The sequence below is a fragment of the Nocardioides bruguierae genome, assembly GCF_023656415.1.
In the GTDB taxonomy this organism is placed as follows: domain Bacteria; phylum Actinomycetota; class Actinomycetes; order Propionibacteriales; family Nocardioidaceae; genus Nocardioides; species Nocardioides bruguierae.
On record NZ_JAMOIL010000018.1, the window covers coordinates 1 to 56,312 of the forward strand.

Annotated in this window: 47 protein-coding genes (1 of these 47 running past the window's edge); 17 read left to right on the forward strand and 30 right to left on the reverse strand. The window is 75.0% G+C overall.

The genetic code is table 11. The features are described 5' to 3' along the window. Positions 1-154 precede the first annotated feature (154 nt). The 14 genes from M8330_RS14260 to M8330_RS14325 form a co-directional block, all read right to left on the reverse strand. Positions 155-361: a ferredoxin gene (locus tag M8330_RS14260; protein WP_250827882.1), complete on the reverse strand. Its 207-nt coding sequence runs from the start codon at positions 359-361 to the stop codon at positions 155-157. Next, positions 358-1,557, reverse strand: a complete 1,200-nt coding sequence (locus M8330_RS14265) for an NADH-ubiquinone oxidoreductase-F iron-sulfur binding region domain-containing protein (RefSeq protein WP_250827883.1) — start codon at positions 1,555-1,557, stop codon at positions 358-360. The genes M8330_RS14260 and M8330_RS14265 overlap by 4 nt, the downstream gene beginning before the upstream one ends. Continuing rightward, on the reverse strand, positions 1,554-2,183 hold the full coding sequence (locus M8330_RS14270; protein ID WP_250827884.1) for a ferric reductase: 630 nt from the start codon (positions 2,181-2,183) through the stop codon (positions 1,554-1,556). Before M8330_RS14270 ends, M8330_RS14265 begins: the two co-directional genes overlap by 4 nt. Beyond that, complete coding sequence (locus M8330_RS14275; RefSeq protein ID WP_250827885.1) at positions 2,180-3,124, reverse strand: FAD:protein FMN transferase; 945 nt, start codon at positions 3,122-3,124, stop codon at positions 2,180-2,182. Before M8330_RS14275 ends, M8330_RS14270 begins: the two co-directional genes overlap by 4 nt. Then, positions 3,121-3,540: a hypothetical protein gene (locus tag M8330_RS14280; protein WP_250827886.1), complete on the reverse strand. Its 420-nt coding sequence runs from the start codon at positions 3,538-3,540 to the stop codon at positions 3,121-3,123. Before M8330_RS14280 ends, M8330_RS14275 begins: the two co-directional genes overlap by 4 nt. A 283-nt stretch (positions 3,541-3,823) precedes the next feature. Continuing rightward, entirely contained in the window at positions 3,824-5,293 is a 1,470-nt protein-coding gene (locus tag M8330_RS14285; protein ID WP_250827887.1) for a sensor histidine kinase, read from the reverse strand. Next, positions 5,290-5,985 (reverse strand): response regulator transcription factor, encoded by a 696-nt coding sequence (locus tag M8330_RS14290; RefSeq protein WP_250827888.1) that lies wholly within the window; start codon positions 5,983-5,985, stop codon positions 5,290-5,292. Before M8330_RS14290 ends, M8330_RS14285 begins: the two co-directional genes overlap by 4 nt. 46 nt (positions 5,986-6,031) lie before the next feature. Continuing rightward, entirely contained in the window at positions 6,032-6,406 is a 375-nt protein-coding gene (locus tag M8330_RS14295) for a universal stress protein (protein WP_250827889.1), read from the reverse strand. Between the two features lie 215 nt (positions 6,407-6,621). Next, positions 6,622-7,659, reverse strand: coding sequence for an L-glyceraldehyde 3-phosphate reductase (mgrA, locus tag M8330_RS14300; protein ID WP_250827890.1), 1,038 nt, complete (start codon positions 7,657-7,659; stop codon positions 6,622-6,624). Between the two features lie 106 nt (positions 7,660-7,765). Further along, positions 7,766-9,034: a VWA domain-containing protein gene (locus M8330_RS14305; RefSeq protein WP_250827891.1), complete on the reverse strand. Its 1,269-nt coding sequence runs from the start codon at positions 9,032-9,034 to the stop codon at positions 7,766-7,768. Further along, positions 9,031-11,436, reverse strand: coding sequence for a DUF5682 family protein (locus M8330_RS14310; protein ID WP_250827892.1), 2,406 nt, complete (start codon positions 11,434-11,436; stop codon positions 9,031-9,033). Before M8330_RS14310 ends, M8330_RS14305 begins: the two co-directional genes overlap by 4 nt. Beyond that, positions 11,423-12,547, reverse strand: a complete 1,125-nt coding sequence (locus tag M8330_RS14315; RefSeq protein WP_250827893.1) for an ATP-binding protein — start codon at positions 12,545-12,547, stop codon at positions 11,423-11,425. The genes M8330_RS14310 and M8330_RS14315 overlap by 14 nt, the downstream gene beginning before the upstream one ends. Next, positions 12,544-15,456 carry a DUF5691 domain-containing protein gene (locus M8330_RS14320; protein ID WP_250827894.1) on the reverse strand — a complete coding sequence of 971 codons (2,913 nt, stop codon included), beginning with the start codon at positions 15,454-15,456 and terminating at the stop codon, positions 12,544-12,546. Before M8330_RS14320 ends, M8330_RS14315 begins: the two co-directional genes overlap by 4 nt. Before the next feature lie 151 nt (positions 15,457-15,607). Further along, positions 15,608-17,902, reverse strand: coding sequence for a glycoside hydrolase family 3 C-terminal domain-containing protein (locus M8330_RS14325; protein WP_250827895.1), 2,295 nt, complete (start codon positions 17,900-17,902; stop codon positions 15,608-15,610). 109 nt (positions 17,903-18,011) lie between these two features. On the opposite strand from M8330_RS14325, the gene M8330_RS14330 reads away from it, so the two are divergent. After that, positions 18,012-18,620: a TetR/AcrR family transcriptional regulator gene (locus tag M8330_RS14330; RefSeq protein WP_250827896.1), complete on the forward strand. Its 609-nt coding sequence runs from the start codon at positions 18,012-18,014 to the stop codon at positions 18,618-18,620. A gap of 156 nt (positions 18,621-18,776) precedes the next feature. Here the strand turns inward: M8330_RS14330 and M8330_RS14335 are convergent, their stop codons facing one another. Then, positions 18,777-19,631, reverse strand: a complete 855-nt coding sequence (locus M8330_RS14335) for a sigma-70 family RNA polymerase sigma factor (RefSeq protein ID WP_250827897.1) — start codon at positions 19,629-19,631, stop codon at positions 18,777-18,779. An 803-nt stretch (positions 19,632-20,434) separates the two neighbouring features. Between M8330_RS14335 and M8330_RS14340 the strand changes: the two genes are divergently transcribed. Next, on the forward strand, positions 20,435-20,857 hold the full coding sequence (locus M8330_RS14340) for a sugar phosphate isomerase/epimerase family protein (RefSeq protein ID WP_250827929.1): 423 nt from the start codon (positions 20,435-20,437) through the stop codon (positions 20,855-20,857). A gap of 36 nt (positions 20,858-20,893) precedes the next feature. Here the strand turns inward: M8330_RS14340 and fgd are convergent, their stop codons facing one another. The 3 genes from fgd to cofG form a co-directional block, all read right to left on the reverse strand. Then, the gene (gene fgd, locus M8330_RS14345; RefSeq protein WP_250827898.1) at positions 20,894-21,916 is read right to left on the reverse strand and encodes a glucose-6-phosphate dehydrogenase (coenzyme-F420); all 1,023 of its coding nucleotides are present in this window, start codon (positions 21,914-21,916) and stop codon (positions 20,894-20,896) included. A 67-nt stretch (positions 21,917-21,983) separates the two neighbouring features. After that, complete coding sequence (locus tag M8330_RS14350; protein ID WP_250827899.1) at positions 21,984-23,462, reverse strand: flavin-containing monooxygenase; 1,479 nt, start codon at positions 23,460-23,462, stop codon at positions 21,984-21,986. Positions 23,463-23,488: 26 nt separating this feature from the next. Continuing rightward, on the reverse strand, positions 23,489-25,882 hold the full coding sequence (gene cofG / locus M8330_RS14355; RefSeq protein WP_250827900.1) for a 7,8-didemethyl-8-hydroxy-5-deazariboflavin synthase CofG: 2,394 nt from the start codon (positions 25,880-25,882) through the stop codon (positions 23,489-23,491). Between the two features lie 136 nt (positions 25,883-26,018). On the opposite strand from cofG, the gene M8330_RS14360 reads away from it, so the two are divergent. Then, entirely contained in the window at positions 26,019-27,509 is a 1,491-nt protein-coding gene (locus M8330_RS14360; RefSeq protein WP_250827901.1) for a phospholipase D-like domain-containing protein, read from the forward strand. Between the two features lie 44 nt (positions 27,510-27,553). Here M8330_RS14360 and M8330_RS14365 read toward each other — a convergent pair whose 3' ends face one another. Both M8330_RS14365 and ald read right to left on the reverse strand, forming a co-directional pair. Then, on the reverse strand, positions 27,554-27,880 hold the full coding sequence (locus M8330_RS14365; RefSeq protein WP_250054887.1) for a hypothetical protein: 327 nt from the start codon (positions 27,878-27,880) through the stop codon (positions 27,554-27,556). A gap of 177 nt (positions 27,881-28,057) precedes the next feature. Next, on the reverse strand, positions 28,058-29,173 hold the full coding sequence (gene ald, locus M8330_RS14370; RefSeq protein ID WP_250827902.1) for an alanine dehydrogenase: 1,116 nt from the start codon (positions 29,171-29,173) through the stop codon (positions 28,058-28,060). A gap of 192 nt (positions 29,174-29,365) precedes the next feature. Between ald and M8330_RS14375 the strand changes: the two genes are divergently transcribed. Next, positions 29,366-29,839 carry an Lrp/AsnC family transcriptional regulator gene (locus M8330_RS14375; protein ID WP_250054891.1) on the forward strand — a complete coding sequence of 158 codons (474 nt, stop codon included), beginning with the start codon at positions 29,366-29,368 and terminating at the stop codon, positions 29,837-29,839. A gap of 66 nt (positions 29,840-29,905) precedes the next feature. After that, positions 29,906-30,277 carry a hypothetical protein gene (locus M8330_RS14380; RefSeq protein ID WP_250054892.1) on the forward strand — a complete coding sequence of 124 codons (372 nt, stop codon included), beginning with the start codon at positions 29,906-29,908 and terminating at the stop codon, positions 30,275-30,277. 32 nt (positions 30,278-30,309) lie between these two features. Here M8330_RS14380 and M8330_RS14385 read toward each other — a convergent pair whose 3' ends face one another. The 3 genes from M8330_RS14385 to M8330_RS14395 form a co-directional block, all read right to left on the reverse strand. Next, positions 30,310-31,101 (reverse strand): chromosomal replication initiator protein DnaA, encoded by a 792-nt coding sequence (locus M8330_RS14385; RefSeq protein ID WP_250827903.1) that lies wholly within the window; start codon positions 31,099-31,101, stop codon positions 30,310-30,312. A 161-nt stretch (positions 31,102-31,262) separates the two neighbouring features. Continuing rightward, entirely contained in the window at positions 31,263-31,655 is a 393-nt protein-coding gene (locus M8330_RS14390) for a hypothetical protein (RefSeq protein ID WP_250827904.1), read from the reverse strand. A 104-nt stretch (positions 31,656-31,759) separates the two neighbouring features. Next, positions 31,760-32,044 (reverse strand): DUF1905 domain-containing protein, encoded by a 285-nt coding sequence (locus M8330_RS14395; protein ID WP_250054898.1) that lies wholly within the window; start codon positions 32,042-32,044, stop codon positions 31,760-31,762. Between the two features lie 321 nt (positions 32,045-32,365). On the opposite strand from M8330_RS14395, the gene M8330_RS14400 reads away from it, so the two are divergent. Together M8330_RS14400 and ppsA are read left to right on the forward strand one after the other, a co-directional pair. Next, positions 32,366-33,283 (forward strand): pyruvate, water dikinase regulatory protein, encoded by a 918-nt coding sequence (locus tag M8330_RS14400; RefSeq protein ID WP_250827905.1) that lies wholly within the window; start codon positions 32,366-32,368, stop codon positions 33,281-33,283. A gap of 83 nt (positions 33,284-33,366) precedes the next feature. Next, positions 33,367-35,787, forward strand: a complete 2,421-nt coding sequence (gene ppsA, locus M8330_RS14405; RefSeq protein ID WP_250827906.1) for a phosphoenolpyruvate synthase — start codon at positions 33,367-33,369, stop codon at positions 35,785-35,787. Here the strand turns inward: ppsA and M8330_RS14410 are convergent. From M8330_RS14410 to M8330_RS14420, 3 genes are all read right to left on the reverse strand, one after another. Continuing rightward, entirely contained in the window at positions 35,732-36,331 is a 600-nt protein-coding gene (locus M8330_RS14410; protein ID WP_250827907.1) for a hypothetical protein, read from the reverse strand. The two genes, ppsA and M8330_RS14410, sit on opposite strands and share 56 nt — an antisense overlap. Before the next feature lie 167 nt (positions 36,332-36,498). Beyond that, positions 36,499-37,167: a helix-turn-helix transcriptional regulator gene (locus M8330_RS14415; RefSeq protein WP_250054906.1), complete on the reverse strand. Its 669-nt coding sequence runs from the start codon at positions 37,165-37,167 to the stop codon at positions 36,499-36,501. Positions 37,168-37,355: 188 nt separating this feature from the next. After that, on the reverse strand, positions 37,356-38,297 hold the full coding sequence (locus M8330_RS14420) for a MerR family transcriptional regulator (RefSeq protein ID WP_250827908.1): 942 nt from the start codon (positions 38,295-38,297) through the stop codon (positions 37,356-37,358). A gap of 212 nt (positions 38,298-38,509) precedes the next feature. Between M8330_RS14420 and M8330_RS14425 the strand changes: the two genes are divergently transcribed. Then, on the forward strand, positions 38,510-38,863 hold the full coding sequence (locus M8330_RS14425) for a hypothetical protein (RefSeq protein ID WP_250827909.1): 354 nt from the start codon (positions 38,510-38,512) through the stop codon (positions 38,861-38,863). Positions 38,864-38,909: 46 nt separating this feature from the next. Here M8330_RS14425 and M8330_RS14430 read toward each other — a convergent pair whose 3' ends face one another. After that, on the reverse strand, positions 38,910-39,794 hold the full coding sequence (locus tag M8330_RS14430; RefSeq protein WP_250827910.1) for a sigma-70 family RNA polymerase sigma factor: 885 nt from the start codon (positions 39,792-39,794) through the stop codon (positions 38,910-38,912). 467 nt (positions 39,795-40,261) lie between these two features. Here M8330_RS14430 and M8330_RS14435 point away from each other — a divergent pair, with 467 nt between their 5' ends. The 7 genes from M8330_RS14435 to M8330_RS14465 all read left to right on the forward strand — a co-directional run bounded on the left by M8330_RS14435 (position 40,262) and on the right by M8330_RS14465 (position 49,295). After that, complete coding sequence (locus tag M8330_RS14435) at positions 40,262-41,236, forward strand: glycosyltransferase family 2 protein (RefSeq protein ID WP_250827911.1); 975 nt, start codon at positions 40,262-40,264, stop codon at positions 41,234-41,236. Continuing rightward, positions 41,233-42,246 (forward strand): glycosyltransferase family 2 protein, encoded by a 1,014-nt coding sequence (locus tag M8330_RS14440; RefSeq protein ID WP_250054915.1) that lies wholly within the window; start codon positions 41,233-41,235, stop codon positions 42,244-42,246. Before M8330_RS14435 ends, M8330_RS14440 begins: the two co-directional genes overlap by 4 nt. Continuing rightward, the gene (locus M8330_RS14445) at positions 42,243-43,703 is read left to right on the forward strand and encodes a glycosyltransferase family 2 protein (protein ID WP_284704740.1); all 1,461 of its coding nucleotides are present in this window, start codon (positions 42,243-42,245) and stop codon (positions 43,701-43,703) included. Before M8330_RS14440 ends, M8330_RS14445 begins: the two co-directional genes overlap by 4 nt. Further along, positions 43,703-44,863, forward strand: a complete 1,161-nt coding sequence (locus tag M8330_RS14450) for a glycosyltransferase family 4 protein (protein ID WP_250054919.1) — start codon at positions 43,703-43,705, stop codon at positions 44,861-44,863. The genes M8330_RS14445 and M8330_RS14450 overlap by 1 nt, the downstream gene beginning before the upstream one ends. Then, complete coding sequence (locus tag M8330_RS14455) at positions 44,860-45,570, forward strand: serine acetyltransferase (protein ID WP_250827912.1); 711 nt, start codon at positions 44,860-44,862, stop codon at positions 45,568-45,570. The genes M8330_RS14450 and M8330_RS14455 overlap by 4 nt, the downstream gene beginning before the upstream one ends. Positions 45,571-45,573: 3 nt before the next feature. Beyond that, complete coding sequence (locus M8330_RS14460) at positions 45,574-47,769, forward strand: hypothetical protein (protein WP_250827913.1); 2,196 nt, start codon at positions 45,574-45,576, stop codon at positions 47,767-47,769. A 176-nt stretch (positions 47,770-47,945) separates the two neighbouring features. Further along, the gene (locus M8330_RS14465) at positions 47,946-49,295 is read left to right on the forward strand and encodes a lipopolysaccharide biosynthesis protein (RefSeq protein ID WP_250827914.1); all 1,350 of its coding nucleotides are present in this window, start codon (positions 47,946-47,948) and stop codon (positions 49,293-49,295) included. Between the two features lie 44 nt (positions 49,296-49,339). Here the strand turns inward: M8330_RS14465 and M8330_RS22505 are convergent, their stop codons facing one another. Next, complete coding sequence (locus tag M8330_RS22505) at positions 49,340-50,455, reverse strand: glycoside hydrolase family 16 protein (RefSeq protein ID WP_250827915.1); 1,116 nt, start codon at positions 50,453-50,455, stop codon at positions 49,340-49,342. Positions 50,456-50,599: 144 nt separating this feature from the next. Here M8330_RS22505 and M8330_RS14475 point away from each other — a divergent pair, with 144 nt between their 5' ends. Continuing rightward, positions 50,600-53,911 carry a PQQ-dependent sugar dehydrogenase gene (locus M8330_RS14475; RefSeq protein WP_250827916.1) on the forward strand — a complete coding sequence of 1,104 codons (3,312 nt, stop codon included), beginning with the start codon at positions 50,600-50,602 and terminating at the stop codon, positions 53,909-53,911. Between the two features lie 100 nt (positions 53,912-54,011). Here M8330_RS14475 and M8330_RS14480 read toward each other — a convergent pair whose 3' ends face one another. Continuing rightward, entirely contained in the window at positions 54,012-55,187 is a 1,176-nt protein-coding gene (locus M8330_RS14480; RefSeq protein WP_250827917.1) for a serine/threonine-protein kinase, read from the reverse strand. Between the two features lie 157 nt (positions 55,188-55,344). Continuing rightward, positions 55,345-56,115 (reverse strand): helical backbone metal receptor, encoded by a 771-nt coding sequence (locus tag M8330_RS14485; RefSeq protein WP_250827918.1) that lies wholly within the window; start codon positions 56,113-56,115, stop codon positions 55,345-55,347. Between the two features lie 123 nt (positions 56,116-56,238). Between M8330_RS14485 and M8330_RS14490 the strand changes: the two genes are divergently transcribed. After that, positions 56,239-56,312, forward strand: the beginning of a protein-coding gene (locus M8330_RS14490) for an acyltransferase family protein (RefSeq protein ID WP_250827919.1). It continues 1,243 nt past the right edge of the window; only the first 74 of its 1,317 coding nucleotides appear in the window; the start codon lies at positions 56,239-56,241; the stop codon falls past the right edge of the window.

Consider the following 56,312-nt stretch of genomic DNA (forward strand, 5'->3'; position numbering starts at 1 on the left):
CGCTGGCCATCCGAGGACGGCATCAACGACTCGATCCGCTCCCACTGAGCGTCATTCAGCACTGCCACACGCGACATGTGTCAACCATCGCCGACCACCACGCCCGGATTAAGCAGACACGCTCTAGCTGTCACCTCGATCAGCAGTGGGTGGGTCAGGTGCGAGCAGGCTGCTCCAGGCGCAGCGCGAGCGCCGGGCAGGCGCTGACCGCGAGCCGGGCCTGGCTCTCGTCGGCGTCGGAGATCTCGGCGGCCGCGATGACAGGGAAGCCGAACTCGTCCCGGCTGACGTGCTCGGAGAGCAGCCGGGCGCAGAGGCCGTGCCCGTCGCAGCGGGTCCAGTCGACGGCGAGGCGGCTCATCGGGCACCGCCCGTCGGCAGGGCGCCGCGGTCGGGGCGGCCGCAGCCGCTCCCGTGCACGTGGGCGCTGACGTCGTCCGCGAAGACCCCCAGGGCCGAGGCGACGAACCCGACCGCGCCCGTGGGGTGGTGGCAGGCGCCGCGGCCGCGGGTGAGGCCGAGGCGGGTGCGGAGCCGCTCGTGGTCGACGGCCTCGCCGCGGGCGAGGGCGAGGAGGTCGTCGGCGATGGCGCGCAGGCCGAAGACGCAGGGCCCGCACTGGCCGGCGGACGCGCGGGCCAGCCAGTCGGTGACGCGAGCGACCTCGGCGACCGGGCAGGTGTCCTCGGGCAGGACGGCCAGCACGCCGGCGCCCCAGCCGAGTCCGCGCTCGCGCATGTCGGCGCGGCCGACGACGGCGCCGTGGGGCACGGCCCAGGCGCCGTGGTAGCCGCCGACCAGGACGGGGAGGGTGTCGGTACCGAGCAGGTCGCGCAGCGCGACGCCGTGGGGCACCTCGACGACACCGGCGGCCGGGGCGTCCCCGAGCACCGTGACCAGACTGGTGCCCGGCTCGTGGGCGGGGCCGACGCTCGCGTAGCCGGCCGGACCCATCGCGGAGAGCAGGGCGAGCTGCGCGAAGGTCTCCACGTTGCTGGCGTAGGTGGGCGCGTCGTCGAGTCCGCGGTCGTGCGGCAGCACCCGGCGGCCGTTCGGGCGGGGCGCGCGGCCCGAGAGCCCGTTGACCAGGGCGCCGACCTCACCGCCGACGAAGCCGTGGTGGGTGAGTCGCACGTCCAGCCGGGCGCCCGCACGGTGGGCGGCCGCCGCCAGCGCGTGCGCGGAGGGCTCGTCCTCGACGGCGACGACCGGCGCCGCGGAGGAGCCCAGCGCCCCGGCCACGAGCCGGATGCCTGCGACCACGAGGTCGGGCTGGTGCCGCATCAGGGCGCGGTCCTTGAAGGACGCGGGCTCGCCCTCGCCGCCGTTGACCAGCACCCGGCCGCCGAGCGGCACCGCGGCGAGCTTGCGGGCCACCGGGAACGCTGCCCCGCCTCGTCCGAGGAGCCGGACGTCGGTGGCGGCATGCACCAGCCAGGCGCGGTCGCGCGGCGGGACCTCGGGCGTGGTGGCGGCGAGCAGCCGGGGCGCGCCCAGGGTGAGCAGCGGCGGGGTCGGGGCGTGGCCCGCGGTGGTGGCGGGGGCGGTGACGGTCATCGGGAGACCTCCTCGAGCTGGCGGGAGCCGGCCGGCAGCGTGGCCGGACGGTAGGGGTCGAAGGTGCCGTCCGCGCGGCGGACGACGGTGCGGCGGGCGCGTCCGACCACGCGGACGACGAGCGCGAGGGCGACGAGCGCGGACCCGGCGACGTAGGTGGCGATGGCCCAGGAGGAGGACGAGTCGGTGCCGGCGAGGATCGCGTGCACCAGGCTCAGGCCCCAGCCGACGTAGGCGGCCCCGTGCAGCCACCGCCAGGTCCGCTCGGCCGCGTGGTCGACGAACCAGCGGCGGGCCCAGCCCATGAGTGCCGCGAGCAGGATCGCGTACGCGCCCAGCGTGCCCAGCCCCACCGCGAGCGCCTCCCAGCCGGCGGTGAACGGGACCAGCGCGCCGGCCAGGTTCACGTCGACGTAGGAGTCGAGCACGACGAGCACCAGGTGGACGACGAGCGCGACCAGTCCGACGACGGCCGTGCCGCGGTGCAGCAGCTGGCGCACGGTGCGTCGGTCGACGGCCGCCGCCGAGCGTCCGCCCACTGCTGCCGTGGCCCCGAGGGCGACGGTGAGGCTGAACGCCACCCAGGCGAGCATCCCGAAGGAGCGGATCAGATACCAGGCGGTCATGCCGCCACCTCCGTCTCGGTCTGTGTCGCCTCGCCGGCCGGCGTGTGCCGGGGCTCGTCGGGCCAACCGTCGCGGGTGTGGACGTGGCCGCGGCTGTCCACGAGCCGGGTGGGCAGCGGGGCGGCGGCGAGCGCGGCCTCGGTGTCGACGAGCAGCCAGGTGCTGCGGGTGTTGGCGGCCAGGCAGGTGCTGGCCCACACGGTGGCGGTGCGGAAGGCGCCGGTGGCGCTCCGGCCCGTGCGGGGGTCGATCAGGTGGTGGACGCCGACCCAGCGCCGTCCCGCGGTCGAGGACGTCGCCAGCCCGCCGTCGTGCAGCGTCACGAAGCCGCCGCCGGTGCCCTCGGTCTCCTCGACCGAGATCGTCCAGCCGCCGTCCGGGGAGCCGTGGGCGGCCACGTCGCCGCCGATGCTCACGAGGAACGGGGCGTGCGCCCGGCGGGCTCCGCGGCGGACCGACTCGTCGACCGTCCAGGCCTTCGCCGTGGAACCGAGGTCGAGGCCGGTGCCGGCGGGGACGCCGAGCAGCCGGAGGGCCGGGTCGCTGCGCAGCCCGTGCCAGCCGATGACCCGCTCCGCTCCCTGGCCCTGGCGGGCGGTGCCGGTGGGCCTCCCGCGGACGACCGCGATGTCGGCGTCGTAGCCGAGCGCGACCAGGTCGGCGGCGAGCGTCGGGTCGACCGCGCCGTCCGTGGCCCGGGCGGCTGCGACGCTGATCTCCACCAGCGCCATCGTCAGCGGCCGGACCGGGACGAGGTTGCCCGCGGCGGCGTTGACGCGGGCCAGGTCGGAGTCGTCGCGGAACCGGCTCACGGCCCGGTCGACGTCGGCCATGAGGGTGCGGACCGTGGCGGTCACGGCCGGCAGGTCGCGCTCGTCGGCGCACGTCACGACCACGCTGCACGACCAGTCGCTCCACCGCGTCGTGGGGTGGGCGCTCATGACGAGTGCGTCCCTGCGTCGGGCCCGGACTGGCCGGTGCTGCCGGAGATGCCGGAGCCGGACGAAGAGCTCGAGCCAGAGCTGTCGGAGCTGGAGGAGCCGTCGGAGCTGGAGGAGCCCGAGTCGCTCGAGCTTCCCGAGCCGCTGCTGCTGGAGGAGCCGCTGTCGGTGGAGGACGAGCCGGAGTCGGTCGAGGTCGAGCCGGAGTCCGTGCCCGTGTCGGTGCTCGAGCTGGAGTCCGAGGTGCTGCCGGACGTGTCCGTGGTCGCGGTGGTCGTGGTCGCCGCCTCGGCGGCGAGGGTGTAGCCGCCGACGGCACCGATGCCGCCGACGACCGCGGCCGCCAGCCAGACGCGGCTGCGGGTGCGTAGACGGCGGCCGACGCCGGCGGTGCGCTGGGGGTCGTGGTTGCTCATGGAGCAAGGTTCCGCCGGGTCACGACAGGGGTTCCTCAGCGCCGCGTCAAGTCCGGGTCAAGCATTCCTGTGGGTCCGCTGTCGATCCTGTGGGGTGGCTGTCGGCGCAGGTCAGGGCGGGTGCTCGACCCCCAGGCACGTGCTCGTCGCCGGGAGGTCGTGACACGTTCGGACGCTCCAGCGGGCCCCGGAGCCGTCCGAACGTGCCACGTTCCGGTCAGTGGTCTCGACGTGCGCTCGTCGCCAGGGCTCCTCGCTGCTCGACCCCCGCCGGCCGGCGGGGTCAGGGGCGGGCGGGGCCGAACGTCAGTCGCACGCCGCGGGCGCGTCCGTCGGGGCCGGGGTCGATGAGCTCCAGCCAGCCGCCGGAGGCCTCGGCGGCACCGCGCGCGATGTCGAGGCCGAGGCCGCTGGAGCCGCGGTCGCTCAGGCCGCGACGCAGCGCGTCGGGGGCGATGCCGGGGCCGTCGTCCGTCACCTCGATCGTGGTGGCCGAACCCTGCGCCGCGACCCGGACGGCGAACGCGGTGCCCTCGGGGGTGTGTGCGAGGACGTTCTCGAGCAGGGCGTCGAGGGCCGAGCCGAGGTCGTCGGGGGTGCTGCGGACCTCGAAGGCGGCGTCGGGGAGGTCGAGGGTGAGGGCTCGGCCCTGGTCCTCGGCCAGCGGCGCCCAGAACTCGACCCGCTCGCGCGCCACGGCGACCGCGTCGACGCTGGGGTGCAGGCCCTCGGTGTTGCCGCGACGCGCGGCGCGGATGATCCGGGTCAGCGACCGCTCGAGCGCGTCGACCGCCGACTCCAGCTCGGCGCGCTCCGGCGAGGCCGGCAGGGTCTCCACGCCCAGCCGGACCGCCATCACCGGGGTGCGGAGGCGGTGGGAGAGGTCGGCAGCCTGCTCGCGCTCGGCGGTGAGCAGCTCGTCGATGCGGGCGGCCAGCGCGTTCAGCTCGACGGCCACGTGGGCGACCTCCGGCGGCCCGGAGACCGGGGCCCGCGCCGCCAGGTCGCCGCCGGAGAGGGCGACGGCCGTGGCCGCCGTGCGCTGCAGGGGGCGGACGAGGCGGCGCGAGGTGACCTCGGCGGCCAGCCACGCCAGCAGCACCAGGGCCAGCGCGACCGCGCCGCCGACCAGGTAGCGCCACCGCAGCACCGTCGACAGGTGGTCGTCGTCGACCACCGCGACCACGCGCAGCTCGCCCGCCCCGTCCGTGCGGCAGATCAGCTCCACCGCGGTCACCTCGCCGGTGGAGACGATGCTGGTCGACTCGACGCCGGGGCTGCTGTCCCCGTCGCCGTCCGGCTTCGCGGATGCGGAGTCCCGGTCGTCCCGGTCCGAGCCCGAGGGGGAGGCCGACGGGGCCGGGGAGGAGGTCGCGTCACGGGACGTGTCGTCCCCGTCCCCGTCGCCGTCCCAGTCCGGGCCGAGGGCGAGCGCCACGTCGTCGTCCAGGTCGGCGCCGACGAGGGTGTCGTCGGCCAGCCGCACGGTGACGGGGTAGTCGCTGCCGGCGTTGACCCGGTCGAGGTAGTCGGACAGGCGGTCGACGTCGACGCTGCCGGAGGTGAGGTACCCGGCGACGCCGTCCGCGGCGTCGGTGGCCCGCGCCTCGGCGGCGGACTGCGCGCTGCCCTGCAGCACGAGGGCCAGCGGGACGCCGGCCAGCGTCAGCACCACCAGCGTGGTGCCGACGACGAGCAGGATGATGCGGGCGCGCAGGCTCATCGCGTGCCGGCTGCCGGTGCGTCGGCTCATGCCGGGCCCGGCTCCACCAGCTTGATCCCGACGCCGCGCACGCTCACCAGGTAGCGGGGGTGGGCGGCGTCCTCGCCGAGCTTGCGGCGCAGCCAGGAGAGGTGGACGTCGACGGTGCGGTCGGCCCCGCCCCACGGCTGCTGCCACACCTCGGCCAGCAGCTGCGGCTTGGAGCGGACCTCGCCGGGGTGCGCCATGAGCGCGGCCAGCAGGTCGAACTCCTTGCGGGTCAGGTCCACCTCGGACCCGTCGAGGGTGACGGTGCGGCCGACCGGGTCGAGGCGCAGACCACCGACGACCAGGGCCGGGTCGCCGTCGTCGGCCTGCCCGGCGCCGGAGCGGCGCAGGACGGCCCGCACCCGGGCGTCCAGCTGGGCGGCGGAGAACGGCTTGACCAGGTAGTCGTCGGCGCCGGCGTTGAGCAGGCGCACGACCTCGGCGTCCTCGTCGCGGGCGCTGGCGATGACGACCGGTGCGCCCTGGAGCATCCGGCTGAGCTCGAGCACGTGGGCGCCGTCGATGTCGGGCAGGCCCAGGTCGAGCACGGTGACGTCGGGGCGGTCCTCGCCGAGCAGGCGCACCGCCTCGGCGCCCGTGCCCACCGCGGTCACGACGTGGCCGTGAGTGCGCAGCCCTCGGCTGAGCGCCTCCCGGATCGTCGGGTCGTCCTCCACCAGCAGCACGCGAGCCACGGGCGAAGGGTAGCCGCGCGACCTGTGCGTGCGCGGTGAGGAGGGGTCAGCCGCGCAGCGGGTCCTGCTCGCGGATCTTGACCGCGAGCACGGGCACCGGGGACTCCAGCAGGAGCCGCTGGCTGACGCTGCCGAGCAGCGCCTTGCCCACGGCGGTGCGGCGCTTGAGGCCGATGACGAGACGGCTGACGCCACGGTCGCCGATCTCGTCCAGCACCGCGTGCACGGGGTCGCGGTCGCCGCGTCCGGCCCTGTTCACCACGGTCGCGCGGCCCTCGCTCGGCACCAGGTCGGCGCCGAGGGGCTCCAGCCCGAGGTTCATCACGACGACGTCCGCGTCCAGCTGGCGGGCCTCGGCGAGGCCGGCCGCGAGTGCTGCCTGCCCCTCGGGGCTGTCGGTGACGGCGACCAGGACGGTCATGGGCTACTCCTCCGTGACGCAGCACCAGGTGCCGGCGGAGAGACCTCCGCAGGCCCGGCCCCCGCCGCTGCCCACGGGAGTCACCACGAGGTTAGGACGCGGCGGGCCCCTCGGTCCCACCGTCGCGGACGTGATGTCGACTACGTGTGTCGGCGACCACGTCCGCGCAGGTCAGAGGGTGATCTGCCACCCGCCGGCAGCAGGGCCCGCGAGGGTCAGTCCACGGACCGCCGCGCTCCTGCCCACAGGTCGATCCCGGACTCCACGGCGTGGTGGTCGATCCGCGAGAGCTCCTCCTCGGTGAAGGCCAGGTTCTCGGTCGCGGCGACGTTCGCCCGCACCTGCTCGGGGCTCGAGGCGCCGACCAGCACGGAGGTGACTCGGTCGTCGCGCAGCGCCCACGCCAGCGCCATCTGTGCCAGCGTCTGCCCGCGGTCGGAGGCCATGTCGTTGAGCGCGCGGACGTGGGTGATCGCCTCGTCGGTGAGCAGGGCCGGGTCGAGCGACTTGCCCTGGCTGGCGCGCGAGCCCTCCGGGACGCCGTCCAGGTACTTGTCGGTGAGCATGCCCTGCGCGAGCGGGGAGAAGGCGATGCAGCCGGCGCCGACCTCGCCGAGGGTGTCGAGCAGGCCCGGGCCCTCGATCCAGCGGTTGAGCATCGAGTAGGAGGGCTGGTGGATCAGCAGCGGCGTCCCGAGGTCCTGCAGGATGGCTGCGGCCTCGGCCGTGCTGGCCGCCGAGTAGGAGGAGATGCCGACGTAGAGCGCACGGCCCGAGCGGACGACGTGGTCCAGCGCCCCCATCGTCTCCTCCAGCGGCGTCTCCGGGTCGGGGCGGTGGTGGTAGAAGACGTCGACGTAGTCCAGGCCCATCCGCTTCAGGGACTGGTCGAGGCTGCTGACCAGGTACTTCCGGCTGCCGCCGACGTCCCCGTACGGACCGGGCCACATGTCCCAGCCGGCCTTCGAGGAGATCACCAGCTCGTCGCGCAGCCCGGCGAACGTGGTGCTCAGGTGCCGGCCGAAGTTCGTCTCGGCGCTGCCGTAGGGCGGGCCGTAGTTGTTCGCGAGGTCGAAGTGCGTGATGCCGGCGTCGAACGCGGCCTGCAGCGTGGCGGCCTGGCGGTCGAAGGCGACGTCGTCGCCGAAGTTGTGCCACAGGCCGAGGCTGACCGCCGGCAGCTTGAGGCCCGAGCGGCCCGTGCGGCGGTAGGGCATCGAGGCGTAGCGGTCGGGAGAGGGCTGGTACGTCATGGCGCCATCCTGCCCACAGACGTGCCCGACCTCACCCACCCGCACCCCCGCCGAGTCGGCAGCAACTGTCACGGGGCGGGCTCCATCCGGGCGAAGCAGATGAAAGCTACTGCCGACCCGGCGCCGCGGTGGGGAGGTCGTGGGTAGCCGCGAACGCGGTGAGGTCGCGGCGCTCGATGGCAGCCGCCATCAGGTCGGGGAAGAGGTCGGGCGTGCAGGCGAAGGCGGGGACGCCGACCTCGGCCAGCGCGGCCGCGTGGTCGGCGTCGTGGGCCGGCGCACCGGAGTCCGACAGCGCCAGCAGCGCGACCACGGTGACGCCGGCGGCGACGAGGTCGCGGGCGCGGCGCACCATGTCGTCTGCGATCCCGCCCTCCAGCAGGTCGCTGACCAGCACGAGCACCGTGTCCTCGGGGGCCCGCACCAGCGACTGGCAGTAGGCCAGCGCCTTGTTGATGTCGGTGCCGCCGCCCAGCTGCACGCCGAACAGCACGTCGACGGGGTCCTCGGCGAGGTCGGAGAGGTCCACCACCGCGGTGTCGAACGCGACGATGCTGGTGCTCAGCGAGCGCAGCGAGGCGAGCACCGCGCCGAAGACCGAGGAGTAGACGACCGACTCGGCCATCGAGCCCGACTGGTCGAGGCAGAGGATCACGTGCCGCTCCAGGCTGCGGGCCCGGCGCGCGTGCCCGACGAGGCGCTCGGGCACCACGGTGCGGTGCTCGGGCAGCCAGTGCTTGAGGTTCGCCGTCACCGTGGCGGGCCAGTTGATGTCGGCGGGCTTGGGACGTCGGCTGCGGGCCGCGCGATCGAGCGCACCGGTCACCGCCTGGACCGTCTTCTGCCGCAGCCGCTCCTCCAGCTCGGCCGTCACCGTCCGCACCACCGCCCGCGCGGTCTCGCGGCTGTGCGGCGGGATGACCCCGTTGAGCCCGACCAGGGTCGAGACCAGGTGCACGTCGGGCTGGACCGCCTCCATCATCTCCGGCTCCAGCAGCAGCTGGTGCAGGCCGAGCCGGTCCATCGCGTCGTGCTGCAGCACCTGCACCACGGAGGTCGGGAAGTACGTGCGGACGTCGCCGAGCCACCGCGCCACCCGGGGCGCCGAGGCGCCGAGCCCGCCGGAGCGGGGTGCGTCGTAGAGCTGCGAGAGCGCCTCGTCCCGCCGCCGGTCGTCGGCGGAGAGCCGGGGAGCGCCGTCGTCGCCGTCGTCCGGCCCCGGCCCCTCGCCCGGACCCTCGCCCGGGCCGACACCCTCGCCGGTGCCGGATCCCTCGCCCGTGCCGTCGCCGCCGGGCGGCGGGTCCAGGCCCGCGCCCTTGCCGAGCACCAGGCGCCAGCGGGTCAGCCGGTCGCGGCCCACGGGGTCGCTCATGCGGAGACCTCCTGGTCATCGGCCACGTCGTCCAGGACGTCGGCGGCGGCCCGCAGCGGCAGCCCCAGCATCTCGGCCACGGTGAGCGCGGCGGGCATCCCGAGCCCGAGGTCGAGCCGCTCCTCCGAGGACGAGGCCGCCGGCTTCGGCCCCCGCCGCAGCCGCGTGCCGATCTGGGCCCGCTCGGGCGGGGTGTAGCGCGAGAACGTGCGGCGCAGCAGCGGCAGCAGGTCCTCGAAGGTCTCCTCGGGCACGCCGGCCACCCACTGATCGACCAGCCCGAGCAGCGTCGCGTCGTGCAGGAGCAGCAGGGCGTCGCCGTCCAGGAACCCGTCGAGCCAGGCCGCCCCCGCGGCGGCGTCGGCCCCGCGGGAGAGACGGCGACCCATGCGGGCGGCGGCCTCGTCGGCGGCCAGGTGGCCACCGTCGAGCAGCAGCCGACAGGCCCGCCCGGCCACGGAGCCGTGGACCCGGTCGTCGCCGGCGACGGCGCCGAGCGCCTGGGTCCAGGCGGGGCCGAGGTCGCCGGCGAGCGGGTCGCCCTCGAGCAGGGCGAGCCCGCGGTGGGCCGCGTCCACGGCCGCGCGCATGGCCTCGGCCGCGTCGTCGTCCAGCGTCACGCAGGCCGGGCGCAACCCGACGCTGCCCCGTCGTGCGATGGTGCGCAGCACCTCGGCCACGCGGTGGGTGTCGGAGCCGCGGACGTCGCCGTAGCGCCGCGTCCGCGCCAGGGGCTCCACGGCCCGCAGCAGGGCGAGGGCGTCGGCGTGCTGCGCGGTGCGCTCGGCCAGCGCGTCGACGACCGGCCCGACCGCGTCCGGCAGCTCCGCGAGCAGGCACTGCTCCACGAGCCCGCCGAGCGTGGCGAGGTCACCGGCACGCCGGGCCTCCTCGGCGACCTTGCCGGAGGCCGCGTCGAGCACCGTCGTCCCGTGCAGGCCGGCCTCGACCACGGCGACCTCGAGCTCGGGCTCCCACGCCAGCTCCCACTCCTCGCGGAACGTGCCCGCGCCCCAGCCCGGCAGCTCGGTGCCCCACCCGACGCCGAGCAGCCGCAGCCGGTGCAGCAGCAGCGAGCGGGCGCGGCCGGCGTCGCGACGCAGGTCGAGCGAGACCGTTTGCGGCTCCGGGGTCACCTTCAGCCGGCACGAGCGCTGCTGCTTGGCGAGGTCCTGCGCGAGCGGGGTGCGGGGCAGGTGCTCGGGGACGCTGCCCAGCGCCGAGCCGACGACGAGCCGGTCGTGGATCAGCCGCATCGGCAGCTCCGAGCCGCCGCAGAGCACGGCGGTCGTGGCGTCGGTCAGCTCCGAGAGCCCCACCGACGGCCGGTCGCGCAGCGCGGCCAGGGCCTCGGCCGCCCGCACGGTCTCCACCACGGAGGCCGGCGGCGCGTCGATGCCCTCGGTCCGCAGCTCGCGGGCCACACGCGCCAGCCACCCCGAGACCACGTCCGTGCCGTCGCGCCAGGCGGCGAACAGGTGCTGGTACCAGCCGGGACTCGTCACGCCCGCGCCGTAGCCCGACTCGGTCGCCAGTCGCCCCGCCGACCACGGCGCCCAGGTCGCGGTCACCTTCACCTTGGGCAGCTTCGTCAGCGTCCTCGTGTCGTGGCTCTTGGGCGGCCAGGCGGACTCCTCCAGCCGCGGCGCGTGGTAGGCGCCGCAGACCACCGCGACCACCTCGTGCTCGGCCGCGACCGCCCGCAGCACGCGGCGCATGGACGCCTCACGCCGGTCGTTCTCGACATCGGTGAAGCCCTCTCGGGACTCCTCGATGGCCCGCACCTCGGCCATCGCCTGCGAGACGGCGGCGAACGCCGGCAGCACCGAGTCGTGGCCGCCGCGACGGTGCTCCACCGCGTCCTCCCACCAGCGCTCGGCGTCCTCGTAGCCGGCCGCGCGGGCCAGGGTCGCGAGCGGGTCGAGGCGGGACGCGGCGGGCCGTTGCTCCCCGGCGTCCGACCCCTCGTCCTCGTCGGCGTCGGGCTCGTCGGCAGTGGGCTCGGCATCGGGCTCGGCGGCAGCAGCCGACGCCAGCGCGAACGCGTGCGCGGCAGGCAGGTCCGCGAACCCCACGGGCACGCCCCGCTCGGCGGCCCAGCGCAGCGCGACCCACTCGGGCGAGAACTCGGCCAGCGGGTAGAAGGACGCCCGACGCGGCTCGTCCGCCACGTAGACCAGTCCGGCCACCGGCGGCACGAGGCCGGCGTCGCCGGCGTGCGGCACGAGCGCGTCCAGCTCGGGGGCGCCCTCGATCACGACCGCGTCGGGCTCCAGCTCGGTCAGCGCGCGCAGCACCGACCGGGCCGAGCCCGGCCCGTGGTGGCGCACCCCGAGCACGTGCACGCCGGCGTGCCGGAACAGCGGGGGCTCGGTGCCCGTGGCGGCGTCAGCCGAGGTCACGGCACGCCCGGTAGAGGTCCGCCCACTCGTGCCGGTCGCGGACCACGGTCTCCAGGTACTCCTGCCAGACCACGCGGTCGGCCACCGGGTCCTTCACCACCGCGCCGACCAGCGAGGCGGCGACGTCCTCGGCGTTGACGCGACCGTCGCCGAAGTGCGCCGAGAGGGTCGCGCCGTTGACCACGACACTGATCGCCTCGGCCGTCGAGAGCGTGGCCGAGGGCGACTTCAGCGCGGTGCGCTGGTCGTCGGTCGACCCCGAGCGCAGCTCGCGGAACACCTGGACGACGCGGGCGACCTCGGCCAGCGGCGCGACGTCCTCGGGCAGCGCGAGCGAGGACGACAGCGAGGCCACCCGGCTGCGGACGATCTCGACCTCCTCCTCGAGGCTGTCCGGCAGCGGCAGCACCACCGTGGTGAAGCGGCGCTGGAGCGCGGAGGAGAGGTCGTTGACGCCCTTGTCGCGGTTGTTCGCCGTGGCGATGACGTTGAAGCCGGGCCGCGCCTGCGCCTCGGTGTCGAGCTCGGGCACGGGCATCGTCTTCTCCGAGAGCAGCGAGATGAGCGCGTCCTGCACGTCGGCGGGGATGCGGGTCAGCTCCTCGATCCGCGCCACCGACCCGGACTCCATCGCCCGCATCACCGGGCTCGGCACCAGCGCCGCGCGGCTCGGCCCCTCGGCCAGCAGCCGTGCGTAGTTCCAGCCGTAGCGCAGCGACTCCTCGGGCGTGCCCGCGGTGCCCTGCACGAGGAGGGTCGAGTCGCCGCTGATCGCCGCCGCCAGGTGCTCGCTCACCCAGGTCTTGGCCGTGCCGGGCACGCCCAGCAGCAGCAGGGCGCGGTCGGTGGCCAGGGACGCGACCGCCACCTCCATCAGCCGGCGACGCCCCACGTACTTGGGGGTGATCACCGTGCCGTCGTCCAGCGTGCCGCCGAGGAGGTAGGTGGTGACCGCCCACGGCGAGAGGTGCCACCGCGGCGGGCGGGGGCGCTCGTCGACGGCGGCCAGCGCGGCCAGCTCGTCGGCGAAGGCCTGCTCGGCGTGCGGGCGGAGCACCTGCTCGTCGGCCTCGCTCGTGGTGGGGGAGGCGGGCGATGGGGTGGGCGTCATGCGAAGGCCTCCGTGAGGGCGGGGACGAGGTCGAGCAGCGTGGCGAGGCGGTGCAGCGGGTGGGTCTGGCCCTCCGAGGCTGCCAGGCGCCGCACGTGGTCGGCGGTGGTGGGGTGCAGGTGCGCGGCCAGCTCGTCGACGAGGTCGTCGAGCACGTGGGGCGGCCGCTTCAGGCGCTCCAGCCGCGCGAGGACCGTGAGCGAGGTGGCCTCGTCCCAGGTGGGGTGGCCGTCGGCCACGGGCAGCAGGCGGACGGCGGCGGTCAGCTCCGGCACCGACGTCACCTGCCCCACGCGGGCGAGCACCGCGGGCCCGCGCTCGGTGTCGGGCAGGACGGCCGCCACCCGGGCGTCCCAGTCGGGGCCGGCGGCCTGGGCGGCCAGCACCGCCCGCGCCCACACGACGTCGCGGCGCAGCGCGACCGCGCGGCGCACGCCCGGCCACGCGTCGGTGCCGACGAGGCTGCGGGCCGCGACCTCCGCGGAGACGCCGGTGCCGGTCCAGGTGGCCAGCGGTGCGCCGGCGGCCAGCCGCTCCAGCCACCAGCCGCGCCGGGACCGCCCGCGGGGCGCGGGACCCAGCCCGTCGCGGGGTGCCGCCGCGTCGTCGTCCGGGAGCCCGACCCCGAGTGAGCGACGCAGCATGCCCTGCGGGCGCACGAGCGGGGCCAGGACGTCGGCCAGCCGCTGCGCCCGCGGCGAGCCCGGGAGCGCGTCGAGCAGTGCCAGGGCCTGTTCGCGCACCCCGGCGGCGCGGTCGTCGAGCGCAGCCTCGAGGAGCGCGGCGTCGGCCTCGCCGAGGCCGACCTCCAGGGCGGTGAGCAGCTCGGCCCGGACCGCCGCCGAGTCGGCGCGCCACGTGGACTCCACCAGGGCGCGCGCGGCGTCCGGGTCGTCGGCGCGCAGCCGGCGGACGAGCACCGCGCGGTGGCTCGAGCCGAGCAGCGCCCAGGCCGCCGGGTCGACGCGGGCGGGCGCGGCCTCGGCGGGTGCGAGGGCCCAGTGCCACTCCTGGCGCCGCGAGGCCAGCCACGTGCCGCGGGCGTCCAGCACCTCCCGGACGCCGGCCCGCAGCTCGCGCCGCTTCGTCGCCGTCGTCAGCAGCGGCACGAGCGCGTCGTGCGGGGCGCGCACGCCGGCGCGCGCCGCGGCCTCGAGCCACCGCTGGAGCGCGTGGCCCGACAGCCGACCGCCCACCGGGGGCTGCGTCAGCAGCAGCGTCAGCAGCTGGGCGGCCCTCTCCGAGGCCGGCGGGAGCGTGTCGTCGGGGGCCGCAGCCTGCTCCTCGGTCGCCTGCGGGGCCACCGCGCTCGCCCGCAGCAGGGCCGTGCCCGTGGCGGCGGCGTCGAGGAGCGCCGTCGCGGGGTCCGCCTGGGGTCTGGTCGCCACCGGCGAGGGGAGCCCCTCGGGCAGCGGTCGGCGAGCCGTGCCCACCAGTGCCGTCGAGGTCACCGCCTCCCACCACGCGCGGAGGTGCTGGTGGCTGAGGGCGGCCTGGTCTCGCGACACGACTTCGTCGTTCCTCGACCGACGGTCGGCGTCGCTGTCGTCGGCTGGGGTGGGTGGTCTCGACGTGCGCTCCTCGCCGGCGCTCGTCGCTGCTCGACCACCGAGCGGGGAGACCGCGAGGGCGCGGAAGCCGCCGGCCTCCAGCTCCCCGAAGACCCGGGTCGGGCGACCACCGGTGAGGGCGGCGAGCACCCACGGGTCCTCGCCGTCGAGCAGTGGCGCCGACGCGCCGACCGCATCGGTGACGGCGTGCTCACCGACGCGCGCGTCCTCCAGCACGACGGGCACGCGGGAGACCCACGGGCTGCGTCGCCAGGCATCGGCGAGGGCGGCCTGGGCCTGGCGCAGGGAACCACCGACCGGCAGCGACTCGTCCGCACGCAGCAGCACCGGCTCGGTGGCCAGCAGCGCCCGGCGCGGGTGGGTGCCGTCGTAGCGGGCGACGGCGGCACCGAGCACCGAGCCGGTGAGCCGGGCGGTGGGGAGGGCGCTGCCCCCGGCGGCGAAGTCGAGCAGCCGCACGACCTCGCCGCTGCGCAGCCCCTGCAACCAGGTGCGCTGCTCCTGCACACGACCGCGGTCGGTGCGGTGGGCGCCGAGGACGAGCCACTCGTCCTCCAGCGCGTCGGCCGCCCGCACCTCCGCCGAGGGCACCGCCCAGCCGACGAAGGCGCGCAGGTCGGCCCGCTGCGGCAGGGGCAGGTCGTCGCGGCGGCGCCAGGCGTGGACGGTGGTCCACCACAGCCCCACCTCGGCGAGCAGGTGGTCGGGCCAGTCGGGTCGGGCGAGCACCTCGGCGCTGAGGTCGCGCACGCGCTCGGCGAGCCCGGGCACCTGGGCGTCGACGAGCCGGGCCGCGGTCTCCTCCCACCAGGACGTGGGGCGGGCGCGCGCGTCGGCGGTGCCGGCTCGGGCCAGGTCGGTGAGCCAGCGGGCCAGGTCCTCCACGCCGTCGTCCATGAGCGCGAGCCGCTCGGCGCGGCGCTTCGCCTGGGCCTCGGTGTCCACGGGCTTCGCGGGGTCGGCGGCCGCCGCCGTGGCCGCAGCCTGCGCACGCTTCTCGGCCCACGCCCGCGCGGTGTCCTCGGGCTCGCCGGCGCTGCCGGCGTCCAGGGAGCCGCGCACCCAGAGCGACAGCAGCGCGAGGGAGTGCTTGCACGGGTGCTTGCGGCTGGGGCACGAGCACCGGTAGGCGGGGCCGGTGAGGTCGACGCTCACCTGGTACGGCGTGCGCCCCGAGCCCTGGCACTGGCCCCACAGCAGTGTCTCGGTCGCCCCGCAGCCCGACCACGGGCCTTGGCCCGGCGGCAGCGCGAGCCGCCGCGCGGCCGCCCAGGACGAGGCGTCCGGGGCCGCGCGCTGGACGCGGTCGAGCGTCCACTCGGAGATCGCGGCTGACATCGCGCCCATCATGGCGGACGCCCCCGACATCCCTCGTCCACCGGTGGCGTGAACGTTGCTGCCGACTCACCGCCGAGTCGGCAGCAACTTACTGCCGACTCGGCGGGGTGAGGGTGCGGCTCGGGGTGGGAAGAGGGGTGGGGGAGAGGGGTCAGTGCTGGGCGTTGGCCGTCTCGAGGAGGTCGACGAGGGCGGCCTTGGTGGCGGCCGGGTCGTCGCTGGGCTGGAACCCGAGCAGGCGGCCGACGGGGATCGCTCCCATCATCTCGGCCATGTCGCCCCCGAGGCTGTCGTCGTCGTTGCCCGACTCCTGCATCGACTTCGCGAACGGCAGGGCGTCGGCGACCCGGGAGCCGGCGTAGGGGTCCGCGAGCACCTCCTTGAGGGTCGACTCCAGGTCCAGCGGGAGGCGCACGATCTCGCCGGCCACCTCGACCTCGGCGAAGGTGTGCAGGTCGCGGCTGGAGGAACCGGTCTGCACGACGTAGGTGCCGGGCTCGAGGACGAAGCGGGAGACCCGCTCGTCCCACACCTCGAGGTCGCGGTGCTCGATGATCACGGTGACCTCGCGGCTCTCGCCGGGCTCGAGGTCGACCGAGGCGAAGCCGCCCAGGACGCGCACCGCGCGCTGGTAAGCCGAGCCGGGAAGGCCGACGTAGGCCTGGACGACCTCGCGGCCGGCGCGCTGACCGGTGTTGGTCACCGTGACGGTCGCGGTGACGGCGTCCTCGTCGGCGGACAGGGAGAGGCCGGTGTGGGCGAAGGTCGTGTAGGAGAGACCGAAGCCGAACGGCAGGGCGACCTCCATGTCACGGGCGTCGTACCACTTGTAGCCCACGAACAGGCCCTCGCCGTAGCGCACGTGGGAGTGTTCGCCGGGGAAGCTGAGGAAGGCCGGGGTGTCCGCGAGGCGCAGCGGGACGGTCTCGGTGAGACGGCCCGAGGGGTTGAGCTCGCCGGTGAGGACGTCGGCGACGGCCTTGCCGCCGCCCTGGCCGAGCAGGGCGCCGTCGACCACGGCCGGGACGGCCGCGAACAGCGGCGCCACATCGACCACGGAGCCGTGGGTGAGCACGACGACGGTGCGCGGCTGGACGGCCGCGACGGCCTCGAGCAGCGCCAGCTGGTCCGCAGGCAGCTGGAGGTCCTTGCGGTCGTAGCCCTCGGACTCGATGCCGTCGGTCAGGCCGATGAACAGCACGCACGTCTGCGCCGCGGCGGCGGCTGCGACGGCCTCGTCCACCAGCGCCTGGTCGGGCACCATCGAGGCGGTGTAGCCGGGCGCGAAGGTGACGCTGCCCACCCCTTGGCCGTCCAGCGCAGCAGTGAGCTCCTCGAGCGGGACGTCGAGCCTGGTCGGGTTCACGTGCGAGCTGCCGCCGCCCTGGTAGCGCGGGGTGCGGGCCTGCTCACCGATGACGGCGACCGACCCGGTGCCGGTGAGCGGGAGCAGGGGGGCGTCACCGACCGGCTCGTTGCGCAGCAGGACGATCGAGCGGGCCGCGGCCTCGCGGGCCAGCGCGTGGTGGGCGTCGGCGTCGAAGGTGGTGCCGGGCCTGGCAGCGGCGGTGGCGCGCGTGGCCAGGCCGGCGACGCGGGCGGCCGCGCGGTCGACGGCCGCCTCGTCGAGGACGCCGTTCTTGACCGCGTCCACGACCTCGGCATCCGAGAGACCGCCGTCGGCGGGCATCTGGAGGTCGAGGCCCGCGCGGACGGCCTCGACGCGGTCGGCCACGGCGCCCCAGTCGGAGACGACCAGGCCCTCGTAGTCCCACTCACCCACGAGGACCTCGGCCAGGAGGAACGCGTTCTGGGAGACCAGCACGCCGTTGACCCGGTTGTAGGAGCACATGACGGTCCACGGCCGGCTGTCGCGCACCGCGCGCTCGAACGCGCGGAGGTAGACCTCGCGCAGGGGGCGGGCGTCGACGTCGGAGGAGGACCGCATCCGGTCGTCCTCCTGGTTGTTCAACGCGTAGTGCTTGAGCGAGGTGCCGACGCCCTGGCTCTGCACGCCGTTGATCCAGGCCGCGCCCATGGCGCCGGCGACCAGCGGGTCCTCGGAGTAGTACTCGAAGTTGCGGCCACCCAGCGGCGAGCGCTTGATGTTGACGCCGGGGCCCAGCAGCACGGCCACGCCCTCGGCCTGGCACTCGGTGCCCAGGGCCTCGCCGACGCGGTGGACGAGGTCGAGGTCCCACGTCTGGCCCAGGCCCGCGGCGGGCGGGAAGCAGGTGGCAGGCACGGAGCCGCCCATGCCGAGGTGGTCGCCCTTCTCCTCCTGCTTGCGCAGGCCGTGCGGGCCGTCGGTGACGAGGACGCCGGGGATCTCGCCGACGGCCTTGGTACGCCAGAAGGACTGGCCCGAGCCGAGCGAGGCCTTCTCCTCGAGCGTGAGGCCGGCGATTGCCTCGAGGTCGGTGTACGGGCTGTCGGTCGGACCCATGACGTCTCCTTCGATGTGGGATGGGCGGCGTGGCCGTCGGGGGTGACCGCCGCCACGTCGAAAACAGTACAGCGTTCTGTTTCTGCGCGGAAGGCCCTAGGGTCGAGGCATGACGAGCACCGGTGCCCCGCGCGGCCAGTACGCCAAGGGCGCGGCCAAGCGGGAGGAGATCCTCCAGGTGGCCCTCGAGGTCGTCGGCCGCGTCGGGACGGGTGGCGCCACGGTGCGCGAGATCGCGGCGGCCGCAGGGATCAGCCCCACCGGCCTCATGCACCACTTCGGTTCCAAGGACGAGCTCTTCGCCGCCGTCCTGGAGGCCCGCGACCGCGGAGACGGCAGCGTGCTGGTCGCCGAGGCGGCGGCCGGCGAGGCCGTCCCGCTCGACCGGGTGCAGGACGCGCTGCGCTCGATGCTCGCCCACAACGTGGACGTGGCGGGGCTGATCGAGCTGTACGTGACCGTGCTGGGCGAGGCCATCCGGCCCGACCACGCCGCGCACGAGTACGCCACCGGACGCTACGTGCTGGTGCGCCGGGAGATGGCGGCCATGCTGCGCAGCGCCCAGGCGGCCGGTGACCTGCGCGCCGACCTGGACACCGACGTCGCCGGTGCGCTGCTCGTCGCCGCGCTCGACGGCCTCCAGCAGATGTGGCTCTACGACCGCTCGCTCGACATGGCCGAGCACGTGGACGCCCTGCTGGAGTCCTGGCGCGCCTGAGCGACCCCGAGGGACGGCCGGCGGGCGCAGTCGGGCCGCCCGCCCTGAGGGAGGGGGCGGGCGACCCGGCCTCTCCACGGGGGTGGGGGGATGAGTCGTCAGGCCGGCCGTCCGTGGACGGTGGGCCGGGCGACGCCGTGGGTCGGGTGGAGCGGCTCAGGCGGCGCCGGGGGTCCTCGAGGCGACCGTCGCCGGCTCGTGGAACTCGCCCAGACGGGAACGCAGCACGTCGAGCACGTGGGCGAGGCGGCGCGAGACCTGGACCTGGGAGACCCCCAGGGCGTCCCCGATCTGGCTCTGGGTGCGGTCCTCGACGAATCGCATCACCAGCAGGTCCTGGTCGCTGTGGCTCAGCCGGGCGATCTCGTCCTCGAGCGTGAGCCGGTCCACCAGGTCGGCGGTCTCGTCGACGCCGGTGCCCAGGTCACGCTGCCCGCCCTCGCCGTCCTCGCCCTCGAAGCGCCGGTCGAGGGAGTCGGCGTGGTAGGCGCTGCCCGCCGTCATCGCGTCGGTGACGGTGGCGGAGGTGGTGTCGAGGTCGTGGGCGGCCGTGTCGACCTGGTTGCTGGTCACCCTGTCCCAGCTGCGGCCCGAGCGCACCAGTCTGCCGTGGGCCTGCTGGACGGAGCGGGGCGGACGGATCGTCCAGCCGTTGTCGCGGAAGTAGCGCCGTAGCTCGCCGCGGATGGTGGGGACGGCGAAGGCCGGGAACGGGTGCCCGCCGCGCACGTCGTAGCGGTCCACGGCGTGGACCAGCGCGAGATAGGCGACCTGCTCGAGGTCGTCCGTCGCGACGCCCTTGTGGCGGTAGCGCGAGGCCAGGGATCGGGCCATCGGCATGTTCAGCCGGACCACTTCCTCACGGACCCGACGGGTGTGCTCGTCGGGGACCATGGTCAGCCCGTGCCAGTCCGCGAGCAGAGTGGCGGTTCTCTGGTCGGACGGGCGGACGGGACGGTCGTGGTCGTCGTGGGCCGGGGGGCCCAGGTGCGGATCGGTCGTGTGGATCATGGTGCTCGCCTCCACGAGGGAGTTGGGGAGTGTTGCTCGGGCCGGGGGTGGCGCGTGCCAGGGGGCTGAGGCCGGTCTCCCGGGTGGGTCCCACGGTTGCGTGCGTGACCCCCACTGTGCCCTGGTACGGACCAGCACGCACACGCCTCACCCCTCCGGTGGCGGGTTGGACAGGCGGGGGTGCGGCATGGGTGAGGGCACGTCCCGGGCAGGACGACGGCCCGGGACCGCCCCGGAGGGTGGGCTGCAGCCCGCGCGCGGATGGGTAGACGCATCGACATGAGTGCTGAGGAGACCCTCGACCTGTCCCTGACGACGCACGCCGACCCCGCGCCGCTGACCGCCGCGTCCGGCGCCGCCGTGCAGCTGCTGGCGACCTGCTGGACCAGCGCCGGCGACACCGCGCCCGACCGCGAGGACCAGACGAGCCCGGTGCCGCTCGCCGAGCGCGTGGACGCGCTGCGTGCCGCCGGCTTCACCGGCATGGACCTCGTCGTCGACGACCTGCGAGCGCTGGAGCGCACCACGGAGGGGCTGCAGGGCCTGGCGCTGCACCTGTTCGCCTCGGGCGTAGGGCACGCCCAGCTGGAGCTGCTGGGCGGCTGGTGGGAGGGGCCCTCGGCCGACCGGGACCTGCTCCTGACCGCGGCCGAGCGCTGCGCCGAGGCCGGGCTCGAGGTGCAGGTGAAGGCCTCGCCGGACCTCTCCGCCCACCCCGTCGACCCCTCCGCCACCAAGGACGCGTGGGGCGCGCTGGCCGACCCCAGTGCGCCGACGTCGGGGCGAGCCTGGTGCTCGAGCCCGTGGCGTTCGGTCAGCTCGCCCCCAGCGCCGACCGCGGTCCGTCGGTGGAGCAGGGCGCAGCCTTCGTCCAGGCGGTGGGGCACCCGAACGGCGGCCTGCTCGTGGACGTGCACCAGGCGGTGCGCGGCGGCTCGACGTGGGCCTCGCTGGCCCACGCCATCGACCCGGCCTACCTGCGCGCGGTCGAGCTGAGCGACGGCCCCGTGCAGCCGCCGTCCGACCTGTCGGTGCCCGAGGAGGCCATGCACGCCCGCTCCCTGCCGGGGCAGGGCGAGTGGGACCTGGCGGGCTTCGTGGCCACGATGCGCGAGCGGGGGTTCACCGGCCCCTGGGCGGTGGAGATGTGCTCCCCGTCCTTCCGCGCGCTGCCCGTGCGCGAGGCCCTGCGACGGGCCGCGGGGGCGACGCTGTCGGTCCTGTGAGGCCCGTTCCTGCTCAGCCGTTCCGGTGGGGCCGGGTCAGCCCTGGGCGGCCGGGGTGAGCTCGCGCAGCGCGGGCGCCACCTCGGCGCCGAACTCGGTCAGGAACGTGCGCTGGTCGTGGCCGGGGGCGTGGAAGACGAGGTGGTTGAAGCCGGCGTCGGTGTACTGCCTGACCTGCTCGACGACCTCCTCGGGCGAGGTCGCGACGATCCAGCGCTGGGCGACCTGCTCGATGGGCAGCTCGTCGGCGACGCGCGCCATCTCCACGGGGTCGGTGATCGAGTGCTTCTGCTCGGGGGTCAGCGACAGCGGGCCCCAGAAGCGGCAGTTCTCCAACGCGGCCTCGCGGGTGTGGGCGTAGCTGACCTTGATCTCGATGGTGAGGTCCTGCTCCTGACCGGCGTACGGGCCGAGCGCGCGGCCCTCCTCGCGGGCGGGCAGCAGCTTCTCGGTGTAGAGGTCCATCCCCTTGCCCGACGTGCAGATGAACCCGTCGCCCATCCGGCCGGAGTACTTGGCCACGGTCGGGCCGCCGGCCGCGACGTAGACGGGCACCTCGATCTCGGGGCGGTCGTAGACGGTCGCGTCGACGGTGGAGTAGTACTCGCCCTCGAAGGTCACCCGCTCCTCGCGCCACAGGGTCCGGATCAGGCGGACGGCCTCGCGCAGGCGTCCGAACCGCTCCTTGAACTCCGGCCACTCGAAGTCGCCGAGCACGGCCTTCTCGTTGAGCGCCTCACCGGTGCCGACGCCCAGGATCACGCGCCCCGGGTACAGGCAGCCCAGCGTGCCGAACGCCTGGGCGATGAGGGCCGGCGGATAGCGGAAGGTCGGGGTCAGCACGCTGGTGCCCAGCTGGACCCGCTCGGTGCGCTCGCCCACGGCCGAGAGCCAGGAGAGCGAGAACGGCGCGTGCCCGTCGACGTGGCGCCACGGCTGGTAGTGGTCGGAGACCCAGACCGAGTCCAGGCCCACCTCCTCGGCGGTGACACCGAGCTCCACCAGCTCGCGCGGGGCGAACTGCTCTGCGGAGGCCTTGTAGCCGAGCTTGAGGTCCACGTCTGCTCCTTCGGGTGGCCGCGCCCTCGCGACCGGTTCGACGACTGTCGTCAACCTAGCCGCCACGTCACGACGACGGGGTGACGCACTCCACCTGGCCGCGGGTGGACGCCGTGGGCACCCGCACGAACGCGGAGGGGTCGAAGTGGCCGTTGCGGCGGCGGAACTCGGCCGCCCGCTCCGGCCACACGAGCGTGAGGCGGCCGGACCGCTCGTCGAGGTACCACGAGCGGCAGCCCCCCTGCGTCCACACGGTGCGGGCGGCGAGCGTGTCGACGAGGTCGGTGTAGGCGGTCTCCGCCTCGGCCCGCACGTCCAGCGCCCCGGCCCCGTCGCGCAGGGTGCGCAGCGCGCCCAGCACCAGCTCGGCCTGCGCCTCGACCACCTCGAACGCGGAGTGGTGGCCGAGCGTCCCGTTGGGGCCGTTGAGCACGAACAGGTTCGGGAACCCGTGGACGACGGTGGAGGCGTGGCTGGTCATGCCGGCTGACCAGTGCTCGTCGAGGCTCACGCCGTCGCGACCGCGCACCAGCGGCGCGTACGGCTGCCGGGTGGTGGCGTAGCCCGTGGCCAGCACGAGGACGTCGACCTCGTGCCGGGTCCCGTCGGCAGCGACCAGCGTGCAGCCCTCCACGCCCGCCAGCGCCGGCGCCACGGTCACGTCCTCGCGCTGCAGCGTGGGGTACCAGTCGTCGGAGAACAGGGCCCGCTTGCAGCCGATCTCGTAGTCGGGCGTGCACGCCTCCCGCAGGACGCCGGCCGGCACCTGCGCCTCCAGGTGCGCCAGCGCCGTGCGGCGCAGTGCGGCGGCCGCGTCCGACCCGGCGAGGCGGGCCTCGAAGAGCTCGTCGGCACGCGCGGAGAGGCCGGCCCGGTCGAGCGCGTCGGGGGCGGCGGTGTCCGGGTCCGGCGCGGGCAGGACCCACGGCGGGGTGCGCTGCAGGAGCACGGTGCTCGCCGCCTCGTCGGCCACGTGCGGCAGCAGCTGCACGGCGCTGGCACCCGAGCCGACGACGCCCACGCGCAGCCCGGCCAGAGGCCGTGTGTCCCAGGCGGAGGAGTGGAAGACCCGTCCGGTGAACCCGGCGAGGCCCGGCACGTCGGGCAGCCGCGGCTGGGTCAGGCGGCCGGCGGCGAGCACCAGCGCCTCGGCCGCCAGCGTCTCCGGGCCGTGCGGCCCGGCGAGGGTGAGCAGCCAGTGGTCGCCCTGCCAGTCCGCGCCGGTCAGCGCGGTGCCGGTGCGCAGGTGCGGGCGCAGGCCCTCCTCGTCCGCGGTGCGGACGAGGTAGTCGTGGATCTCGGCGCCGCCGGCGAACGCGCCCGACCAGGAGCCCGGCCGGAACGAGTAGGAGTACAGGCGCGAGGGGATGTCGCAGGCGACGCCCGGGTAGACGTGGTCGCGCCACACGCCGCCGACCTCGTCGGCGCGCTCCAGCAGCGCCAGGTCGTCGGGCCCCTGCACGAGTCCCTCGCGCACCAGCCTCGTGGCCAGCCCGAGCCCGGCGATGCCCGCGCCGACGACGGCCAGGCGCACCCGGTCGCTCACCCGGTCACTGGTCACCCGGTCACTGGTCACCCGGCCACCAGCGGGGCGACCCGGTCGTAGAGCGTGGTGCGCTGCGCGACGGGACGCCCCACCTCGGCGGCGATCCGCTCCAGGTCGCGCGGGGTCAGCTGACGACCCCGCTCGGGCCCGGCGCCGGGGTCGAGGACGCCGTCGAGCAGCACGCCCCCCAGGTCGTCGGCGCCGCCGGTCAGCACGTGCTGGGCGCCGCGCACGCCGAGCTTGGGCCAGGCGGCCTGGAGGTGGGAGATCCGGCCGTCCAGCAGCAGCCGGGCCACCGCGTGCAGGGCCCGGGTCTCGCGAAGCGTGGGGCCGGGGCGGCCGCCGGGCACGGACGTGTCGACGGGCACCGGGGACTGCGCGGGCACGAACGGCATGGCGATGAGCTCGGTGAACCCGCCGGTGCGCTCCTGCACGCCCGCGAGCGTGCGCAGGTGCGCCACCTGCTGGGCGGGTGACTCCACGTGGCCGTAGACGATCGTCGCCGTCGAGCGCAGGCCCGCCGCGTGGGCGGTCTCGATGGAGGCCAACCAGTCGGCCACCGGCACGTCGGTGCCGCCGGAGAGCACGGCGCGCACGTCGTCGTCCAGGATGCGCGCGGCGGTGCCGGGCACGGTGCCGACGCCGGCCTCGCGCAGCCTGCGCAGCCAGGTGGGCACGTCGACGCCGGCGCGGCGGGCGCCGTCGAGCACCTCCGCGGGCCGGAAGGCGTGCAGGTGGACCGGGGTGCCGTGCGGCCCGGTGACCGAGGTGATCGCCCGGACGATCGCGAGGTACGCCTCGGCACCGCCGTCGACCGGCGGCAGCCCCTGGACGCAGACCTCGGTGGCGCCGAGCGCGGCGGCCTCCTCGGTCAGCGCGGTCAGGCGCGCGGGGGCGAGCAGCGGGTCGAGGTTGCGGTTGACCACGTAGGTGACGGTCTCGCCCACGCGGTCGCGGCGGACCTCGTCGGCCAGCGCCGTCAGCCGCTCCAGGTCGGCACCGTCGGCGGCCAGCAGGCGCGTGTAGCCGGCGTCGTCCAGGCTGCTCGGCCCGCGCTCGGCGGCGCGCAGCAGGTCGCCGACCTCGGAGGTCAGCACGGCGGGCGCGGCCGCCCGGGGCGCGGGCGAGGGGCCCTCGGGGGAGCGACCTGCGACGGCGTCGTCCAGCGCGAGGCCGTCGGCGTCCGCCATCGCCAGGACGACGGGCAGCAGCCGGTCGTCGACCCACTGCGCCCCGGGCCCGCCGGCGGCGTCGCGGGCCGCGCGCAGGTAGGAGGGGTGGGTGGTGAGCCGCTCGCGCAGCGCGAAGCCGAGGCCGGCGCAGCGCTCGGCGAGCGCCTCGACCTCGGGCCAGGGCCGCTCGGGGTTCACGTGGTCGGGGGTGAGCGGGCTGATGCCGCCCCAGTCGTCGATGCCGGCGCGCACGAGCAGCGCGAGCTCCTCGGGATCGGCCAGGTTGGGCGGGGCCTGCACCCGCATGCCCGGGCCGAGCACCAGGCGCGTCACGGCCACGGCAGCCGCGTGCTCGGAGGCGTCCAGGTCGTCGCGGTGCCGCATCGCGGTCGTCGACTTCGCGCGGAAGTTCTGCACGATCACCTCCTGGAGGTGGCCGTGGCGGGCGTGGGAGTCGCGCAGCGCGAGCATCGCCTCGACCCGCTCGGCCGGGGTCTCCCCGATGCCGAGCAGCACGCCGGTGGTGAACGGGACGCCGGCCTGGCCGGCATCCTCGAGCACCCGGAGTCGGACCGCGGGCTCCTTGTCCGGGGAGAGGTGGTGCGGCTGGCCCGGCTCGGCCCACAGGCGCGTGGACGTCGTCTCGAGCATCATCCCCATGGAGGGCGCCGCGTCCTTGAGCAGCTGCATCTCCGACCAGGTCAGCACGCCGGGGTTGAGGTGCGGCAGCAGGCCGGTCTCGCGCAGCACCAGCCGCGCCATGTCGCCGACGTAGTCCAGCGTGGAGGCGTACCCGTGCTCGTCGAGCCAGGCGCGCGCCTCGGGCCAGCGGTCCTCCGGGCGGTCGCCGAGCGTCAGCAGCGCCTCCTTGCAGCCCAGCGCCGCCCCGCCCCGCGCCACCTCGAGCACCTCCTCGGCGCTCATGTACGGGGCGATGCCCTGCGCCCGCAGCCGCGCGGGGGACTGCACGAACACGCAGTAGTGGCAGCGGTCGCGGCACAGGTGGGTGAGCGGGAGGAAGACCTTGCGCGAGTAGGTGAGGACGCCGGGACGCCCGGCGGCCTCGAGGCCGGCGTCGCGCACGCGGCCGGCCAGCGCGAGCAGCCGGTCGAGGTGCTCCCCGCGCGCGGCGAGCAGGGCCTCGGCGTCGCGGGGGTCGGTCAGCGACCCCGCGGCCTCCGCCCGCCCCAGGGCGTCACCGACCTCGGGGAGGTCGGGAGCCAGGACGACGGGGAGCTGCGGTGCCACCGACCCAGCATGCCTGCCACGCGGTCGCGGGGCGACACCGAGGCGGCGCCCGCCCTGCGACCCGGTGGTGCGGACCGCCCCACGTCACGCCCGCGGACCGCTGCCGCCGGGCCCCGTCGACCACTAGCCTCCCCGCATGGACCCGGACATGCCCACGTGGGAGGTCGAGGTGCTCGCCGCCTGGGCCGCGATCTGGCTGGTGGTCGAGACGGCACTGCGGATCTGGGCGATCGGCACCGTGCCCAAGGACCGCCGCCCCGGCTCGGCCACGGCGTGGCTGATGCTCATCTTCTGGCTGCCCTTCATCGGCCTGCTCCTGTTCGCGCTCATCGGCAGCCCGTGGCTGCGCGGGCGCCGGGAGCGGCAGCAGCAGGCGGCCACGGCGCTGATGGCGGAGAAGACGAGCGAGTTCCCGCTCGTGCCGCAGGGCGCCGACGCCGACCCGCACCTGGAGTCGGTGCTGCGGATGAACCGCTCGCTGACCGGGCTGCCGTGCGTCACCGGCGGGGTCGAGGGCGTGCACCCCGACACGGCCGCGGCGTTCGCGGCCATGGCCCGGGCCGTGGACGCGGCGCGCGACCACGTCCACGTGGAGTTCTACATCCTCGCCTGGGACGAGACGACCGCGCCGGTGATGGAGGCCCTGGAGCGGGCGGCCGGACGCGGCGTCGAGGTGCGGCTGCTCATGGACCACCTGGGCTCGCGGGCCTACCCGGGCTTCAAGCAGCTCCAGCGACGGCTGACCGACGGTGGCGTCCGCTGGTCGCTGATGATGCCGATCGCGCCGCTCCAGGGCCACTGGCGTCGCCCCGACCTGCGCAACCACCGCAAGCTGCTGGTCGTCGACGGCGAGCGCGCGTTCGTCGGCTCGCACAACCTGATCGAGCCGGCCTACGGCAGCGAGAAGAACCGCCGGATGGGCCGGGCGTGGACCGACCTGACCGTCGAGGTCTCCGGTGACGTCGTCACCGAGGTCTCCGCGGTCTTCGCCACCGACTGGTACCTGGAGACCGGCGAGGTCCTCGGGCCCGACCGGTACTTCCCCGACCAGCCCGACCTGGTGCCCGGCGGCACCGCCCACGCGATGCAGCTGGTGCCCTCGGGCCCCGGGTTCCCGACCGAGCCGAACCTGCGGATGTTCACCACCCTGATCAGCCAGGCGACCTCGTCGGTCACCATCACCAGCCCCTACTTCGTGCCGGACGAGGCGCTGCTGGGCGCCATCACCTCCGCCGTGCACCGGGGCGTGCGCGTGGAGCTGTTCGTGGGGGAGAAGGCCGACCAGTTCCTCGTCGGCCACGCCCAGCGCTCCTACTACGGGCAGCTGCTCGAGGCCGGGGTGCTCATCCACCTGTACCCGCCGCCCACGGTGCTGCACAGCAAGTACCTCACCGTCGACGACCGGATCGGCGTGCTCGGCTCCTCGAACATGGACTTCCGCTCCTACGCCCTCAACTCCGAGATCATGCTGCTCGGCTTCGGCGGCGACCTCGTGGCGGCGCTGCACGAGGTGGACGAGTCCTACCGCTCGGTCTCGCGGGTGCTGACCAGCGAGGAGTGGGCGGCGCAGCCGGCGCTGCACCGGTGGCTCGACAACGCCTGCCGGCTCACCGCGGCGCTGATGTAGCGCCGCGGACGGTGCCGAGCCAGGGCTCGGCGCCGGCGCCGGGATCAGTGCTCGGGCGAGGTCTCCACGGCCAGCCGCGCGAGCAGCTGGTCGAGCTCGGCGAGATAGGCCTCCGGCGTCCAGGAGCCGGTGAGGAGGCCGCGGCGCACGGCGAAGAGACGAAGGCGCACGGGGCCGGTGACGTCGGCGTGCCGACGCTCGTGCCGGGCCAGCTCGCGCAGCAGGTGCGAGGTGGCGTCCGCGCAGGCGGCGCGGCTCTGCTCGGTGTGGTCGGGGTGGTCGGCCGTGGGGCGGGCCTCGGCGTCCGGGTGGACGGCGGGGGCCGGCTCGGCGGCGACGGCGCTGGCCGGGGAGCGGTCCAGGTCGTTCATGCGTCCTCCTCGGGTCGCGCGTGGGGCGTGGCCCCGGGGTCGGACGGACGCGCGGGTGCGCGGCCGACAGGATGAGTCTCCCCTCCCATCGGCCGCGCGTACCTCGACTTCAGCGAGTTTTTGCTCGCCCACGGGCAACCGTTCACGTCCTCGGTCGCCCGGCGGGTGCGGCTCGGCTCAGGCGAGAGCCTCGGCCAGGCTGCCGGCGGTGTAGCCGGTCGCCTCGGCGACGGGGGTGTTCACCACGGTACCCGCCAGCGTGTTGAGGCCCTTCGCCAGGCTGGCGTCGCTGCGCATCGCGTCCTTCCAGCCCTTGTTCGCCAGAGCCACGGCGTAGGGCATCGTGGCGTTGGTGAGGGCGTAGGTGGAGGTCACGGGGACGGCGCCGGGCATGTTCGCCACGCAGTAGAAGGTCGAGTCGTGCACCTCGAACGTCGGGTCGTCGTGCGTGGTGGCGCGGGTGTCCTCGAAGCAGCCGCCCTGGTCGACCGCGATGTCCACGAGCACCGAGCCCGGCTTCATCTGGGCGACGAGGTCGTTGGTGACCAGCTTCGGGGCCGCGGCACCCGGGATCAGCACCGCGCCGATGACCAGGTCGGCCTGGGTGACGTGCTGCTCGATGGCCAGCTTGGAGGAGGCCAGGCCGTGCACCCGGTTGTCGTAGCGCCAGAACGACATGCGCAGCTTGTCCAGGTCGGTGTCGAGCAGCGTGACGTCGGCACCCATGCCGAGGGCGATGTTGGCGGCGTTCTGGCCGGAGACACCGGCGCCGATGACGACGACCTTGGCGTTGGCGACACCGCCGACGCCGCCGAGCAGGACGCCGCGTCCGCCCTGGGCCTTCATGAGGGAGTGGGCACCGACCTGGGGCGCCAGGCAGCCGGCGACCTCGGACATCGGGTAGAGCAGAGGCAGCGCGCCGGACCCGAGCTGCACGGTCTCGTAGGCGATGCCGGTGGTGCCCCGGGCGACGAGCTCGTCGGTCAGCTTCTGGTCGGCCGCGAGGTGGAGGTAGGTGAAGAGGGTCAGGTCGTCGCGCAGGCGGTGGTACTCCTCGGCGACCGGCTCCTTGACCTTCATGACCATCTCGGCGTCGCCCCACGTGCTGTCGGCGTCCGGGACGATGGTCGCGCCCACCGCGGCGTACTCGGCGTCGGTGATCTGCGAGCCGAGGCCGGCGCCGGCCTGGACGAGGACCTCGTGGCCGTGGGCCGTCAGCTCGGCGACGCCGAGCGGGGTGATGCCGACGCGGTACTCACGGTTCTTGACCTCGGTGGGGACGCCGATCTTCACTGCGGGCTCCATTCTGCTGCGACGCGCGGCCGCGACGGTGGTGGCGGGGATCTGCGGCCATCGTCGTCCTCCCGTGCGGTGCGGCGCCAGGGGTACGCGCGAAGGTTCGGTGGAGGGTTCGGTTTCTCGACTATCCTGCGGTCGCTGCCGCGTCTGCGGCGCGGACGGCTGAACATTCTTCGAGGGGGCCGCATGATCGACGGGCTGGACGACGTGGACGCAGCGATCCTGGAGGTGCTGGCCGTCGACGGCCGGATCGCCAACAACGCGCTGGCCGAGCGGGTCGGGGTGGCGCCGTCGACCTGCCTCGCGCGCGTGCGCGCCCTGCGGGAGCGGGGAGTGGTCCGTGGCTTCGCCGCCGACATCGACCCCGCCGCCCTGGGGCACCCGATCCAGGCGATCATCGCCGTCGTCATGGCCTCCCACGCCCGAGACCGGCTGATGGCCTTCATGGACGAGGCGCGCCAGATGCCCGAGGTGCTCAACGTGTACCTGCTCGGCGGCGAGGAGGACTTCTTCCTGCACGTCGCGGCGCCCACCGTGGAGAACCTGCACGAGGTGGTCATCGGGCGGCTCTCCGGCCACCCGGACGTCGCCTCCACACGCACGAGCCTGGTCTTCAAGTACGCCCGCTCCGGCCGCGTGCCGCTCTCGGCGACCCGCTGACCGCGGCCCCCGGGCCGCCCCGGCCCCGGCCAGGAACACGGCGCCCACGCCCGGTGTTGGGTCGGCATGGAGAACCGGGGGTACCACGACCGCTACACCTGGGCGCAGTCGCTGTTCGGGATGAACGACTACCGCGGCGCCATCAAGGAGCTCGAGTCGCTGCTGGCCGAGCTCGCGGTGGACGAGGACGCCGGCCGCGCGGGCGTCACCGACGCCCGGCTGCTGCTGGCCCGCGCCTACTTCCACTCGGCCAGCCTGGGGCGCGCCGAGTCCACGGCCCGCGCAGTGCTCGCCGAGGACCCCACCGACGCCTACGCTGCGCTGCTGTTGGCGCGCACGCTCGAGCGGCAGGCCCGGCCCGAGGAGGCCCAGATGCTGCTGCGCCGCGCCGCGGTCCTCGGTGCGCCGGGCACGAGCCTGGCCGACCTGGACCGCTGACGCGGCGCGCGCGGGCGGGGGGAGCGCCGGCCTCAGCCGGCCTCCTGCTGCCGCGCGTCGCGGTCGGAGAGCAGCCGGGAGAGCACCGAGTAGACGAGCACCAGCGACAGCGTGCGCTGGGTGAACGTCTGCCGCAGCAGGGGCGCGAGGATCTCGGCCCACTCGGCGTCCTTGGCGGCCACGCTCAGCAGCAGCTGCTGGGCGAGGCCGTCGCCGGACCCGCCGGCGAGCATGAACGTCACGTCCAGGTGCGTGGCCCGCGGGTGCACGCCCACGTGGACGAGGTCGTCGTCGGTGACCGCGACCGCCGCCGCCGCGAGGGTGCTCATCAGGCGCTCCTCGCCGGGGCGCGCGCTGGGCGTGGGCCACAGGGCGAACGCGTTGCGGGCGAACTGCCGGCCCAGGCGCAGGCACTCGTCGGGCTGGGGCTCCCAGGCGCCGTCCGTGCTGACCGGGCCGGTCGGGCCGGCGGGGGAGCCCTGGTACGGGTCGTCCCACGTCCCCTCGTCGGTGTCCTCGAGGGGGACGAGGTGGGGTGCCGCGTGCGCTCCCGTCTCGTGGCCGGTCGGGTAGCCGGAGCCGAAGTCGGCGGCGAAGCCGACCGGTCCGGGCTCGCTCGGCCGGGGGTGCAGCGGGACGGGGGCGCTGCTGCCCGCCTCGTGCGGCCCGTCGTCGGACGGGTTGCTGGGGTGGTCAAGGGGGTGGTCGTTCGACGGCAGTGGCAGGGGGCCTCGCGGCCGGCCCTGCTCGGACGCGCCTGTGGGCGTCCGCCGTCGACGTCCGAGGGCCCACCAGGGGCGCGCGGCATCGTCGCGTCGGCTCATGTAGATCACGCCTCCGTGCGTGTTCGCGGAATCCTTCCGGGGTGCCATTCGGCACCACCGGACCCCGCCTGAGGCACCGGCGCTGTGGCCCGCGCCGCGGGACGGAGGGATCGTCAGGCGGAGGGATCGTCAGGCGGAGGGGCCGTCAGATGGAGGGGCCGTCAGGCGGAGGCGGGCGTGCCGAACGTGAGGACGAGCTCCGCGGTGTCGCTCTCCCCGTTCTCCAGGGCGCCGGCGAGCACGTGCGCGACGGCGGAGCCGACCGCGGCGGCGTCGCCGGCGGGGAGCCGGACGCCGGCCCCCGGGATCTCCACCAGCCAGCCGTGGCCGCTGCGGCGCACCCGGAGGGAGAGGGCCTCGGCCTCGCCGGAGACGTCGGTGCTCTCGAGCCCCGGGGGGTCGGCGGTGGTCGTGGGGACGGCGGCGCCCGCCGTCTCCTGCGGGTCCGCGGCCGGCGCGGGGAACCAGGTGTCACCTGGGAGGTCCGTGCGGCGGGGGCCGGTGCCCCTGCCGCGCACGGGACGTCCGCCCGCGTTGCTGCCGAGAGAGATCATGGGTGCGCTTCCTGCTCCGAGAGGGCGTCAGGATTAACCCGACGAGGGGGCAGCATCTCACGAAACGGGCGCGAGTGGCACCGTCGTGCCGCCGTGGCGGCGCGTCAGCCCAGGTGCAGCACGAGGGAGACCTCGTCCCCCGGCTCCACGCCCTCGGCCGCGCGCACGGCCTTCTTCAGCGGCACCAGGAAGCCGCCGTCCCGCGGGATGAGGGAGGTGGTGAAGGTGGTGGCGCCCAGCACGCCGCGGGCGGGGACGCAGCCCCAGCCGTAGGTGAGCGCGGCGGCGGCCTCGCGCAGCTCCGGGAGCACGTCCTCGGGCACGGGGACGAAGTGGTGCGGCGCGGGTCCGCGCCACTCGATCACGGTGCCGCGCACGGGGATCTCCACGGGCCCGATCCTACGGTCGACGCACGGCCGGCCCGGGTCGTCCGGCCTGGCACGTGCTAGCACATCGAGCGTCAGAGCGGTGCGACGGTGGATCGATCCAATCGCCAAAACGTGACCGAGGCCACGCTCCGGCGCGCGTTTCTGCTGGTGGAGTCCTGTCCCAGTCCGCCTCGGATCGCTACGGTTCGTGACCCGGGCGAGGCGCCGGACCGGCCGGCGGACCCGCCCGCGGGGTCACGGCAGGCCCACGCCCCACGGCCCAGCACTTCTCCTCAGCACGACGACTCAGCACCGCGACCCAGGACCACCCAGGGAGGCTCGATGGTTCTCCAGCACCCGGGTGAGGTCGGCCGCGCCGGCGGCTCCGCCGGCAGCGTCACCGAGGTGGTCGCGCGGGCCGTCGCGGAGGAGAGCGTCCCGGTGCTGTTCCTCTCCGACTCCACCGGCATCAGCGCCGAGACCATGGGCAACGCCCTGCTGATCCAGTTCCCCGACGTCCACTTCGAGCGCGCCAGCGTGCCGTTCATCGACTCCCCCGAGCAGGCGCTCTCCATCGTCGCCGAGCTGGACGCGGCGCTGGACTCCGGCGTCACGCCCCTGGTCTTCTGCACCGCCGCCGACACCGGGGTGCGCACCGCCCTGCTGACCGCACGCGCCCCCGTGATCGACCTCTTCGACATGCACATGCAGCGGGTCGAGCAGATCCTGGGCCGCACCGGCGAGCGCGAGGCGATGCGGCTGCACGGCGTCGGCGACATCAAGCGCTACAACGCGCGGATGGCGGCGGTGGAGTTCACCATCGAGCACGACGACGGCCAGAGCCTGCGGGCGCTCGACAAGGCCGACGTCATCCTCCTGGCGCCCTCGCGCTGCGGCAAGACGCCCACCTCCATGTACCTCGCGCTCCAGCACGGCTTCTTCGTGGCCAACTACCCGCTGGTGGACGAGGACCTCGAGCTCGACAAGCTGCCGCGCCCCGTCGAGGAGTACCGCGAGCGGTGCTTCGGGCTCACCACCACCGTCGAGCGGCTCAGCCGCGTGCGCTCCGAGCGCCGCCGCGGTTCGCGCTACGCCTCCAGCGAGCAGTGCCGCTGGGAGCTGCGCCGCGCCGCCACGATCTACGACCGCCACCGCATCCCCGTCATCGACTCCTCGGAGAAGTCGGTGGAGGAGATGGCCACGCTCATCCTCCAGCAGCACGTCCGCCAGGTGCGGGCGGCTGCTCGTGACGGTCAGTGACGACCGTGCCCCGCCACACCGCAGCACCCACCGCAGCACCCACCGCAGCACCCGCCCAGCAGCACCAGCAGAAGGAGCTCACGATGAGCGCAGGCACGAGCGCAGGCACCACCCACGACAACGTCCGGTGGTTCTCCGAGCTGGGCCTGGGGGACCTCGAGCAGGTGGGCGGCAAGAACGCCTCGCTGGGCGAGATGGTCAGCCACCTCACCGACCTCGGCGTACGCGTGCCCAACGGGTTCGCCACGACCGCCGACGCCTTCCACCGGTTCATCGGCGACACAGGCCTGGCCGAGCGGATCTCCGGCATCCTCGCCGGCCTCGACATCGACGACACCCGGGCTCTCGCCGCGGCCGGCAAGGAGATCCGCGAGACCGTGGTGGCCCAGCCGTTCCCGGCCGACCTGGAGGCCGACGTCCGTGCGGCCTACGAGCAGCTGACCGGCGAGGCCGGGGCCGAGGCGTCCTTCGCCGTGCGCTCCTCGGCCACCGCCGAGGACCTGCCCGACGCCTCCTTCGCCGGCCAGCAGGAGACCTTCCTCAACGTCCGCGGGATCGACGCGGTGCTCACCGCGATCCGCGAGGTCTACGCCTCGCTCTACAACGACCGCGCCATCGCCTACCGCGTGCACCACGACTTCGCCCACGACGCCGTCGGCATCTCCGCGGGCGTGCAGAAGATGGTCCGCTCCGACATCGGCTCCTCCGGCGTCATGTTCACGATGGACACCGAGTCCGGCTTCACCGACGCCGTCTTCGTGACCAGCGCCTACGGCCTGGGCGAGGGTGTCGTGCAGGGTGCCGTGAACCCCGACGAGTTCTACGTCTACAAGCCCGCGCTGAGGGCCGGTCGCCCGGCGGTGCTCAAGCGCGGTGTGGGCGCGAAGGCCAGCAAGATGATCTACACGGACGACGCCACGGTCGGTCGGACCACGGAGTTCGTCGACGTCGAGCCCGCGATCTCCCGGACGCTGTCGCTGACCGACGCCGAGGTCACCGAGCTGGCCGCGCACGCGCTGGTCATCGAGGAGCACTACGGCCGCCCCATGGACATCGAGTGGGGCAAGGACGGCGTCGACGGGCAGCTGTACATCCTCCAGGCCCGCCCCGAGACGGTGCAGTCGCGGGCCTCCGGCGCGCTGGAGCGCTTCGCCATCGACCAGGCGGCCAGCAAGAAGGCCGAGGTCCTCGTCGAGGGCCGCGCCATCGGCCAGAAGATCGGTGCCGGGCCCGTGCGTGTGCTGGCCTCGATCGAGGACATGCACTCCTTCGACCCCGGCGAGGTGCTCGTCGCCGACATGACCGACCCCGACTGGGAGCCGATCATGAAGCGGGCCTCCGCCATCGTCACCAACCGCGGCGGCCGCACCTGCCACGCGGCGATCATCGCCCGCGAGCTGGGCATCCCCGCTGTCGTCGGCACCGGGGACGCCACGCGCACCCTCACCGACGGCACCGCCGTCACCGTGTCCTGCGCCGAGGGCGACACCGGGCTCGTCTACGCCGGCGCGATCGACTTCTCCGTCGAGCGCACCGAGCTGGACACCATGCCCGAGGTGCCGGTGAAGATCATGATGAACGTCGGCACGCCGGAGCAGGCCTTCGCCTTCTCCCGGCTGCCGCACGCAGGCGTCGGGCTGGCTCGGCTGGAGTTCATCATCAACCGGCAGATCGGCATCCACCCCAAGGCGCTGCTCGACCTCGAGGCGGACGCCGAGTCGCTGCCGCTGGACCTGCGCACCGAGATCAACGAGATCATCGCCGCCTACGACGGCCCGCGGGACTTCTTCGTCAAGCGCGTGGCCGAGGGCGTGGCCACCATCGGTGCGGCGTTCGCGCCCGAGAAGGTCATCGTGCGGATGAGCGACTTCAAGTCCAACGAGTACGCCAACCTCGTCGGGGGCGAGCTGTACGAGCCGCACGAGGAGAACCCGATGATCGGCTACCGCGGCGCCTCGCGGTACCTGTCCAAGGACTTCGCCGAGTGCTTCGCGATGGAGTGCGAGGCGATCAAGCACGTGCGCGACGAGATGGGCCTGACCAACGTCCGCATCATGATCCCGTTCGTGCGCACCGTGGCCGAGGCCAAGGGCGTGGTCGCGCTGCTCGCCGAGCACGGCCTGCGCCGCGGCGAGAACGGCCTCGAGGTCGTGATGATGTGCGAGGTGCCCTCGAACGCCGTGATCGCGGCGCAGTTCCTGGAGCACTTCGACGGGTTCTCCATCGGCTCCAACGACATGACCCAGCTGACCCTGGGCCTGGACCGCGACTCCGGCCTGGTCGCGGAGTCCTTCGACGAGCGCGACCCCGCCGTCAAGCACATGCTCAGCCTCGCCATCCAGGCCTGCAAGGACGCCGGCAAGTACGTCGGCATCTGCGGCCAGGGCCCCTCCGACCACGCCGACCTCGCCGAGTGGCTGCTGGAGCAGGGCATCGAGTCGATGTCGCTCAACCCCGACACGGTCGTCGACACCTGGCTGCGGCTGGCCGGGCAGAAGGCCTGAGGCCTAGCGGCGGGTGAGGCGGAAGCGGGTGGTGCGCAGGCGCTGCTCGCTCGTCCCAGCCGTCGCGCCAGGTCGCCAGCGCGCGCAGACGGTACCGGCCAGGGTCCACCGAGGACCGGCACAGCCGGAACGAGGCGCGCTGCTGCGCCGGGTCGACGCCCGAGACGAACGTCGCCGAGCCCACCCGCTCGCCCGAGGGCGCCACGAGCACGGTCTCGAGCATCCACTCCTCGCCGGGCGGCACCAGCGCGTAGCGGTAGGCGTAGGCGCGGCAGCCGCGACGCAGGCTCTGGTCGCGGGCCGCGGTCCGGCTGGCTCCGGCGGAGGCCGGCGCCGCCGCGTCCACCTCCAGCGCCTCCACCGCCCCGACGCCGTCGGGCGCCGCGGTGGTGGAGAAGGCGGGGACGGCGAGCAGGCCGAGCAGCAGGACGCCGGAGAGCCCGCGTGCCAGCAGGTCGCGCCGTCGCGGCGCGGCCGAGGCGAGCTCGGGGAGCGCGCCCACGACCGGGGGCGGGGGGACGGGGGACGGGCGGTGGCGACGCACGCGGGATCGCTCCTGCGGGGGAGGGAGGTGCCGCGCCCGGGGTGCGGAGCACGGCTGTTCACCCTCCACAACGCAGCGACGGCCCCGAGGTCACGCCTCGGGGCCGTCGCCGCGCAGTGGTGGTGTGCCGGGCTGTCCCCGGTGCCCGCCTCCCGGCGGGGAGTCGATCAGACGGCCAGGGCGGCGTCCTCGTCCTCGACCAGGCCGTTGGCCATGCCCCAGGCCACGGCCTGGGTGCGACGCTCGACGTCGATCTTGCGGTAGGCCTGGCGGATGTAGGTCTTGATCGAGTTGATCGACAGACCCAGCTGCTCGCCGATCTCGCCGTTGGTCAGACCGGCGGTGATGAGCGTGAGGATCTCCAGCTCGCGCGGGGTCAGGCGGCTGCCCGCGGGGCCCGAGGGCTGGGTGGGGGTGTGCAGCTTGGCGGGCTCGGGGGCGGCCTCCTGCACCGGGGCCGGGGTGTGCTGCGGCGGGGCGGGCACGCCGCGGCCGGAGACGATGTCCTCCATGGCGACGACCAGCTGGGCGGCGGTCATCGCCTTGGACAGGTACGGGGTGGCGGTGGTGCTGGGCAGCTGGTCGCCGGGCGCCCAGCTGAACACGACGGCCTGCGCCTCGGCGGCGGTCTGCAGGTTGCGCAGCATCGAGGCGCTGAACGCGGACTGGCCCATCGGCTCGTAGAGGACCACGTCCACCTCCTCGGGGTGCGCGAGGGCGGTCCGCACGTCGACGAGACGCACGCGGGACTCGTACGACCCGAGCAGGCTCTCGAGGCCTGCCACGGCGAGGTCGTGGTCGTCGACCAGGGTCACGGTCACGGGGGAGTTGCTCATCAGTTCACCTCTGCGTGTCGGGGTGCAGGCCGTGAACGCCTGCACAGGGTCTGTATCCGCCCGCGGAGGCCTTCAATCAGCCTCACCCTTGCGGGTCTGACGGTGACTCGGGTCACGAAGGACGACGGGTACGTCCCAGCGCCCGGTCGAGGGGTCGACAAGACGCCCCGGGACGCGCTCGGGAGGGGTCAGCCCGCGTTTGCGGCCTGGCGCTCGGTGCGCCGGGGGCTGCGCTGCACGAGCACCTGCGCGGCCGAGATCGGGTCGCCCTGCAGCAGCTCGCCGCCCCAGGAGTCGGCGAGCGCGTCGTCGGCCCCGGCGCCGGCCAGCAGCAGGCGGGACGAGGCGGAGATCCGACGCACGACCTCGACCGCGTGGTCGGGCAGCTCGAAGACGGTGCGCGCGGTGCCGGCCAGCACCACCACGTCCGGGCGGACCACCTCGCAGGCGACCTCGATGCTGGTCAGGGGGGTGTGCGGGCCCAGGAACCGGGTGCGCCAGCCGGCCCGCTGGAGCACCACCTCGAACGCCTTGAGCGCGATGTCGTGGGACTCCTTCGGCGGGCACGCCAGGAGCACGACGGGCCCGGTGCGCGAGCCCGGGCCGGCGGCCAGCGCGGCCAGCCGGCCGCGCACGACGTCGGAGGCGAAGTGCTCGTCGGCCACGTCGAAGTCGCCCAGCTGCCAGCCGACGCCCACGCCGGCGAGGAACGGCAGCAGCACCTCGCGGATGGCCGACTCGACCGAGAGGGCGGCGAACGCGCGGTCGATGGTGTCGTGCATGGAGCCGGTGTCGAAGGCGGTCATGGCCGTCTCCAGCTCGGCGCGCAGCGTCGCTGCGTCCACGGACGGCGGGGCCTCGCAGTCGGTGCGCGGGGCCTCGGCCTGGGCGCGGTCGGTGGCGAGGATGCGCGAGGCGGCCTGGGCGGCGGGAACTCCGTCGGCTCGGGCCGCCTGCATGGCGCGGGCGCGCCGCTCGTCCTCGGGGCCGTACATCCGGTAGCCACCGGTCGTGCGGACCGGGTTGAGCAGGCCGTAGCGCAGCTCCCAGGCGCGCAGCAGCGTCTCGCTCACGCCGACGCGCTTGGCGAGCGCGCCGATGCGGAACTGCTGGGACGGGCCGGAGGCCATCTCGCCCTCCTCTCCGACGCTCGGGCTACCAGGACGGCTCAACCTTATACGAACCCTTTACGGGAAGGGGGTTCGCGCGCGCCCGAGGTGCTCATGCTCCCACACCGCCGCGCGCCGGCAGGGGTCGGCCGCGCCCGTTCGCCGCTGGTGGGAGGCGCGGGCACGGGGAGGGGTGGTCGATACCTTCGACGGACCTTCGACAGTGTGCTTTCATGGAATCTGCACACCTGCTCATGCCGGCGGGTGTGTTCCACGCAGTCGTCGCACGAGAGGTCGAGCCGATGTCCGAGCGTCAGCCGATGGGTCGGCTGATCGATTCCCTGGGGGTCGAGCACCGCCCCGAGCAGGGGGAGCTGGTGCTGGGCGCCGTCGTCCTCCTCAAGGTGATGGAGCCGGACGGCGAGGTCTCGATGCGAGCGGCGTGGTCGCCCGGCCTGTCCTGGATGGAGCGTGTCGGCATGCACCAGGCGGCCGCGGCCGCCGACATGCCCGACCGGCCCGCCGACGTGTGGGGCTCCGAAGGTGTCGCGGACCGCGAGGCCGACGCCGACGACGAGCACCGCTGAGCCCCTTCCGCCGCGCGTCTGCCCGTGAGGTGGGGCCGGTCCGGCCTCAGGCCGCCGCGACGTCGCCGATTGCGGCGCGCAGCAGCGTCAGCACCCGCTGGAGCATGCGGCTGACCTGGACCTGGCTGAGGCCGAGGCGCTCACCGATGGCCTGCTGCGAGAGGTCCTCGCCGAAGCGGAGGTCGAGGGTGCGTCGCTCGACCGGCTGCAGGGTGGCCAGCACCCGCCGCAGCACGAGCCGCGCCTCCGCGCGCTCGAGGTCCTCCTCGCCCTGGGCCGGCTCGACGCCGGTCGCGGCCAGCGAGAGCTCGAGGGAGTCGGTGCTGTAGAGCTGGCGGGCGACGAGCGCCTCGCGGACGACGTCGAGGTCGGCGTCCACCTCGCGGGCCAGCGCTTCGAGGTCCTCGCGACCGACGCGGCTCAGGTCGCGGTCCGCCCGGACGAGGCGGGTGCAGGCGGCCTGCACCTGCCGCGGCGGGCGCACCGACCAGCCGTGGTCGCGGAAGTGTCGGCGGATCTCGCCGGTCATGGAGGGCACCGCGTAGGCCAGCAGGTCGTGGCCGGCGGAGACGTCGAAGCTGCGCACGGCTCGGACCAGTGCGAGGTAGGCGACCTGGCGCAGGTCCTCGAGCGCCACGCCGCGGTCGCGGTAGCGGCGGGCGACCGCCTCGGCGACGCGCATGTTGACCTCGACCACGCCGTCCAGGCAGGCGCGGCGCTCCGCCTCGTCCTGCGTGACGTGGGCGCGTCGCAGCAGGGTGCGCGTCACCTGTGCGCGCTCCTCGTCGCTCAGGCGGGCCGCGTCGACGGCGGAGACGAGCGGGGTGGCGGGTGCGGCCTCGTCGCCGGCCGAGGGCGCCTCGGCGGGCAGGAAGGGGCGGGGCGAGCCGCGGTGGGACTCGTGGCGGTCGTCCGCAGGTCCGGCACTCATCGCCAGCTCGTCTCCCTGTTCGTCGTCCCGAAGGTCGTCCGGGAACCGGTCTCGTCCACCGTGTTCGGTGCACACGATAGGTCAGGGGTCCACAAACCTTCCACAACCTCACCCCTTCGGTGCGTGGAGCGGGTGTGGCGCACACGTGTCCGGAGCGTGAAGCCGCAGGTCAGGAGCTAGGGGGCAACCCTCGACGAAGGGGGGTGAGCAGGGTTGGCCTGTCGGGGTGCGCAGGCTTCGCGCCCGCGTCTCACACACGGCTCACAGGTCGGTAAAGATTTCTTCCGGCAAGGCCCTGACCTGGGAAGACGTAACCCATACGGGGTATCGCCAGGCCGATCTGCCGCGACACCCCGGGGGGCGTCGAAAACCTGCTGCCACGACGTCAGGGGCCGCCTCTCGAGGCCCGGCGACGTCTGCCCTCACCGGCGACCCAGGACCTTGCACCCTCGCAGAACGGCCCTCCGATGCACCCCACGCAGACGCACCCCACCGACCACGCCGGCACCGTCGCCGGGCTCTCCGCGACCACCCGCGCGCACCAGGCCCACTCGTCCCACCTCGAGCTCCAGCCCGCCACCACCGCCCACCTCGCCCACCTGGCGGCCCACCAGGCCGCCTCCGCCGCCGAGGCCTCGCTGCCCTCGCGCGGCGAGGTCGGTGCCCGCCCGACCGTCACCGTCGTGGTGCCGGCCCGCAACGAGGCCCGCAACATCGGCCACGTCCTCGAGCGGCTGCCCGAGGGCATCGACCAGGTCGTGCTCGTCGACGGCAGCTCCCGCGACGACACCGTCGCCGTCGCCCTGGCCGTCCGGCCCGACATCGAGGTCGTGCACCAGGCCCGTCGCGGCAAGGGCAACGCCCTGGCCGCCGGCTTCGAGGCCGCCACCGGCGACTACATCGTCATGATCGACGCCGACGGCTCCATGGACCCCCGCGAGATCCGCCGCTACCTCGCCGCGCTCGACGCGGGCGCCGACTACGCCAAGGGCACCCGCTTCACCGACGGCGGCGGCTCCGACGACATCACCTGGGTCCGTCGCACCGGCAACAAGGCGCTCAACCTCACCGCCAACGGCCTGTTCGGCACCCGGTACTCCGACCTCTGCTACGGCTACAACGCCTTCCGCCGCTCCTGCCTGGAGGCCTTCGCGCTGCCCGACGGCCACGACATCGAGGCAGAGAAGCGCTGGGGTGACGGGTTCGAGATCGAGACCCTGATCAACGTCCGCGTCGCCAAGGCCGGGCTGCGGATCGCCGAGGTCGGCTCCTTCGAGTCCGAGCGGCTCACCGGCGAGAGCAACCTGCGCACCTTCCGCGACGGCACCCGCGTGCTCGTCACGATCCTGCGCGAGCGGCTGACCCGGTCGGCGCGTGCGCCGCGCCCGACCGCCGAGGAGTGCCCGGTCTGCGTGGCCGAGCCGGTGCGGAGCAGCGCGTGAGCACCCCGGTCACCAGCCCGCCCCCGGTCGGGGCCGGCACCACCCGCACCAGCGTGGCCGTCGTGGTCTGCACCTACACCCTCGACCGGTTCGAGGAGACCGTGGCCGCGGCGGGCTCCCTGCTCGACCAGGACCTCGTGCCCGACGAGGTCGTCGTGGTCGTCGACCACCACGAGGAGCTGCGGGCGCGCCTGCGCGAGCAGCTGCCCTCCCAGATCAGGGTCGTGGCCAGCGCCGGCCCGCGCGGCCTCTCCGGTGCCCGCAACACCGGTGTCGCCGCCACCACCGCCGACGTCGTCCTCTTCCTGGACGACGACGCCGTCGCCGACGCGGGGTGGGTCTCCGCCATGCTCACCCCGTTCACGGACGACGGCGTGGTCGGTGTCGCCGGCTGGGCCGAGCCGGCCTGGGCCGAGCCCGGCCCGCCGCGGTGGTTCCCCGCCGCCTTCCTCTGGGTCGTCGGCTGCAGCTACGAGGGCCTGCCGGCCGACGGCTCCCGCGTGCGCAACCCGATCGGCGCCGCCATGGGGTTCCGCCGCGACGCCGTGATGGCCGCGGGCGGGTTCTCGGCGGCCATGGGCCGCGTCGGCAGCCTGCCCGTCGGGTGCGAGGAGACCGAGATGGCCATCCGGGTCGCCGAGGCGCTGCCGGAGGGCCAGATCCTGCTGGCCCGCGGCGCCACGGTGCTGCACCGGGTCGGCGCGCCGCGCCGCAGCCTGCGCTACTTCGTCCGCCGCTGCTACTGGGAGGGCGTCTCCAAGGCCGTCGTCTCCGCGCACGTCGGCTCCGGGGCCGCGCTGGAGACCGAGCGCTCCTACGTCGCCCGCACCCTGCCGGCCGCCGCCGGCCGCGGGGTGCTCGACGCGCTGCGCGGCGACCTCACCGGGCTCGGCCGCTCCTGCGCGGTCACGCTCGGCCTGGCCGCCACCGGCACGGGCTACCTGCGTGGCCGGGCCACCGGACGACGCGCCGTGCCCGTGCCCGTCGCGGCCGTGGGGGAGGCGGCATGAGCGCCACCACCCGGACTCCCGAGCGGCTCGCCGTCTGGTGCACCGAGCTCGAGCTGACCGACCGACCCGGCGGCCTGGTGCCGCCGCCGGGACGGACCACGGAGCGAGCCCGCGTGCTCCTGCGGCTGCACGGCCGCGTCCTCGGCATCGTGGAGGTGCCCGCGGGGCCCTCGCACCTGGTCGCCGAGGTGCTGCTGGCCGGCCTCGGGCCCGCGGGTGCCGCCCGCCTGGCCGACGAGCTGGCCGAGTGCGTCACCGAGGGCTGCGTGGAGGACCCCGCGGCGCCGCTGCACGCCCACCCGCGACTGCGCGGCGAGGCCGACGCGGACGCCCCGCTGGTCACCGTCGTGATCTGCACCCGCGACCGCGCCGACCAGCTGGTCACCTGCCTCGCCACGCTGCGGCGGCAGGACCACCCGGCCATGGAGGTCGTCGTCGTCGACAACGCCCCCTCCGACGACGCCACGCAGGTCGCCTTCGGGTCGGCCGTCGGCGACGACCGCCGCTTCCGCTACGTCCGCGAGGACGTCCCCGGCGTCTCGGCCGCCCGGAACCGCGGCCTCGCCGAGGCGCACGGCGGGATCGTGGCCTACACCGACGACGACGTGCACGTGGACTCCTCCTGGGTCTCCGCGACCGCCCGGGCGTTCGCCGAGCACCCGGCCGCCGCGTGCGTCACCAGCCTCGTCTGCGCCCGCACCCTCGACACCCCGGCGGAGCGGTTCTTCGACGACCGCGTCTCCTGGTCGCTGGCCTGCGAGCCGCGCACCTACACCCCGCTGGAGGCCACCGAGCCGCTGCACCCGTTCGCCGCGGGCGCCTTCGGCACCGGCGCCGGCATGGCCTTCCGCACGAGCGTGCTGCGCGACCTGGGCGGCTTCGACGAGCTGCTCGGGGCGGGCACGCCCACGCGGGGCGGGGAGGACCTGGACGCCTTCGCCCGGGTGCTGCTCGCCGGCCACGAGCTGCACTACGAGCCCTCCGCGGTCGTGTGGCACTCGCACCGGGCCGACCTGCCGTCCCTGCGCAAGCAGATGCTCGGCTACGGCTCCGGCCTGTCGGCCTACCTCACCAAGCACCTGCTCGACGAGCACAGCCGCCGGCTGATGCTCGCCCGCGTGCCGCGCGGCGTGGCGCACTACGCGCGCGGCGCCCGCCGCGTGGTCGGGCACGAGGACGTCGCCACGGCGACGGCTCCCGGCGCGCCCCGCTCCACCGGCGGCATCGACGGCGCCACCACCGGCGGGCACGGCCTGCCCACCACCGGGCTCCTGGCCCGCGAGCTCGCCGGCCTGGCCGTCGGCCCGCTCTGGTACCTGCGCGCGGCCCGACGACGTCGTCGGGACGCGGCGCCCACCCCCCCCCCCCCGCCCCGCCCCCCCCCCCCGGCCGCCCCGGCGCCGGGCCGCGCGGGCCGGGCCCCGGTCCCCCCGCCGGCCACCCCGGAGGTGGCCTGATGCACGTCCTCGTCAACGTCAACGCCCTCGGCCCCGTCGGCGGCGTCGAGCAGAGCACCCTCCAGGTCTCGCGCGGCCTCGCCGAGCGCGGCCACCAGGTCAGCGTCCTGTACCGCCGCGGCGGGGAGAACGCCGAGGAGTGGCGCGACGTCGCCACCGACCTGCGGCAGGTGTCCTCGTTCGACTGCGCCGGCGTCCGCGCACCGCTCGACCTCCTCCGCCTCGCCCCGGCGGTGCGTGCCGCCGCGCGGTGGAAGCCCGACGCGATCTGGCTGAACCGCGCCGAGCAGCTCGTCTGGGGCGCCGCCGCCTCGCGGGCCGCCGGCTGCCCGCTGGTCGTGCACGTGCGCACCCACCTGCCTGTCCCGTTCCTGCCGGTGGTCGGCCGGGCCGGCGACGAGTACCTGGCGGTCTCCGACTTCGTCCGCGAGCGCTGGATCGCCTCGGGCCTGCCCGCCGAGCGCATCACCACCCTGCACAACGGCATCGACCCGGCGGCCTACCCCGAGGGTGGCCTGCACGAGCGGGCCGAGGCCCGCGCCGAGCTCGGCCTGCCGGCCGAGGGCCGGGTCGTGCTCTCCTACGGGCGCCAGGACCCCGCCAAGGGCGTGGACCTGCTGCTCGAGGCGTGGCGGACGATGCCGGGCCGGCGCCCCGAGGACCGGCTGGTCCTCGCCGGCGACCCCGGCCCGCGGCACGGCGGCTACGTCGACGCCCTCAAGGTCAGCGCGCCGGACGGGGTGGTCTGGCTGCCCTCGCGCGCCGACGTCGTCCCGCTGCTGCACGCCGCCGACGTGGTGGCGCTGCCGGCCCGCTGGCAGGAGGCCTTCGGGCGCGTCGTCGTCGAGGCGATGTCGACCGGGCGGCCCGTCGTGGCCAGCGCGGTGGGCGGCGTGCCGGAGATCCTCACCGGCGAGCACTCCGCCGGCCTGTGCGCCCCGGGCAGCGTCGCCGACCTGGCCGCGCGGGTCGCCGGGCTGCTGGACTGGCGCCAGGAGGACCCGGGCCTCGGCGCCCGCGCCCGCCGGCACGTGGCCGACCACTTCGGGCTCGACCGCGTGGTCACCGGCGTCGAGGGCGCGCTCCAGCGCGCCGTCGCCGCCCGCGCCACGGCCGCGACGGTCCCGGCAGCCGTGACCTCGGACGGCGTCCCGGCATGAGCACCACGGCGCAGCCCACGACCGGGCTCACGACGGGCCCGGCTTCCTCGGACGAGGCGGGCCTGCCCGGCCCGGGCGACCGGCTGCGCACCTGGGTGCTGCGGGACTGGGCGGTCAACGCCGGGTACCCGGACTCCCGGGCCTGCCTGGCGGTGTTCCGGTTCTCCCAGTTCGCCGCCGCCCGCTGGGGCCGCCCCGGCCGGGTCGTCGCCCTGGTCTGCCAGGCGCTGAACGCGCTCGCGCTCGGCGTGGAGCTGCCGGCGGTGTGCCCGGTCGGGCCGCGGCTGCGGCTGTTCCACCCGCACACGGTGATCGTGAACCCGGGCGTCCGCCTGGGTGCGGACTGCGTGCTGCGGCACGGGGTCACGCTCGGCAACGTCGTCGACGCCGACGGCCACGAGCGCGGCAACCCGGTGCTCGGTGACCGGGTCGAGCTCGGCGCGACCTGCGCGGTCCTCGGCCCCGTCCACGTGGGTGAGGGCGCGCGCGTCGGTGCCCTCTCGGTCGTCACCCGCGACGTCGCCCCCGGGGTGGTCGTCGTGGGCTCGCCCGCCCGCCCGCTCACCCCCGGCTCCGCCGGCACCCCCCAGGACACACCGCAGGACACGCAGCACCAACCAGAGCACCAACCAGAGCAGCACCCCGATCAGCACAGGGCCGACGTCGTCCCACCCACCCCCGCTCCTTCGCTCCCGCACGAGGTCTGAGTCATGAGCCACGACATCCTGCCCGACCCCGCGGTCGGCCCCTCCAGCCCCGCGTCACCGGCCCCCGAGGCCACCGACGCCACCACCGACGCCACCACCCCCAGCCGGCACGCCTCCGCGCCCGCCGGCTCCCGGCTCGCGCTGGGTGCCACGGCGGCGCTCGCGCTCGTCGTCCCGCTGCTCACGCTGACCGACCTGCCGGTGCCGGTCGTCCGGCCGCTGCTGGTCGTGGCCTTCGTGCTCCTCGTGCCGGGCGTCCCGGTCGTCTCGCTGCTCGGCATGCGCGACGCCTGGGCCCGGGTCGTCACCGTCGGCCTCGTCAGCGCCGGCAGCCAGGTCGTCCTGGCCACCGCGCTGGTGACCGCCGGCGTGCTCGACGCCCTCGCGGTGACCGCCGTGATCGGGCTCGTCGGGATGCTGCTCACCATCCTGGCCTGGCAGGGCACCCGCCCCGGTGACGGCGCGGCGGCCACGCTGGCCGCGGCACGCGAGCGGGTCTCGCTCGCCGCGCAGGGCGCCGGCCCGATGCTGCTCGCCCTCGGCGCCGTGCTCGCCGTGTGGGCCGTGGGCGTGGCCCGCGCCGGCACGGACGAGTTCGACGACCTCGGCCTGGTCGCCTCGCTGGGCCCGGCCGTCTGGGTCGCCGTGGCCGCCCTCGGCCTGCTCTGCGCCCTCGAGCTGCGCCGCAGCCACCCCCGCGGCCTCGTGGCCGGCGCGCTGGTCCTCGCGGTGGTGCTCGTGCTCCAGGGCACCCCGGTGATCGTCGAGGGCGTCGGTGGCGTCCCCGTCGGCTGGCTGCACCTCTCCTTCGCCGACCACATGGCCGAGACCGGCGGCATCCTCACCGGCAAGGACGCCCGCTTCTCCTGGCCGGGCTTCTTCGCGCTGCTCGGCGTGGTCGTGCCCGCCGCCGGCCTCGGCGACGGCGCCGACCTGCTGCGCTGGGCCCCGCTGCTCAACGGCCTGCTCGTGCTCCCGCCGCTGGTGCTGCTGGCCCGCTCCGTCTCCCGCTCGGCACGCGTCGTCGTCCTCGCCCCGCTCGTCTACGCCGGCTTCAACTGGTACCAGCAGGACTACCTCGCCCCGCAGGCCATGGCCCTGCTCCTGATGCTCGGCGTCGTCGCCGTCCTCCTGCACGTCGGACGAGGCGGGGTCGGCGAGCCCACCGTGGACCGCCACGTCCTGCTCGGCCTGATGCTGCTGCCGCTGGCCGCCATCGCGGTCAGCCACCAGCTCACCCCGCCCGTGACGGTCGGGATGCTGCTGGTCCTCGCGATCGCCAAGCGCACCGCCCTGCCGAAGCTGTGGCTGGTGATGCTGGCCTTCACCGTGCTGTGGACGGTCTTCGGCGCCAGCGACTTCTGGATGGGCCACCTCGACCAGATCTTCGGCACCGTCGGCCAGGTCGACGGCAACGTCACCGCCGGCGTCGCCGACCGCGTCGTCGGCACCGACGGCCACGTGCGGATGCTGGCCCTGCGGATGGTGCTCTCGGCCCTCGTGCTGCTCCTCGGTGGCCTCGGCTTCCTGCGGCTCGTCCGCGACCCCGCGCAGCGCCGCACCGGCTGGATGCTCGCCGCCCTGGCGATGGGTCCCTTCGGCCTGATCCTGCTGCAGAGCTACGGCGGCGAGGTCGTCATGCGCTGCTTCGTCTTCGCGCTGCCGGCCCTCGCGGTGCTCGCCGCGACCGGCATCGAGGGCGTGCTCGGCATCCGCGGCGAGGCCGCCGCGACGCCCACCGGGGCCCGGGCCATGGTGCTGCCGGTCGTCGGCGGCGTGCTGCTCGCCCTGGTCCTGGCCACGCAGGTGGCGGCCCGCGGTGCGAACGCCCCGTTCGAGGAGACCAGCGCCACCCAGCTGGAGGCGACGCGCCTCCTGGTCGAGCAGCGCGGCGACGACGAGGTCGTCCTCTCCTTCGGCTGGCAGAACCCGCTCGGCCTGCTGCCGGCCGCCCAGCCGCGCAACCAGGAGGCCTCGGAGGAGACCTGCGGGTCGCTGGGCTTCGGCCTGGAGTGCGTCGAGCACTGGGACGCCGAGTGGATCTACGCCTCCGCCACCGACGACGCCTACTGGGCCCTCACCACCGGCGAGCCGGGCCAGGGCATGGCGATCGCAGAGGAGCTGCTCGCGCAGGGCGGCTGGGTCGAGGTCTACCGCGCCGACGACGTCCTGCTCCTCGCGGCCGCGGACCGAGGTTGATCCCCGATGGACTCCTGGGAGGGCCCGCCGGGCCCGGTTCCGGTCGACCGCGCCCCGGTCGGCACCGGCGACGCACCGGCCCGACGGGGCGCCCCGCCCCGCCGGTGCCGGGGCGGCCGCCCGCTCGTCGGGGGCTGCGCCCCCGACGGGTGCGCGGTGCCCGCGGTGGCCGGTCGATGACCGCCACCGAGCAGGCCTCGGGCTCGGCGCCCTCGCTCGGTCGTCTGGTGGGCCGGGCCGGCTCGTCCGTCGTCGGCCCCGCCTCGTCGCTGATGGCCGCGACGGTGACCACCTCGCTGCTCGGCCTGGTGTTCTGGGCCGTCGCCGCGCGCACCTACGACACGGCCGAGGTCGGGCGGGCGTCCGCGGTGATCTCCGCCGCGACCCTGCTCGCCACCCTGGCCCAGCTGAACCTGGGCAACGTCTTCGGCCGGTTCCTGCCCGCGGCCCGCGAGCGCCAGCGCGCGTTCGTCGGCCGGGGCACGGGCGTGGTGGTCGGGCTGGCGCTCGCGCTGGGCGCCGTCTACGCCCTGCTGCCCGTCTCCGACCCGCTGCTCGAGGGCGTGGCCGAGGGCGTCACGTTCCCGCTGCTCGTGGCGGTGCTCGCCGTGTTCGCGCTCCAGGACCTCGTCCTGGTGGCCGTGGGCCGCGCGACCTGGGTGCCGGTGGAGAACCTGTTCTTCGCCCTGGCCAAGCTGGGGCTGCTGGTCGCCGTCGCGCCGCTGGTGCCGCGCGGCGGCATCGCGCTGGCCTGGGTGCTGCCCGCCCTCCTGGCGGTGCTGGTGGTCTCCGCCGGGCTGCTGCCCGGCGTCGTGCTCGGCCGCCCCGGCCGCGGCCCGGTCGGCGGGGTGCTGCCCACGCCCCGGACCCTGCGGGAGTCGGTGGCCGGCGAGTACCTCACCGGCCTGGTCTCCACCGCCGTCCCGTTCGCCCTGCCGCTGCTGGTGGTGCACCGGCTCGGGCTCGAGGCGAACGCCTGGTTCTCGCTGCCCTGGATGGCCGCGACCGCGCTGAACCTGCTGCTGTGGAACATCGCCTCCGCGATGCTCGTGCGCGGCGCCGAGCGCGCCCACGCCTCCGGCGGCTCGACCGCGACGGCGGTGACGGGCCACCTGACCCGCTCCTCGCTCCAGCTCGCGCTGGCCGTCGCCACCAGCGGCGCCCTGGCGCTGTGGCTGGGCGGCGACCTGCTGCTCTCGCTGGTCGGGGCCGAGTACGTCGAGCAGAGCCGCTGGATGCTGCGGCTGGCCGCCACCGCGGCGCCGGCGACCGCCGTGATCGTCGTGTGGACGACGCGGGCCCGGCTCCAGCACCGGATGGTGGCGATGGTCGTCGTGCAGTCGCTGCTCGGCGGCGCCACGCTCGGCGTCGCCGCGCTGCTCCTGGGCCCGCTGGGCATCACCGGGGTCGGCGTCGCCTACCTCGGCACCCAGGCCGTGGCCGGGGCGCTGCTGCTCCCCGGGGTCCTGCGCGCCTGCCGCGACGACCAGGACAGCCGGGGCGAGCAGGACGGGGAGCCGGTATGAGGCACCCCGTCCGCCCGCTTCCGGGCCTGTTCCAGGGCCCGGCCTCAGCCGCGGTAGCGGTAGACCGAGACCCAGTCGATCAGCACCCGACCGCTGCTGCCGGACGGCGGCGTGCCGCCGTCGCTCTCGGTCTGGAGCACCCAGTGCATCGGGGTGGTGGGCACGGCGTTGGTCGTGCGCTCGACCCGGCGGCCGTCGAGGATCAGGTCCACGTGCTGCGGGGTCCACTCGATGGTGGCGACGTGCCAGCGGTTGAAGCGGCGGCTGGTGTGCACGTAGCCGCAGTTCTCGGTGGGGTTGCCGAGGCAGTGGACGAAGCCGGAGATCCGGCCGTCCAGCGGGCCCTCGGGCCAGTCGATCTCGCCCTCGTTCCAGTTGTCGGAGTCGGGCCACAGCAGCCAGGCGGTCTTCCAGCCGTCGATCGCGGGCGCCCGGAACCGGACGCTCCAGCGACCGTAGGTCTGCCCCTGCCAGGGGCTGCCGATCACCGGGGCCGGTGCGCTGGCGCGGGCGACGCCGTCCTCGGTGCCCAGCCGCATCCGCATCAGGCCGCGGCGGGCCGAGAGCCGGTCGGCGTCGTAGGTGGCGCCGTTGAAGGTGTCGTTGAAGCCGTCGTAGGCCGACCAGCGGCCGTAGCGGCGCAGGAACGTGCCCTCGCCGGCGCCCTTGCGGAAGTCGTCGACGAAGACCTGCCGCCAGTGGCGCAGGTTGCCCACCGGGGCGGCGGCGCCGTGGTCGGCCGCGCGGCGGCCGCCGGCACCCACGACGAGCGCGGTCCGCTCGCCGACGCGGCGGAGCGTGCCGCCGCGTCCGACGCAGGCCCACACGCGGTACCGACCGTCGGCCAGGCGCCGCGAGGTCCGCACCCTGACCCCCGACGCGTCCGGCTTGCGCCACGCGGTCGGGAAGTCCACGCGCCCCCCGCCCACGCGGCGGGCGCACACGCCCACCCGGCGTGCCGACATCGGTTGCGAGGACCGGACGCGCACCGTCGCGCGGACCTTCTCGGCGCCGACCGACAACCGCAGCACCGGCGCCGAGAGGCGCGTGGCTGCCGAGGCGGGGCCGGCTGACGTCACGGTCAGCAGGCCGCACAGGACGACGAGGGCCGCTGCCAGCGCAGCGGCCCGCACGGGACGAAAGAGCGGATGGGCGCTCACGAGTCTCCTCCGGTGGGTCGCAGCGCGACCACAGCGAGCGATCTACCTGCGGCGCCACGGGCGCGGCAGGACTTCAGGGACGTACGCCCGGACACACCGGGCAGGGGACGACGCACTCGTCGCCATACGAGGGAGGGAACCTACATGAAACGCACAGCGGCGGCCATCGCTGCCACCATGTGGGGTACGGCGGTGTTCACCGGAGCAGCCGTCGGCGCAGGACTCGTCGGGACGGCCAGTGCCGGGCCCGCCGGGGCGGAGCTGCACGTCGACTTCGGCAACGCCTCGACCACCCCCGCGGCCGGCTACCTGCTCGACTTCGGCCAGCCCTACGGGGACCGGACCGGGGCGCAGCAGGGCACCGACCTGACCTACGGCTGGGTCGACGAGGGCGGCAGCACGCCGCTCGACCTCAGCAGCCGCGGTCGGTACCGCAACAACACCGGCCTCAGCGACGAGCGGGTCAACTCGTTTATGCACATGGCGCTCTCGGACGGGACCGCCGGCGCCTGGGAGGTCGAGGTGACCGACGGCTGGTACGAGGTCACCGTGGGTCTCGGCGACCCCGCCCCGTCCTACGACAGCGTGCACACGGTCGCCGCCGAGGGCGTGACCGTGGTGCCGGGCTACGCGCCGACCTCGGCCGACCGGCTGCGCTCGGCCACGGTGCAGGTGCCGGTCGACGACGGCCGGCTGACGCTGGACGGGATCGGCGGCTCCAACGTCAAGATCAGCTACGTCGACGTCGTCCGTGTCTCCGCGCCGGTCTCGACCGTCGCCCTGCCGTTCTCGGTCGACTTCGGTGCCGCCGGCAGCGACCCGGTCGACGGGTCCGTGCGGGACTTCGGCGAGGCCTACGGCCAGCGTGCCGACGGCGTCTACGGCTGGCTGGCGCAGGGCACGGACACGCCGCTCTCGCTCGTCGGCAACGGTCGCACCCGCAACGCCTCCGGCCTCGCCGACCAGCGGCAGGCCACGTTCATGCACATGCAGGCGGGCGCCGGCAGCGGCGTCACCGACCAGGGCGACTTCGGGGTCGCGGTGCCCGACGGCACCTACCGGGTCACCGTCGGCACCGGGGACCCGGGCAACAACTACGACTCCAGCCACCGGATCGTGGTCGAGGGCACCGAGGCGATCGCCGCGTACACGCCCACCTGGTCGACCAAGTTCCGCACCGGCGTCGTCGACGTCGAGGTCACCGACGGCGTCCTGAACGTCTCCGCCGTCGGCGGCTCGAACACGAAGATCAACTTCCTCGACGTGCAGGACTGGAGTGATCCCGGGGGGGCGTCGTTTCCGGTTCTGGTCGACTTCGGAGCCACCAGCAGCACCCCCGCCGACGGGTACCTCCTCGACAGCGGCGCGGCGTTCGGGGCGCAGACGGGCGGCTACTCCTTCGGCTGGGTCGCGGAGGGCACCGACACCCCGATCGACGCCACGCTGAACGGCCGCCAGCGCGCCAACGCCTCCACCACCGACCCGCGGCTCCAGAGCCTGATGCACATGGACTGGAGCGGTACCGGCAGCAACGGACTGGCGCAGCCGATCTCGTGGGAGCTCGCGGTGCCCAGCGGCACCTACCGCGTCGAGGTCGCCGTCGGTGACGCCGCCGGCGTCTACGACAGCACCCACGCCATCGACGTCGAGGGGGTGACGACGGTCGGTGGGTTCACCCCCACCAGCGCCAACCGGTTCGCCATCCGCACCAGCACCGTGACGGTGGTCGACGGTCGGCTCACCATCGACTCCTCGGCCGGCACCAACACCAAGATCGACTACGTGATCATCGACTGGATCGACCCGAGCCGGCCGCGCGTCGCCAGCATCACCCCCACCACCGGGGCCACGGACGTGTTCCGCGACCTGTCCGTGACGACCGAGCTCACGCTGCCCGGCGGGGCGATCGACTACACGACCGTCACCGAGGACACCGTGCAGCTGCACGAGGTCGACACCGGCGCCGTGGTGCCGTCCTCGGCCAACACCTCCGGCGGCGGAGACGTGCTCGTGCTGACGCCGTTCCAGACGCTCGACCCCAACACCGAGTACGAGTTCGTCGTCACCGACGGGGTCGAGGACGTGGTGGGCAACAAGTTCCTGCCCTTCAGCTCGACCTTCACCACCGGGACGCTGCTCTCGGGCACGGGCATCGACGGCGTCGCCTTCAGCCAGGAGGTGGCCGTGGACGACCACATGTTCACGACGATGACCTTCGGGCCGGACGGCCGGTTCTACGCGGCCACGCTCAACGGCTTCATCTTCCGCTACGACGTGGCGGCGGACGGGACGCTGAGCAACGAGTACCAGATCAACACGGTCTACGACCTCAACGGTGGGGAGTTCCGCACGATCATCGGCCTGGTCTTCGACCCGGCCTCGACCCCGACGGACCCGATCCTGTGGGTGACCGACAACTTCATGTACATCGGCACCGACGACGTCCCCGACTGGTCGAGCAAGGTCGACCGCCTCACCGGTGCGAACCTGCAGAACGGTGAGACGGTGATCGAGAACCTGCCGCGCTCGGCCCACGACCACGAGGCGAACTCGCTGGCCTTCGGCCCGGACGGGGCGCTCTACCTGACCATGGGCTCCAACACGGGCATGGGCTACCCGGACCCCGCGTGGGCCAACCGGGCCGAGACCGAGCTGGCCGGCGCGATCCTGCGGATCGACACCGACGCCCTCCCGGCCTCGCTGCCGCTGGACGTCAAGACCACCGACGGCGGCGGGACCTACGACCCGTACGCGGCCGGTGCGCCGGTGACGCTGTACGCCACCGGCGTCCGCAACGCCTTCGACCTGGTGTGGACCGACGACGGCCAGCTGTACGCGCCGACCAACGGCTCCGCGGCGGGTGCGAACATCCCGTCGGTGCCGGAGACCCTGCCGGACACCTGCTCGGCGCGGATCGACTCCGGCGAGGCGGGGGCGTGGACCTACGACGGGCCCACGTTCGCCACGATCCTGGGCAACCCGGTCGCGCAGACCGACTTCATCCACCACATCGTCGAGGGCGGCTACTACGGCCACCCGAACCCGTCGCGCTGCGAGTTCATCTCCTACGGCGGCAACCCGACCGCGGGCGTGGACGACTGGGAGGAGACGCAGTACCCGGTGGGCGTGGAGCCGGACCGCAACTTCCGCTCCGAGGACGTCTTCGACGCCAGCATGCACGCCTCGGCCAACGGCGTCCTGCAGTACTCCAGCGACGTCTTCGGCGACCTGCTCGCCGGGCAGCTGCTGGTGGTCCGCTACAGCGCGGGCAAGGACGTGATGGTCGTCGGTCGCAACGGTGCGGGCGACGTCACCGGCCTCACCACGGGGGTCACCGGGTTCACCGGCTTCGCGGAGCCGCTGGACATCGCCGAGGCACCGGACGGCTCGGGCGTGCTCTACGTGAGCGAGCTCGGCGCCAGCCGGATCACCCTGCTGCGACCGGTCACCGACTGACCGCAGCCCGACAGCACGCAGGCCCCCGGACCGTGAGGTCCGGGGGCCTGCGTGCGTGGGCTCCTGATCGGTGCGCGGGGGAGACGGGGGTGAGCGGGGCTCAGACCGCGACGCGGCGGTGCCGCGGGGCGTACCCGCGGCGCGGGGCGGTGGGCCGGGTGCGGGCGGCGCGCCGGCGTCCGGCGGAGCCCGCAGGACGGGGCGCGCCCACGGGGACGGGCTGGAGCATGAGATCGAGGGCGAGGACGCCGGTGGCGTCGACGCGCTGGGCGGGCTCGGAGTGCTGGGCGGGCTCGGAGTGCTGGGCGGGCTGGGCGGGCTGGGCCGCGCGGACCCGCTGCTCGGCGCTGCGCTCGACCGCGGTGGCGGCCGGGGAGAGGGTGCTGACCACCTGGCGCAGCCCGCTGGAGGCCAGGTCGTGCAGGATCGCGGCGGCCTCGGCGGCGCTGGGCCGCTGCTCGGGCTCGCGCCGGGTCATGCGGTGCAGCAGCGCGGACCAGCCCGCCGGCAGCGAGGTCGGGATGAGCGGGCTGTGCTGGAGCCGGGCGTAGGCGGCGCTGTCGTCGCGGCCCGGGTAGGCGCGTCGCCCCGTCACGGCCTCGAGGAGCACGAGGCCCAGGGCGTAGACGTCGGCGCGGTCGGTGACGGGGTCCTCGCTGATCTGCTCGGGGGCGAGGAAGGCGACGGTGCCGACCGTGTGGCCGGGCGTGTCGCGGGTGCGGCGGCCGTCCCACTGGGCGATGCCGAAGTCGGCGAGCATGGCGCGCTCGGGGCCGAGCAGGATGTTGCCGGGCTTGACGTCGCGGTGCACCACGCCGAGCGCGTGCACGCCGGCCAGGGCGGCGGCGACCTCGGCCCCCACCTGGGCGGCGCGACGGGGCTCGAGCGGGCCGCGGGTGATCTCGGTGGCCAGGTCGTGGCCCTCGACGAGGTCCATGACCAGGTGCGCGGGCCGGGACCCCGCGTCGACCAGCGCGGGTACGCCGGGCACCCGCACGTGGGCCAGCAGCAGGGCCTCGTCCGCGAGCCGCTCCCGGTTCACGTCGGTGTCGGCGTCACGGCGCAGAACCTTGAGGGCCACCTCGCGCTGGAGGTGGGTGTCCCAGGCGCGGTGGACGACGGCGGTGCCGCCGGTGCCCAGGGGGCCCAGCACGCGGTAGCGGTCGGCGATGAGGGGGATGGCGGGCAGCCCGTGGGCGGTGACCGCCGGCAGGTCGGCGGCGACGTCGGTCGTCAGCACGGCCGACTGCCGCGTCCGCTGCTCGTGTGCGCTCATCCTGGTCCTCGATCCTCCCCGGCGACGCTGTGTGCCGCCTGGCAAGGGGTTCCCGGTCCACTGAGCGCCCAATCTCCCCCTCAGGGGTGGGGTCCGGTTCCTCCGATTCGGGTGAACCGCCTCCTCGACGGTCGTCGGGGCCCGGGCCGCGGGGCGTTCAGGCCTCCCGTGCCACGGACTCGCGCGTCCGCAGCAGGGACGGCCCGTACCAGGTCAGGAGGCGTCCGGAGACCATCTCGACCGGCGTCCGGGTGAACACCTCGGGCCCGTCGTCCTCGGTGAACACGTACGGCTCGTCCATGAGCAGCACCGCGTCCGCACCGGCCGCATCCATCCACGAACTCTCGACACGGGGGTAGCGATCCTCGCCCGTTCGGGCGAGGGCGGAGCGTGCGGCGGGCTCCGGGTGCCGGACGCGCCACCCCAGGCGCCGGCACAGGTCGGCGGTGAACGTGGCGGCACCGACCACCATCCACGGGTCGCGCCACACGGGCACCACCACCTCCCGCGTCACCGGGGGGAGGGGGCCGAGCCAGGCGTCGGCCACGGCGTCGAGCCATGCCGGCCCGGCGCCGGCCCCGCCCGTCCAGCCGAGCTCGTCGACGAGCAGGCGGCGCATCTCGGCCACCGCCTGCGGCACCGTCTCGATCTCGGTCACGACCACCCGGACGCCGGCCTCGCGCAGCCGGCGCACGTCGATCTCCCGGTTCTCCTCCTTGTTGGCCACCACCACGTCGGGCTCCAGGGCCAGGACCGCTGCCAGGTCGGGGTTCTTGGTGCCCCGCACGCGGGCGACGCCGCGCGCGTCGAGGTCGGGCGGGTGCGTGCACCAGTCGGTGACGCCCACCAGGGCCTCGGGGCGGGTGGTCGCCAGCGCCTCCGTCAGGGACGGGACGAGGGACACGACGCGGCGGGCGGGACTGCTCACCCGTCCACCGTAGGGCGCTGCGCCGGCTCGCGCCGATCCTGTGTCGGGCCTGTCCGTGCGTCACCATGGCGCGTCAGCACCGCACGTCAGCACCTCACGTCAGCTCGGAGACCCGCACCACCGATGACCGACCTCTCGCCGGCACCGCTCCGCGACCGCCCGGACGCGACGAGCGACCGTCCCCGTGCCGGCCGCCT

What these genes read in the sequence shown, in the direction of transcription:
- M8330_RS14480 (WP_250827917.1), bottom strand. Translation starts at nt 55,187, where the DNA reads ATGAGCGCACACGAGCAGCGGACGCGGCAGTCGGCCGTGCTGACGACC.
- M8330_RS14385 (WP_250827903.1), bottom strand. Translation starts at nt 31,101, where the DNA reads ATGAGCCGACGCGACGATGCCGCGCGCCCCTGGTGGGCCCTCGGACGT.
- M8330_RS14265 (WP_250827883.1), bottom strand. Translation starts at nt 1,557, where the DNA reads ATGACCGTCACCGCCCCCGCCACCACCGCGGGCCACGCCCCGACCCCG.
- M8330_RS14360 (WP_250827901.1), top strand. Translation starts at nt 26,019, where the DNA reads ATGGACCCGGACATGCCCACGTGGGAGGTCGAGGTGCTCGCCGCCTGG.
- M8330_RS14415 (WP_250054906.1), bottom strand. Translation starts at nt 37,167, where the DNA reads ATGAGCAACTCCCCCGTGACCGTGACCCTGGTCGACGACCACGACCTC.
- ppsA (WP_250827906.1), top strand. Translation starts at nt 33,367, where the DNA reads ATGAGCGCAGGCACGAGCGCAGGCACCACCCACGACAACGTCCGGTGG.
- M8330_RS14465 (WP_250827914.1), top strand. Translation starts at nt 47,946, where the DNA reads ATGACCGCCACCGAGCAGGCCTCGGGCTCGGCGCCCTCGCTCGGTCGT.
- M8330_RS14330 (WP_250827896.1), top strand. Translation starts at nt 18,012, where the DNA reads ATGACGAGCACCGGTGCCCCGCGCGGCCAGTACGCCAAGGGCGCGGCC.
- M8330_RS14390 (WP_250827904.1), bottom strand. Translation starts at nt 31,655, where the DNA reads ATGATCTCTCTCGGCAGCAACGCGGGCGGACGTCCCGTGCGCGGCAGG.
- M8330_RS14335 (WP_250827897.1), bottom strand. Translation starts at nt 19,631, where the DNA reads ATGATCCACACGACCGATCCGCACCTGGGCCCCCCGGCCCACGACGAC.
- M8330_RS14365 (WP_250054887.1), bottom strand. Translation starts at nt 27,880, where the DNA reads ATGAACGACCTGGACCGCTCCCCGGCCAGCGCCGTCGCCGCCGAGCCG.
- M8330_RS14455 (WP_250827912.1), top strand. Translation starts at nt 44,860, where the DNA reads ATGAGCACCACGGCGCAGCCCACGACCGGGCTCACGACGGGCCCGGCT.
- M8330_RS14305 (WP_250827891.1), bottom strand. Translation starts at nt 9,034, where the DNA reads ATGAGCGACCCCGTGGGCCGCGACCGGCTGACCCGCTGGCGCCTGGTG.
- M8330_RS14325 (WP_250827895.1), bottom strand. Translation starts at nt 17,902, where the DNA reads ATGGGTCCGACCGACAGCCCGTACACCGACCTCGAGGCAATCGCCGGC.
- M8330_RS14295 (WP_250827889.1), bottom strand. Translation starts at nt 6,406, where the DNA reads ATGACCGTCCTGGTCGCCGTCACCGACAGCCCCGAGGGGCAGGCAGCA.
- M8330_RS14460 (WP_250827913.1), top strand. Translation starts at nt 45,574, where the DNA reads ATGAGCCACGACATCCTGCCCGACCCCGCGGTCGGCCCCTCCAGCCCC.
- M8330_RS14375 (WP_250054891.1), top strand. Translation starts at nt 29,366, where the DNA reads ATGATCGACGGGCTGGACGACGTGGACGCAGCGATCCTGGAGGTGCTG.
- M8330_RS14320 (WP_250827894.1), bottom strand. Translation starts at nt 15,456, where the DNA reads ATGTCAGCCGCGATCTCCGAGTGGACGCTCGACCGCGTCCAGCGCGCG.
- M8330_RS14260 (WP_250827882.1), bottom strand. Translation starts at nt 361, where the DNA reads ATGAGCCGCCTCGCCGTCGACTGGACCCGCTGCGACGGGCACGGCCTC.
- mgrA (WP_250827890.1), bottom strand. Translation starts at nt 7,659, where the DNA reads ATGACGTACCAGCCCTCTCCCGACCGCTACGCCTCGATGCCCTACCGC.
- M8330_RS14445 (WP_284704740.1), top strand. Translation starts at nt 42,243, where the DNA reads ATGAGCGCCACCACCCGGACTCCCGAGCGGCTCGCCGTCTGGTGCACC.
- M8330_RS14400 (WP_250827905.1), top strand. Translation starts at nt 32,366, where the DNA reads ATGGTTCTCCAGCACCCGGGTGAGGTCGGCCGCGCCGGCGGCTCCGCC.
- M8330_RS14315 (WP_250827893.1), bottom strand. Translation starts at nt 12,547, where the DNA reads ATGACGCCCACCCCATCGCCCGCCTCCCCCACCACGAGCGAGGCCGAC.
- M8330_RS14430 (WP_250827910.1), bottom strand. Translation starts at nt 39,794, where the DNA reads ATGAGTGCCGGACCTGCGGACGACCGCCACGAGTCCCACCGCGGCTCG.
- M8330_RS14380 (WP_250054892.1), top strand. Translation starts at nt 29,906, where the DNA reads ATGGAGAACCGGGGGTACCACGACCGCTACACCTGGGCGCAGTCGCTG.
- M8330_RS14420 (WP_250827908.1), bottom strand. Translation starts at nt 38,297, where the DNA reads ATGGCCTCCGGCCCGTCCCAGCAGTTCCGCATCGGCGCGCTCGCCAAG.
- M8330_RS14280 (WP_250827886.1), bottom strand. Translation starts at nt 3,540, where the DNA reads ATGAGCAACCACGACCCCCAGCGCACCGCCGGCGTCGGCCGCCGTCTA.
- M8330_RS14425 (WP_250827909.1), top strand. Translation starts at nt 38,510, where the DNA reads ATGGAATCTGCACACCTGCTCATGCCGGCGGGTGTGTTCCACGCAGTC.
- M8330_RS14270 (WP_250827884.1), bottom strand. Translation starts at nt 2,183, where the DNA reads ATGACCGCCTGGTATCTGATCCGCTCCTTCGGGATGCTCGCCTGGGTG.
- M8330_RS14435 (WP_250827911.1), top strand. Translation starts at nt 40,262, where the DNA reads ATGCACCCCACGCAGACGCACCCCACCGACCACGCCGGCACCGTCGCC.
- M8330_RS14275 (WP_250827885.1), bottom strand. Translation starts at nt 3,124, where the DNA reads ATGAGCGCCCACCCCACGACGCGGTGGAGCGACTGGTCGTGCAGCGTG.
- M8330_RS14450 (WP_250054919.1), top strand. Translation starts at nt 43,703, where the DNA reads ATGCACGTCCTCGTCAACGTCAACGCCCTCGGCCCCGTCGGCGGCGTC.
- M8330_RS14285 (WP_250827887.1), bottom strand. Translation starts at nt 5,293, where the DNA reads ATGAGCCGACGCACCGGCAGCCGGCACGCGATGAGCCTGCGCGCCCGC.
- M8330_RS14475 (WP_250827916.1), top strand. Translation starts at nt 50,600, where the DNA reads ATGAAACGCACAGCGGCGGCCATCGCTGCCACCATGTGGGGTACGGCG.